Source organism: Clostridium akagii DSM 12554, assembly GCF_000686725.1.
GTDB lineage: Bacteria > Bacillota > Clostridia > Clostridiales > Clostridiaceae > Clostridium_I > Clostridium_I akagii.
The window spans coordinates 171,401-229,071 of record NZ_JMLK01000006.1 but is presented as its reverse complement, the minus strand read 5'-3'; the positions used below and the strand labels follow the sequence as shown (position 1 = coordinate 229,071).

Here is a 57,671-nt window from a genome sequence, read left to right as displayed (position 1 = left end):
ATAATAATACACTTGTATAATTACTGACACAACTTCTAATACATACACTCCACCTACTATTATAACCAATAATGGTAATTTTAGTATCAAAGCAGTGCTTGCAACCGCTCCTCCTAGGGCTAAAGAACCTGTATCTCCCATAAATATTTGTGCAGGATATGCATTATATTTTAGGAACCCTAAAAGTGCTCCAGCCATTATTGAACAAAATATTGCAAGTTCATAATTGTGCCAAGCAAAACATACCATAGCAAAAAACGTCATTACAAGAAGCGTAATTGAGGTTGCAAGACCATCTAAACCATCAGTTAAATTCACTCCATTAGTTACGGCTACAAAATAGAACACCACTCCTAGAATGTACACTACAGGATTAAGCTCCAATGATATTTTTAAAAAAGGTATGTATATATCTGCTCCTATATTAAAATACGCATAAAATGCAATAACAAATGAAACTATAATCTGTAAAAGTGCTTTTTGTTTTGTAGTTAACCCTTCATTTTTCTTATGTATTATTTTAAGAGCGTCATCTAAAAATCCTATAGCTCCAAATGCTAAAAAACATAAGAAAGCGAATATAACATTTTTATCTTTTAAAATATTATTACTGTTCATTATTATCATAGTTATAGCCGTAGTAATTATAAAAATAATTCCACCCATCGTTGGCGTCCCAGCTTTTATCCTGTGACTCTTAGGTCCATCTTCTCTAATATTCTGCCCAAACTTCAATTTGTGAAGTATTGGAATTATAATTGGCCCTTGAAGCATAGAAATTAAAAATGCTACTAGAACGGAATATATCATTGCACTCATACTTATCTCTCCTATCTACTTGTTATCTTCTTTGATGTCCTTAACTATTTGTTCAAATTTCATAGCTCTTGATGCTTTAACTAAAATCACATCGTCTTTATTCAAAAAATTCTTGAGAAATTTAATTACATTTTCATTTGAATCAAAATTTTTCAATTTATCTTTGTCCGAAAATCCTTGCTCGTAAGCCAGTGAGAATTCTCCTAAAATAATTAAAAAATCTATTGAATTTTCTTTTGCATAAACTCCAACATCTACGTGAGCCTTAAAAGCTTCCTCCCCAAGTTCTCTCATACTTCCAAGTATAGCAATCTTACGCGTGCCTTTAACATTATGTAATACATCAATAGCTGCCCTCATGGAATCTGGACTTGCATTGTAGCAGTCATCAATAATTGTGTATTTTGATCCTCTTAATATATCTAGTCTCATGGAAGTCATTTGAAGCTTTTTTATACCACTATTCATTTCACTCCATGTCATTCCAAAGTTCCTTGCCGCCGCTATTGCAAGTAGTGCATTAAGCACATTATGTTTTCCTGGAGAATTTACCCTGAAATTTCTGAACACTACTTTCTCATCTTCAAGTATATCAAAAGTCACATAATCCTCACCTAAGCATATATTATAGGCTTTTAACTCAGCATTTATATTTGAACCACACCTAACAACATCATAGTTAATGTCTTTTATGCTAAGCTTCTCTAATAATTCATTGTCAGTATTTATTATAAGTTTAGACGATTTTATAAAATAATCTGTAATCTCAAGTTTTGCCTTTAAAATATTATCCCTTGTCTTTAAATTTTCTATATGAGATATTCCAATATTTGTTATGATAGCTATATCTGGTTTGGCAGTTTTTGCCATATTGTGTATCTCAAAAAAGTGGCTCATCCCCATTTCCAGTACTGCAATATCATAAGTGTTGTCTAAGTTAAATATAGTAAGTGGTAATCCAATTTCATTGTTAAAATTACCTTGGGTTTTGTATACTTTATATTTTTCACTTAAAATAGCATATGTCATATCTTTAGTAGAAGTTTTGCCCGTTGAACCTGTGATTCCAACTACTTTAATATTTAAAATACTTTTATAAAATTCAGCAAGATTTAGTAATGCCTTTCTAGTGTCTTCAACAACTATTATGGACACATCACTCGGCAAATCCGCTTCATTATATTTTATTTCATCTATAATGCACAAAGACGCTCCATTTTTTATTGCTTCAATAAGAAATTCATTAGCATTATATTTTTCACCCTTTATAGCAATAAAAATACTATTTTTTTTTACTTCTCTTGTGTCTATTGTTATATGATTAAATTTTTCCAGTTGACCATTTTGTAGCAATTTTCCATCTACCGCATTTAAAATATCCTTCAATGAAATGTATTCCAATTAAAACAGCTCCTTTAGTATTTCAGCAATAACTTCTCTCTCATCAAAATGAATCTTTCCTTCTTTTAATATTTGATAATCTTCGTGTCCCTTTCCTGCAATAACAATTACATCACCTTTTGTTGCTATAGTTATTGCTTTTTTTATTGCATCTTTTCTATTTTCAATAGTAAAATAATTTTCTTTTTTTGTTCCTTGTAATATCTCATTTATTATGTCCATGGGTTCTTCACTTCGTGGATTGTCTGAAGTTATTATTGCCACATCACTCATTTTTGTGCCTACATCACCCATAATTGGTCTCTTAGTATTATCTCTATCTCCACCACAACCAAATACACAGATAAGCTTATTTTTAGTAAATTCCCTCGCTGTTTTTAATATATTCAATAGTGCGTCAGGAGTATGTGCATAATCTATAATTATATCAAATCCCAAATTCATGCTTGCTTCATATGATTCACACCTTCCTGGTACAGCCTTAAGGGCTTCAAGTCCATCTTTTATCTGCTCAAGGCTAAAACCTTCTAGTAAGCATGCTGCTGCACTTCCAAGGGCATTATATGTGTTATATCTTCCTGGTATATTCAAATTAACATTCACATGTTTGCTTAAATAATTAATGTCAAACTCAATACCTCTTGAATGCACCTTTATATTTTCAGCTTTTAAATCTAACTTTCCATTAACTCCATAGGTTATTTTGTTATTATCCAAATCATCATATATCCGACTTCCATATTCATCATCCATATTAATTATAGAATTTTTGCTGTTTTTAAATAGTATAAGTTTTGCTCTATAATAATTTTCAAAAGTTTTGTGAAAATCCAAATGATCTTGAGTAAGGTTTGTGAAAATCCCCTCATTAAACTCTATTCCATAAACTCTACTTAGATATAATGAATGTGATGAAACCTCCATGACGCAGTATTCAACATTCTGCTCTACCATCTCATTAAATAGCTGAAAAAGTTCAAGTGACTCTGGTGTCGTTCTACTTGACATATATTTTTTCTCGCCAATATAATTAGCTATTGTACCTATAAGTCCTACTTTCTTGCCACTCGTCTCTAAAATTGACTTCATCATGAATGTGGCTGTAGTCTTTCCATTAGTTCCTGTTATTCCCATCATCTTTAGCTTTTTTTCTGGATGTCCATAGAAATTAGCTGCCATCAATGCTAGTGCCATCCTACTGTCATCTACTTTTATCAAAGTACAATTATCTATAGGTAGCAAATTTTTAGTACAAATTATTGCCTCTGCACCACTTTTAATAGCATTGTTAATATATTTGTGTCCATCTGTATTATAGCCTTCAATACATACGAATAAATCATCATTTATTAATTTTCTTGAATCATATTCGATTTTATTTATATCTAAATCATCACTTCCACAAATAATTTCATATGAAATTCCTTGAAGTATATTAACTAAATTCACATTACCACTCCTCTTTAAATAAGCACAATACTGTAACAGTATTGTGCTTTAGTCTCCTGTAATTTCTAAATCCAAATTAATAATAGTGCCCTTCTGAACTTTAGAACCTTCTGCAATATCTTGATCAGATACTATTCCATTTCCAGTAAACCGACAATTCAATCCCAAATTTTTAAGAATTTCACTTGCCTTATCTTTATTCATACCTGATAAATCTGGTACTTCTACATTACTATTATAATTAGGTGTGGTTCCAGTGTAAAGTATTACTTTTGTCCCTTCTTTCACCGTTGCTCCAGGAAGAGGCGTTATATCTGTTATATTCCCACCGCTTGGTACTTTATCAAAAGACAAATTATTATCTTTTAAAATCTTGTATGCATCTTCACTTTTCATTCCCCTTACGTTTGGAACAACTACATCATTAAGCATACTATTTTCAATATCGTCCTTAGATGCATCAGCCTTTATGTTAAGATAATTAAAAATATCACTAAACATCTGTTTTGCTACTGGAGTTGCTATTTGCCCAGCATAATAATTTGACGGGTCAGGTTCATCGATAGAAATAAGTACTGATATCTGTGGGTCATTTGCTGGTGCCATCCCGGCGAAGGAAGCTATATATTTTCCTGCCTCATAACCTCCTCCATTGGGATTCGGTTTTTGAGCTGTACCAGTCTTACCTGCTATATGATATCCATCTATATATGCTTTTTTACCGCCACCTTCAGATATTACTTTTTCCAAATATCCTCTAAGCTGCTCTGCGGTGCTTTTGTCCACAATTTGTTTTTCACCATAATCTTCATAAGTTTTATCTGTGATCTCATTATTATTTGAATCATAATGAACAATTTTTTTCATTATATGTGGTCTAACCCACACACCATTATTGGCAATTGCATTAAACGCACTTAGATATTGAACCATAGAAACGGTATTTGCTTGACCAAAAGCAATGGTTGCTAGATCTACGGGTCCTATTTTATTTGTAGGCTTAATTATTCCATTTGACTCTCCTGGTAAATCTACTCCTGTCTTTTGACCAAAACCAAATAACTTAATCCATTTGTTTAAATTAACAGCCCCAAGTCTTTGTCCAAGTATTGCAAAACCAACATTGCAAGAATTTTTAATTATATCTACAAATGTTTCTGCCCCATGTCCTGTTCTCTTCCAACAATGAATAATTTTTTTAGCAATTGTTATACTTCCACTACAGTTAAATTGATCATTTTCTTTTACAAGCTTTTCTTCCATTGCAGCAGTAGCCGTTACAACTTTAAATATTGAACCTGGCTCAAAGGCATCGCTAACTGCTCTATTTCTCCATTCCTTTTGAAGTTCATCAAAACTTTTACCTTTTTCCCAGGGATCATTTGGATTATAATCCGGCTTGTTTACCATTGCTAGTATTTCTCCATTTTTCGGGTTTTCAACTATAATTGAAACTGCTTTTGCTTTATTGTCTTTAAGTGCTTCATCTGCACTCTTTTCAGCAAATTCTTGAATCCCTTTATCTACAGTAAGTACAACATCATCACCATTTTCTGGCTTTGAAAATTCAGATACTGTATAATCTAAATTAGCACTATTTTTATCTATTTCTGCTATTCTTCTGCCTGGCATTCCAGCTAAATATTTGTCATATTGTAGCTCCACCCCAGTTAATCCTTTTCCATCAGAGTTTGTATGTCCAATTACTTGAGCTAAAAAATTATCATTAACATAATACCTTTTGGTGTCCGGTGAAATAATAATTCCATTAACTTTAAGACTTGCCACTTTATCAGCTACTTCCTTAGGCACCCTTCTAACAAGATTAGCTGATCCTGCTAGAGCACCACTTGGGAGTTTATAATTTAAAATTTTATTTATTTCTTCCTTAGTTTTACCTAAATCGTTAGCTAGCTTGCCCGAGAGTATATCCATGTTCATGGCTTTATTATTATGTAGATAGCTTCTTATGGAGTTTAAATCCAAATCTATCCTAAATACATTGCCACTGATTGCTAATTCTTTTTCATTTCTATCTAATATTCTTCCACGTTTTGCAGATATTTTAACCTCACTTGTCCACTGTTCAATAGCCATTTTTTTGTATTTTGATGATAAGATAACCTGAACATTAAATAGCCGCAAAATCAGTAGAGAAAAAACTATTATAAAAAAAATCAGTGCAAATACCAATCTTCTTTTTATAATAACCTTATCCCTATATTTTCTTGTGATCAACTAAGTTACCTCCAATAATTAATATATAACTAATTAATATTAATTATTTCAGCATAATATTCTCATTTATTTGTAATTGCGGCTATGATCTTATTAAAAAAAGATTGTTTATCTTTTGTATCATCTGAATTTTCGCTTGCAGTTAATGTCTGTTTATCATAATTCAATGAAACTTCCTGACTTTTATCTATTGGAACCATATTAAGTTTTGCAGCATTATCTTCAACAACTGAAACCCTATTATGTTGAACTAGCTGTAAACGCAAATTCTCATTATCCTTTTCAATATTTCCAGAATTAGAAGTACTCTTTATTAAAGTATTTTCCATAGCATATATTTCAGAATACCTGTAAATCAATGTAGATCCAAGAGAAAACAACAAAACTATACTTAGAATAACTAAACCTTGATTCTTTAATTTTAGCTGTTTTTTATGTCTTTGCTTTTCATTTTCGGCTCTTTTTAATTCACTATTATCTTTTTCTATTGGTTTCCGCTTAGGCTGTAATGCTGTGCTTCCGCTGTTTATGTAGTTTTTCTCTATAACCACCAATTATTTCACCCCTCAAATTTTTTCTGCAACTCGAAGTTTTGCACTTCTGCTTCTTGGATTTTCTTCTAATTCTTCTTCACTTGCATCAATGGGTTTTTTTGTTATTATTTTTATTTCAGCCGTTTTACCACAAATGCAGATTGGAAATTCTTTAGGACATTCACATGGATCCTGTAACTTTTTAAATTTAGTCTTTACAATTCTATCTTCTAAAGAATGAAATGAAATTATGTCCATTCTTCCACCCTTTTTAAGTCTTCTAATCCCGTCTTCAATAGTTTTGCTTAAAATTCCAAGTTCATTATTTACTTCTATACGAATAGCTTGAAAAGTTCTTTTAGCTGGATGTGGTCCATCCCTTCTAAATCTTGCAGGTATTGCATTCTTTATTATCTCCACTAGCTCTAATGTTGTATTTATTGGCCCTAGTTCTCTTCTTTCAACTACAAAACCAGCAATTCTTTTTGCAAATTTTTCCTCACCATAGTCTCTTATTACTTTATATAAGTCCACTTCATCATAATTATTCACCACATCAAACGCTGATTTGCTATCGTCTCTATTCATCCTCATATCAAGAGGTGCATCATGCATATAACTAAAGCCTCTTTCTGGTTGATCTAATTGATAACTTGACACACCAAGATCCATAAGTATTCCGTCAACCTTATCTATATTAAGCTCTTCAAGGATATTATCAATATTATAAAAATTGTCGTGTACATATGTAACATTTTTATAGCTATTCAGTTTTTCTTTTGCTGCGTTTATTGCGTCGCTATCCTGATCTATACCAATTAGCCTACCATTCTCACTTAATCTTTTTAATATTTCATAAGAATGACCAGCGCCACCCAAAGTGCAATCCACGTATATCCCATCTTTTTTTATATCTAAATTTTCCAGACATTCGTTAAGTAAAACAGACACATGTTTAAATTCCATTTTTCCACCTCTATATTAATAGTTCGCTCATTTTTTCTGCGATTTCATCCATATTTATATCTGATTCATTGTATTCTTTCCACTTTTCCTTGCTCCAAATTTCTACTCTAGTTGAAACTCCTATACTTATTATTTCCTTTGTGATAGATGCATATTCCAATAAATTTTGAGGAATTAAAGCTCTTCCCTGCTTGTCTACATTAATTTCATTGGCACCTGAAAAGAAAAATCTAACAAATGCTCTAGCATCTCTGTTTGTAAGTGGTAATTTACCAAGTTTTGCCTCAAGGTTTTTCCATTCGTTTATAGTATAAATATATAAGCATCCATCTAACCCTTTTGTTAATACAAAAGTATCTCCAAGTTCCTCCCTAAATTTTGAAGGAACTATAATTCTATTTTTATTATCCATGGCATGCTGATATTCTCCAATAAACATTTAATTCACCTCTTTGGTATTTTGCTCCATTCTGCTCCACTCTAATCCACTTTACACTACTTATTCTATAATTGACAGTAAAACTCCTCTTTTTTATTGAAAATTTTTTAATATTTTTGAACAAAACATTCAAAACACGATTTATTATCATATTTACCTGCTATTTTTTTGAAAACTTGTGTTTCTAAACCTATGTTTTAAAACCTAATCTTATAATCATTGAAATACATATTGTTCTAATGTATAATTAAATAGAATTTAGGCATCTTCAAAAAAATAACTAGTCAGTATGCTAGTCTATTTTCTTTCAGATGCATTATACAGAAAAAGAAAGGAATGTACATAATGAGATTAGGTATTGTAGGCCTACCAAATGTAGGAAAAAGTACATTGTTTAATGCAATTACAAAAGCAGGTGCTGAATCAGCCAACTATCCATTCTGCACCATTGAACCAAATATTGGTGTAGTTGATGTTCCTGACACGCGACTTGATGTTTTAGAAAAAATATATAATCCCAAACGTACCACCCATGCTAGTATTGAGTTTTATGATATAGCTGGTCTTGTAAAAGGAGCCAGTAAGGGAGAAGGTCTTGGAAACAAGTTTTTATCTCATATTAGAGAATCCTCAGCAATAGTTCATGTTGTAAGATGTTTCGAGGATGATAATATTATCCATGTGGAAGGTTCCGTTGACCCAATACGTGATATTGAGATAATTAGCTTAGAACTTATTTTTTCAGATTTAGAAGTTCTTGAAAGAAGAATGGAAAAAAGTATAAAACTATCCCACTCCGGTGACAAAAAAGCTATATTTGAACTTGGAGCAATGGAAAAAGTCAAAACACATTTAGAGGCAGGTAAACCTGTTAGATCTTTGGAACTTACTGATGACGAATCAGTATTTGTAAAAGATTTATTCCTTATTACTTCAAAACCAGTCCTTTACGCTGCAAATATTTCAGAAGATGATCTTATTTCTGGTAGTGGAGATAATGAATTAGTTAAAAAGGTAAAAGCACTTGCTGTTTCTGAGAATTCAGAAGTCATCACTGTTTGTGCTAGCCTTGAAGAACAATTAGCAGCTTTAAGTGAAGAGGAACAAAATGAAATGCTAGCTGAATATGGCTTAAATGAGTCTGGCCTTAATAAATTGATTCATTCTAGCTATAAATTACTTGGGCTTATGAGCTTTTTGACTGCTGGTACTGATGAGGTAAGAGCCTGGACAATTAAAAATGGAACAAAAGCACAAAAATCTGCTGGTAAAATACACAGTGATATTGAAAGAGGTTTCATTAGAGCTGAAATTGTTTCTTTTGATGATTTAGTTAATTGTGGTTCTGAATCTGCTGCAAAAGAAAAAGGTCTTTATAGGCTTGAAGGAAAAGAATACGTAATGCAAGATGGTGACATTGTAAACTTTAGGTTTAACGTTTAGGAAAATGTCACAATGTTCAGGTAATAAGTAAAATAAAAATGGGATGTAAATATTTTATTTACATCCCATTTTTATATATTTAAAAAGCATATATAATATGATATAATAAATCTGTAAATTTATATTGCATAAATGAAATATTTTATAAGCTTTTACATAAATCTAATAGAAAAGAGGAATCATACACATGGGTTTTAAAGATAAAATACAAAATTATTACGCAAAAAGTTATATGGACAAATATGGTGATAGACTTACACAAATTCAAGGTAATGTAGTCTCAATAAAGGTTGAGAGAAAATCAGTTTTATGGATATTTAACAAACTATTAGTTACATTAATAGTTAAACCTGATAGAAGCAAAAATGTTATCAAATGTATTTATAAAAAACATCGCTGGTTCAAAAAAATTGATTTTATAACTATAAATCAAGGACATCTTTTACTAATTCAAGGTTTAAAAGGAGTTAAGGGTAAAGGAAATAGTGAACTCATTGAAATCGTTAATATACGAAACATGACCACTAAAAAAGATTTAGTTTTTGTAGAAGGAAATACAACAAAGCCAGTTAAGCAAATACGAAAATACAGATAACCCTTGAAAAAGAAGTGACAAGCTTTAATAAACTGTTATAAGTTAAGAATGACAAGCTAAAAACCTCTCATAATTGCTTAATACCTTGTAACTAAAAGAGACCGTATATAGATTTGTGTAAATCAAATCTATATACGTTTTTTCCTTTATTAATTTTGTTACCAAGTGAAAACCTTCCTTATCTTCTCACTTGCTATTTGCTATTTTTTGTTTAAGTACAAATAAATACTATTAATGCCTGCAATAAAGCATGAAAAAAACAGGACAATTATCCATTGAAATAGGTTTAGTGGATCTGTGTGAAACACACCTCTTAAAAATGGAATATATATTACACTAACTAACATAGCTACAGAAATAGCTACTGCACAAACAAGATACATATTTGATAAAAACTTTATTTGAAAAATAGAATGTTTTTCCGATCTACATTCAAATACATGTATTAGCTGTGACATTATTAATGTGCCAAGTGCTAAAGTTCTACATGTCCTAAGTGGCATATTTAAAACTCCTCCTACTAAAAATGAAAGTACTGTACATATCCCGATTAAACTTCCTCTTATAAGTATCTTTTCCTTTAGCCCTCTTGCAAATATGCTTTCATCTTTATCCCTTGGCATTTCATCCATTACATCTTCATCCTTTGGATCAACCCCAAGAGCAATTGCCGGCAAACCATCTGTTGCCAGATTCACAAGTAATATTTGAATTGGTAGTAGTGGTGTATCCAAATACAATAATGAAGATAAAAACATTGTCAATACCTCTCCAAGATTGCAAGAAAGTAAATATCTTATAAATTTTCTAATATTATTATAAATCACCCTTCCCTCTTCTACTGCAGCTACTATTGTAGTAAAATTGTCATCAAGTAGTATCATTGCGCTTGCTTCTTTAGTTACATCTGTCCCAGATAAACCCATTGATATTCCAATATCAGCATTTTTTACAGCCGGAGCGTCATTGACACCATCCCCTGTCATTGCAACTATTTTATTTTTCCGTTTAAAAGTTCCAACTATCCTAAGCTTATGTTCCGGTGTTACTCTTGCAAATATTTTTATTCCATTTATTTTTGACAAGAGTTTGTCATCATCCAATTTATCCAATTCATCTCCTGTAATGACTTCTTTCCAATCTTTTGCTATACCCAGTTCTTTTCCTATTGCAAAAGCCGTATTTTTATGATCCCCAGTTATCATTACCACGTTGATACCAGCCTCATTGCATTTTAAAACAGATGCTTTTACTTCTTTTCTAGGTGGGTCTATCATTCCTGCAAAACCTAAAAACACAAGATTTTTTTCCTGATTGCCATTAACTAGCCCCGTATCTTTATATGCAGCTGCAATACATCTCAGTGCAGCACTTGACATATCGCTCAAAGCTGACTGCACTTTATTTTTATATTCCGCAGTTAATATCTTCTTTTCACCGTTAATATATATATATTTGCATCTTTCTAATACTCTTTCTGGTGCACCCTTTACATAAGAAGTTTTGTTCCCATGTTCATTCACTACAACAGACATCATTTTCCTATTTGAGTCGAATGGAACGTCACTAATTCTTTCTCCTGTTTTTAAAAATTCTTTTACCTCATTACCATTACTAAAAAATGCTTTAATTAATGCTGTTTCTGTAGGATCACCAATAAAACATTTATCAATATTTTTTTCTCTATAATTAACTTCAAAATCATTACAAAAAGTAAATGTCTTTTTTATCATATTTAATCTACTGTCTTTAAAATTTTTGTCGTTATATAGTCTATTATTATAATAGATAGACTTCACAGTCATCATATTTTTAGTAAGCGTACCTGTTTTATCACTACAAATCACCGAAGTGCACCCGAGTGTTTCCACTGCCGGCAATTTTCTTACCAATGCATTTCGTTTTAACATTCTAGATACTCCTAGTGCTAATGCAACAGTTACAATAGCTGGCAAACCTTCAGGAATAGCCGCTACTGCAAGACTTACACCAAGTAAAAACATTTCATATTTATCTTGACCTCTTATTATACCTAAGGCTGTTACTATAATACATATGAAAATGCATAAAAAAACTAATATTTTACCAAGCGTTGCTAGTTTTTCTTTCAGAGGGGATTTTTCTTGCTCTATATTTTGGAGTAAATTTGCTATTTTACCCATTTCTGTATGCATACCCGTTTCCACAACTCTAGCTTCCCCTTTACCTCGAAGAACAACTGTCCCCATGTAGATAGAATTATTTCTATTACTTGAGTCTTTACTAACACCTAAAGATTCACCTGTTAAAATTGATTCATCTATAGATATATTTGATGACTGAATAATTATTGCATCTGCTGGTATCTTATCTCCACTCTCAAATACAATTAAATCTCCTGGAACTAAACCCTCAGCATTTATTACCTGAATGTTATCATCTCTAATTACCTTTGTAGTTTGAGATGACATTTTTTTTAAGGCTTCCAATGACTTTTCTGTCCTATACTCTTGTATAAATCCCATAACAGCATTCATAATAACAATTATTATTATGGTTACCGCATCTGCTTTTTCTCCCATAAAACCAGATATAATTGTTGCTGCTATTAAAACCCATATAATAAAATCATTAAATTGTGAAATGAATATTTTTACAGGTGATATCTTTTTATTTTCCTTTAGTATATTCAATCCATATTTTTTCAAACGTTTGCTTGCTTCTAAACTGCTAAGCCCATTGTAAATTTCATTTTCATTAATCAATTTTTTCACCTCGCATTGGTAGTTAAAATATACTTGTCCTTCTTCCTTTATTCCTAATATATGTTTGCATATGTAACCATTATGAAAAAAATTTAACTCTTTCCTTTACTTTTATCCGTATAGATTATAAAATATAGTAAGACAAATTCTACTTAAACATGACATACTAAATGAAAATAGAATTATAAAGTTGTAAATATATTAAGTATTTTGACATTTTATTTAGTTTGAAATGCCTTAATTATTACAATTTTGATCTAATAAAAGGAGGACTTTTTATGAAAGACATAATTTATGTTACAGGACATAAGAACCCAGATTCTGATTCCATATGTGCTTCAATAGCATATGCAGAATTTAAAAATAAAGTTGGTGATTCAAAAGTAATTCCCCTAAGGCAAGGCGAACTAAGCCGTGAGACTCAGTTTATACTTGATTTTTGGGGCATAGAAAAGCCATTGCTTTTAACAACAATGAAACTTCAAGTTTCCGATTTGGAATTTGACAGAATTGCACCTGTGCAACCAGAAATATCACTTAAAATGGCATGGTCAATAATGAAAAAAAATAATGTGAAAACATTGTCCGTTGTTGATGATAATTCTAAATTAAAAGGAATCGTATCAGTTTCAAATTTAACATCAACCTACATGGATATTTGGGATAATACAATTCTGGCGAAATCAAATACTAAGATAGAGAATATATTAGATACGCTATCCGCAAAATCTATATTCTTAAATGAGCCTGATCCTAGTTTCCCAGGAAAAATTGTCATAGCCGCAATGCTTCCTAGTAGTGCCGAAGAACATATTGATGCTGGTGACGTAGTAATATGTGGTGATAGACAAGACACTCAATCTATGATTATAAATTCTAAAGCTTCTTTGATGATTGTGGCTGGAAACCATGCTGTAAGCGATGAAATAGTAGAAATGGCAAAAATTTCAGGTTGCTCTATTATTTCATCCCCCCATGATTCCTTCACTGCATCCAGGCTTATCGTTCAGAGCATTCCAATTAGCTATGTTATGGTATCTTCAGATATATTAAAATTTAGCACTACTGATTATGTGGACGATATAAAAGATGTTATGCTAAAAACTAGATTTAGAAGTTATCCAGTAGTAGATAATGACAATAAAGTAGTGGGTGGAGTTTCTAGATATCATCTGATTTCACAAAAAAAGAAAAAAGTTATTTTAGTTGATCATAACGAAAGATCTCAGTCCGTTGATGGACTTGAAGATGCAGAACTCTTAGAAATTATAGATCACCATAGACTTGGAGATATTCAAACAGGTTATCCAATTTATTTCAGAAACCAGCCTGTAGGAAGTTCTTGTACAATAATAGCTTCTATTTTCTTTGAAAATGGAATTAGACCATCAAAAAAAATTGCCGGTCTTTTAAGCGCTGCAATAATTTCTGATACTCTTATGTTTAGATCACCAACTACTACTCAAACAGATAGAGATATATTAAAAACATTAGCTGAAATAACTTGCATCGATCCTGAAGAGTTTGCTACTAAAATGTTTAAGGTAGGAACTTCTCTTGAAGGTAAGAGCGTAAGCGAAATATTTAATCAAGATTATAAAGTTTTTGCACTTTCAAAATTAAAAGCTGGTGTTTCTCAAGTAACTACAATGGATATAGATGGTTTTGATCCAATGAAATCCGAAATGTTAGATTATATGAATAAAAAAGCCAAAGATGAGAATTTTGATTTACTACTTTTACTCCTAACTGATATATTAAAAGGTGGTTCTCAGTTATTTGTAGCAGGTCCTAGCAAGGACTTAGTATCTAAGGCCTTTGCAGTAACACTTGTTAATGATTCAGCCTATGCTCCTGGATTACTTTCCAGAAAGAAACAAGTTATTCCACCATTAACTTCAGTTATACAAGAGCTGAATCAATAAAAAGAACGCAGGTAGATTTATGTAAATTAAATCTACCTGCGTTCTTTTTATTATTATAACAGCCGTCCCCCTATACAATGCCTATATAATAACATTATTATATTTTGACCCAATGTAAACTTCTCGTAGTTTGTCAATTATCACTGTGGTGCTAATTGATTAACCATACCGGCCATTTGATCTGCTGTACTTAATCCTTTTGAACTAAGTTGAAAAGCCCTTTGTGCAACTATCATATCAGTCATTTCCTTTGATATATCTACATTAGATCCCTCATAATAGCCTTGTGTTATAGTAGCACTATTTGTCACAAACATTTGCGCTCCAGGTTTAGGTACATAAATATTATTACCTACTGAAGTTAATGAATCCTGCCCTATTGTATCATATACATTTATTTTTCCCACATTTTTTCCAGCTACACTTATTGTTCCATCGGTTGCAACCGCAAAATTACCATTAGTAAAAGTATCTTGACCCATTACCTCAAGTCTATCACCATTACTATCAGTAAGCCTACCAGCACCATCCTGAGTAAAGTTTCCACTTCTCACATATGCACTACTACCATCTTGACGAATAACCTTAAAATAGCCCGATCCCTGAAGTGCTAAGTCAGTTGCTTTGCCTGTTTGTACTAAACCACCTGATGCATCATTTCTTGTAGTCTCTGTAGTTCTAACTCCTGTACCATTTTCAGGGTCAACAGTTCTATTAGTATCCGTTGTAACAGGAATACCGATTCTATTCATAGTTTCATATACTAAATCTCCAAAGCCAACATCAATACTTTTATATCCCGCTGTATCCATGTTTGCAATATTATTTGATATAACATCCAATTTTTGCTGTTGCGCATTCATAGCAGTACGGCTAGTCCACATTAATCTATCCACTTTTTATCACACCTTTCCAACGTCATTTGCTGCAAGTCCTAAACTTTGATCTATTGCTGATATAACTTTTTGATCAGATTCAAAATTTCTCATAGTGGACATCATATCTACCATGGAATTAATTGAATTCACATTAGAACCTTCTAATGCATTTTGCTGAACTGAAACATTGGCGTTTAATATTGGATTTGTACCTGAATATAAATTATTTCCAACCTTCTTAAGAGATTTATAATCATTAAAATCAACTAAGGAAAATGAGTAAGTAGGTTTTCCGTCCACACTTAAGTTACCATAGGAATCACTTGTAAGCTTACCATTACCAACATTGATTTTTTCAACATTACCTGTAGCGAGATTTTTCCCCATTACAGCATCTCCATTTTCATCCATCAAACCACCTTGCATATTAACATGAAAATGACCGTCTCTTGTATAATAATTTTGCGCTCCTGCTCCATTTCCCTGGCTTACTGTAAAAAAGCCCCTACCATCAATTGCAAAATCATCATCACTATCAGAATTTGTTATAGTTCCCTGAGTAAAGTCAGTAGTGGTAGCATCCACTTTACTCCCTAAACTTAGTGAGCCAATAGTTTGCCTTACATTTTTTCCATTCTGAATATCCTCACTATTAGAAATCAAAACATTTTTAAAGTTTTTAATCATTAAATCATCACCTTTGAAACCATTGGTTTCAGAGTTTGCCATATTATTTGTTATTACATCTTCTTTAGATTGCTGAACAATCATTCCTGAAACAGCTGAATATAAACTTCTTATCATTTCCCCACACCCTTATTATTTATTACTTTCATATCCTCTGGATATCTCATGCCATAATTGTATGCTCGAGTTTCAATTTGTGTTTTACTTAAAGTAATAATTTCTTTTTCCCATACCATAAAACATGTTGCAAGTACAATACCAATCCCAATTCCAAACAAAACTTTTCTATCACAGGTAATATTAATAAATTTTTTTATTTTAGATATAATTTTTCTATTAATAGTAGCTCCCCCTTACCAATCCCTAGTTTTTCAGATATACTATCTATAGATAAGCCATCATTTAGCATCTCTTTAATTTCATTCACTTTAACATTGTTTACTTCAAAATCACTTTCAGCATTAAGCTTTTTATCTTCTCCTATTTCTTCACCATTTTTTGAAACAATACTATTTATGTTATCGGCCTCTAACTCTAAAACTTCAGCCTGTTTTTCTTGTATACTAATTTTATTATACTTCATATTTTCAATTTCCTGTTGAAGTTCAAGTATTGTCTCTGCAAATTCTCGCCTCAATTTTCCGATTTCCACATCATAATCTTTTAAATTATTCGAAGCATTGTCAAATGCATCCTTAAATGTGTTTTTTTCATTTTTTAAGGCCTTAAAATTAAAGATTAAAAGCACAATTCCTATCAAAAGTAATAAAAATGTAATCATATTATCCAGAGCTCCAAACTATACATATTTTAATTTTTTCATTGCACTTTTTAAGTGTAGAATTGATCTAGTATGAAGTTGACACACTCTAGACTCAGAAACACTAAGCACATTCCCTATTTGTTTTAAAGTAAATCTCTCAAAGTAATAAAGAGTTAATACAGTTTTATCTTTTTCATTCAATAAGTCCAGAGCTTTGGTCAAATATTCAATTTCTTCTTTTTTTTCTAGTGATTTTTCTGGGCTTGGGCTATTTTTGTCTTCAATTGTTCCCATTAATGGCATATCATCATCATCTGAAAAGATTAAATTTTCTAAGGACACTACAGCTATGTAATTTATATAATTTTCTACTTCACCAATAGCTGACATTGTTACTTCAAGTTCCTCTGCTATTTCCAAATTAGAGGGTTCTCTAAGTAATTCTTTTTGTAACTTGTCTATAGCTTTGTTATACCTACTGAGCTTATCCATTGCACCTTTTGATATAGGACTGTTTTTTCTAAGTTCATCTATCATTGCCCCTTTAATCCTAATAGATGCGTAAGTTGAAAATTTCATTCCTCGTTCTTCATCAAATTTATTAAGAGCATCCATAAGACCTACCATTCCATAACTTACTAGATCTTCATATTCTATATATTTTGATTTTCCAATTATAACTCTTGAAGCTATATATTTTACAAGTGGAATGTACTTCTTTACTATTTCTTCTTTACTATCAAAAGTTCCTGCAATAGCCATAACTAAACCTCCTTAGCTTTTCTTCCTGAGTTCTCTCATTAACTGAAATATGTATGATATAATTTTATCTATTTGAGCATCTTCAGCAGAATAAAATGAAAATCCACATATATTTGACTTTGTCACTGTATCTTTTATAACCCTTATACAATTACATGTCATACAAATTTTTTCACCATTTATTGGTATTTTTACAATAACTAGATCATTTTGCTCAATATCATTTTTAGTTCTTAACCTAATACCTCCCCCACTCAAATCCACCATTATAGCTTTATCAAAATCCTTTTCATCCTGTATAATTTTATTTAATTCGCTATTGGTTAAGTTTGACGAAATTTTTTTATATTCAACAGATACAGACAAGTCAATTCTAAAAAAATTTCTTCTCTGAACTTTTTTTATTTCATCTGGTATTTCTATAGCTATCATTGCTATTTTTTCATTTTTTTTACCTACAACTTTTGATTTAAAGCCATACACATTGTTTTCATCATAATATATGACTTCAATTTCTTCATTTTCAATCAAATTTGCATAATTACCATTAAAAACTGGGATACTTATAAAAATAAATTTTTCACTTACATCTTGTATATTGCTTTTGAATGGTCTTCCTTTAATTAAAATTTCGCATTTTGTGTTCAGATTAATTCCGAAATTACCTATGTTCATCTTGACATAACTCCTTAAGAAAATATATTGAATATTCTTTTAAACAAACCCTGTACACTATTTCCTGTACTTTCTGTTTTTATTCCAAGTATTTTATTAGAAATTTTAAGTATATCTTGTGCTGCCTCACAATTAGGATTAGCTACTACAAATGGTTTTTGATTCCTAACTGCTTCAATTAACTTTCTATCCTCTGATATACTTCCTAAATAATCTACATCAATTTTTAAAAATGTTTTAACTGCACCGCTAAATTTATCAAAAGTTGCCTGTCCTTCTTTCTTATCTAAGGTTCTGTTTATAACAACTTTAGCCTTTGATTTGATTTTAAAATGCACTACTGCTTTTATAAGGCTATAAGCATCCATAATTGATGTTGGCTCCGGGGTTATAATTATTACAAGTTCATCTGAGCAAGCTATGAAACCTAACACACTCCTATTTACACCTGCCCCTGTGTCCATTATAATATAGTCTAAATCTTCAAGCTTTGAAAGTTTGTCTAAAAAAGCATTTCTTTGAATATTGGTAATTTCATTAACCCTAGTGATACCAGACCCTCCAGGTAGAAGTTTAACACCATAAGGTCCTGTTACAATTACATCCTCTATGTCTTTATGGTTAAAAATTATATCAAATACATTATATTTGGGCATAAATCCTAATAAAACATCATCATTTCCCATTCCTACATCTGCATCAAAAATAAGTACCTTTTTACCATTTTTCTGAAGGGTCAAAGCTAAATTCACTACAAAATTGCTTTTACCAACCCCTCCCTTTCCTGATGTAACCGTAATTATTTTAGGTGAACTTTTTGCCACATTTCTCTCTTTACTACCAGATGCCATTTGCCTAAGCCTTTGTGCCTGATCTAACATATGGTTTCAACTCCCATAATAAGATTGATTATCTCATCGGAATTCAAACACTTAATATCATCCGGCACATTTTGACCTGTTGTGACATAACTTAATGGTTGTTTCGCATAATTCATTATATTAAGTATGGAACCGTATGTAGATGTTTCATCTAATTTAGTTATTATAATGTTATTATAGTTCAAAACTTTATATCCCTCAACTATTGTCTTAATATCGCTATTTTTTGTAGTTGAACTCATAACTAAATGGATATTGTCAGATTTTGTTTTTCGAATAAATGCACTTAGTTCAGAAATTTGCATAATATTTTTGCTACTTCTTCCTGTAGTGTCAATTAGAATCATGTCACACTCACTCATATCTTCTATTGACTTCTCCATATCCTTTATGGAGAAAACAACGCTAAAAGGAATATTCATTATATCCGCATAAGTTTTTAATTGTTCTATAGCTCCAATTCTGTAGGTGTCAACTGTTATAAGCCCAACTTTCTTCTTTTCAATCAATGAAAGCCTTCCCGCAAGTTTTGCAATTGTTGTAGTTTTACCAACCCCAGTTGGTCCAACTAAAACTATTATGTGTTCATCCTTTGGTTTATTTATATTTATCATCTGAGCAAGTGCATCTTTTAATTTCTCTGTTTCATCTTCATTTTTCTTGTTTAATGTTATTCTACTTGTAACTTCCTCTATTATTTCTGAATTTAAATCCAAATTTTCAAGTTTCTCTTGCAACTCACTTTTTCCATTTGCATTTGTACCTGTTAGCATTATTGTATTCAAAATTTTCTTCATCTCATTCATTTCATTCATAAGATTACTTTCACTACTATCACTTTTATCATCTACATTTTTACTATTAATTTCTATACTGTTATCTCTTATTAGTTTTTGTGATACTTTTGTTTCTCTATTCATAACTTTTTTAATGGCCTCTAAACTGTCGTTAATATCTAACTTTTTTTCTCCATTTACTTTTGTGTTTCTTTTATTACCACTTCCTTCATTGTCAACAGCTGCAGTAACTTCGATAACTTTTTTTGAAAAGAAACCTCCAATACCTTTTTTTCTAATTTTTCTTTGACTTATAATAATAGCTTCATTTCCAAGTTCATACCTAATTCGTGTCATTGCTTCATTCATGTTATTAACCACATATTTTTTTATTATCATTATATGTTAACAACTCCTTCAGCTTTTATTTCAACATCATTAGGTATTTCATTAAGTGATAATACTGAAACATTTGGAAAAACCATTTCTAAAAGTTTTCTTACTGCTGGTCTTATTTTAGGAGAAACTAAAATTGCTGGTTGATTTTCCGGAAAATATATTGACGCCAAAACATTTTTTATTGAGTCTAAAATCTTTGATGTAGTTTCAGGATCAACCGCTGGAAAAGAACCTTGCATAGATTTTTGTATATTATTTGCAATAACATTTTCTATGTCTGGTGAAAGTGTGGCTACCACTAATTTGTTATCTTCACCAATAAGTGGATTACATATAGTTCTTCCTAGGGCTATTCTCACATATTCTGTTAAAAGCTCTAAATCCTTTGTATTTCGGGAATTGTCTGCAAGAGTTTCAAGAATAGTTACCATATCTTTAATTGGCACTTTCTCTTTTAATAAATTTTGAAGTATCTTTTGTACCTCACCAATTGTCATAAGATCTGGTATCAATTCTTCTACAACTGCACTGTATTTTTCTTTCATTGATTCAATTGTTCCCTTAACTTCCTGTCTTCCTAAAAGCTCATAAGAATGAAGTTTTATTGTTTCTGTTAAATGGGTAACCATAACAGTAGTTGGATCAACTACTGTGAATCCTTTAATTTCTGCCTCTTCCCTTTGATCTTTATTTATCCAAACCGCAGGAAGCCCAAATGTTGGCTCTACTGTTCTAATACCTTGTATTTCCTCAGCTTCCCCAGTTGAATCCATAGATAGCAGCATACTAGGCATAAGTTCCCCTCGTTGCACTACTGTACCTCTTATCTTAACTACATACTCATTGGTCTTTAACTGAAGATTATCTCTGATTCTTATAGGCTGTACTACTATTCCCATTTCAATAGCACATTGCCTTCTAACAGATGCAATTCTTTGAAGAAGATCTCCGCCTGATGATTCATCTGCAAGAGGAATTAATCCATATCCAATTTCAATCTCCATTGGCTCTACAGAAACAAGACTCATAACATTTTCTGGTTCTTTATTCTCCATATCTGCAATTTCACTATTTTCACTCTCTTGTTTTTGTATGATTTTGCTCTGTTCCTCTTTTTTTAACAAGTATGCACCTGCTGCACAAGCAAAAGCTAAAATTAAAAACACCAATGTTGGAAATCCTGGTAAAACCCCTAGAAGGAAAAGTACAGCTGCGGCTATACCTAAAACCTTTGGAAAATTTGTAAGTTGACCAATTAATTGAGTACCAAAGTCTTCATTATTTCCTGACCTTGTTACTATAATACCTGTAGATACGGATATTAATAGGGCTGGAATCTGACTTACAAGTCCATCACCAACTGAAAGTCTAATATAAGTTTGTGCTGCAACCGCAGCCGTCATATTAAGCTGAACTACTCCTATTATAATACCGCCAATCATGTTTATTACAACAATTATAATACTTGCAATAGCATCTCCTTTAACAAACTTAGAAGCACCATCCATTGAACCGTAAAAATCAGCTTCCATCTGAAGCTTTTTTCTTCTCTCTTTAGCTTGCATATCATCAATAAGTCCTGCATTAAGGTCTGCATCGATACTCATCTGTTTACCAGGCATAGCATCTAATGTAAATCTAGCTGCAACTTCTGCAACTCTACCCGAACCATTTGTAATTACTACAAATTGTACTATTATTATAATTAGAAATATTATTATTCCAACTACATAATTCCCACCAATAACAAAACTACCAAATGCATTTATTACATCTCCTGCATTTGCTTGAGTTAAAATAAGTCTTGTGGATGATATATTGATTCCAACCCTGAATAACGTAGTAATAAGAAGCAATGTTGGAAATACTGACATCTGTAATACTTCTGTGGTAAACAAAGATGTCAAAATTATAATCATGGCAACAGTCAAATTTACAACTATCAAAAAATCTATTAATATCGTTGGCAATGGTATTATTATCATTAACACTATTGCCATTACACCAAACGCTACAATAACGTCTAAATTATCTGCTATCCTAAAACTTCTCTTATTGCTGCTAATATTATTCATCTGCATTCCTCCTTTACTTCTTTTTCATCTTAAACACTATTGCTAAGACCTCAGCAACAGCTTGATACATATCCATTGGGATTTCATCGTCTATTTCAACCTCATTATATATGAGCCGTGCCAATGGTTTGTCTTCAATTATCGGAACATTATTTTCCTTTGCTACTTCCTTTATCCTAAGTGCCATTATGTCAGTACCTTTTGCCACAACCACTGGAGCGCTATTTTCTCCTTCACCATATTTTAGTGCTACTGAAATGTGTGTTGGATTAGTAACAATTACTGTAGCATCTGGTACACTTGCCATCATCCTTCTTGTTGACATCTCTCTTTGCTTTTGTTTTCTCTTTGCTTTTATATCTGGATCTCCTTCATCTTGTTTAAATTCTTCTTTAATTTCCTGCTTTGTCATTTTCAAATCCTTATTAAACATATACCTTTGATAAATATAATCAGTAATAGCTATAATTACCATTATGAATGCGATTCTAAATAAAATTGTCATAAACAGTCCTTTTATTACTCCTGGAATTAAATCAAATTTTAATGTGTTTATACCTAAAAAATCATTAAAATTATCAATTACAAATCTATACCCCACATATCCTACAACTGATACCACAGCTACATCTTTTACAAGATCCACAGCAGTCCTCATTGAAAACATCTTTTTTAATCCCGCAATTGGGCTTAGCTTTTTAAAATCCGGAATAAGAGGCTGAGTAGTTAACATAAACCCTGATTGCATTACATTAGCTGCTATACCCATAATCATAATAGGAACTGCAAATATTAAAAAAATAATTCCTATGTTCTCTCCAGCAAATACCAATACTTTACCAACTGTGTATTCATTTAACGTTTTCGGACTAGAAAGATATCCGTTAAAATATATAATCATCATGTTTTTTATTTTTGTATATGTAAAACTTCCTAAAGTTAAAAAAATAAAAGCCGATGTAATAAGTGTAATGGCTAATGGTACCTCTTTACTTTTTGAGGTTTGCCCTTTTTTCCTGGCCTCGCTCTTTTTCTTAGGAGTGGCACTTTCAGTTTTATCTGCATCTGCAAATATAATTATGGCTGGTATTATATTATAAAATCCCTTCCATAAATCAGGTATCATTCCAAAGGCATAAACCATTAGATTTATTATTACTGTAAGGGTAAGCATAAATACAAACATTCCCAGTAACATTTTAATAGGCATTCCTAGGATCATAACATTTAATTGTGGAACAGTCCTTGAAACAAGTCCTAAAACTATATCGGTAATTATTAGTACAACTACTACTGGGATTGCCATTCTAAGTGCTATTTGAAAAAACTGAATAAATGCATTTAAGGCATACATTGCAGACCCACTACCAAGTACAAAATCTCCTAGGTGAATAACATTAAAACTATCAATAAGTGCTTTTATAAGTACCAGATGTCCATCTATTAAGAAAAAGACCACAATAGTTAGCATTTGTAAGAGTCTTTCAATTAAAGTCGTAGTACTTTGCGTATTGGGATCATAGGTACTCATCATTGAAAGGCCTATCTGGACATCTATAAACTGACCAGCTATCCTTCCACATATAAACACCAAATTTGTTAAGTACCCTAGTACAAGTCCAGTTATTACTTCAAATGCACATTTCTCCATATACAGTAGTCCATTGCTTATTCCTGCAATATTAGAATAGTCAATACTAGATATGACGAAAAAAGCCATGCATACAGAAATAGTTATTTTAGCAATACTCGGAAGTCCATTTGGAAACAATATTTGCAATGCTATAAAAAATGTTGCTATCCTCAAAAATACTAGAAAAAATGCAGAAAAATATGACACACTTATCATTGTACTAATCACACCTATCTAGTTATATTTGTTATCATATCAAATATTCTCAACGTAAAACCCGTCATTGTATGAAGTATCCAGGCTCCAAGTATAACCCCTACTGCTGCAATTGACAAAAGCTTAGGAACGAAGGTAAGTGTTTGTTCCTGTATCTGTGTTGTAGCTTGGATTATACTTACAAAAAGTCCCACCACAACAGCCACAATTAAAAAGGGAGCTGCAACCATAAGACCAGTAGTTATTCCATCTTTTAATACCGACATAAGCATATTTTCTGTCATAAACTTTCACCTCACGAAAAACTTAGAATAAGCGATTTGACTATCATATACCAACCATCAACCATAACAAATAAAAGAAGTTTAAATGGCAAAGAAATCATGGAAGGTGGTACCATAAACATACCCATTGACATCAAAATACTAGCAACTACAAAATCTATTATTATAAAAGGTATGTATATTAAAAAACCTATTATAAACGCTGTTTTAAGTTCACTTATCATGAATGATGGAATTACAACATGCATTGGAATTTTGTCTGTTGGTGTCTTAGAATCTTCCTTAGCTTCCTCCATAAATAGTTTTAAATCCTTTTGTCGAGTCTGCTTAAGCATAAAATCTTTTAATGGTTTTTCTCCTGCTTTAATTGCTTGATCCTGGGTTATTGTATTGTTTATGTATGGCTGAAGAGCGTTGTTGTTAATAGTAGTAACCGTTGGCATCATAATAAAAAATGTTAAAAACAACGCTAGTCCAACGATAACCTGACTTGGTGGTGCATTTTGAGTTCCCATGGCACTTTTCAAAAATCCAAAAACAACAACTATTCTAACAAAACTTGTTGTCATAATTACTATGGATGGGAGTAGCGTTAACACTGTCATCATTATAAGGATTTTTATATTGTCTACATAGTCTGTAGGAGTAGACGCATTGTCTACAGACAAACTTATTTTGGGTACGGGTATACTATTTGCCGTTGCTGCTTGTACACTATGTCCCATAAATATTACACATAATAAGACTAAAGCAGATATTATACAGGCCTTTTTTTTCATACTAATCTTCCTTTTTAATCTTAAGTTTATTTTTAATTGATTTTAATAAATTCTTATTATCCTGAAATTTCACTCGATCCTTAATGTTTCTTAGAAATTCATCCATATTTTTATATTGAGTTATCTTCTTTGATTCCTGAATTTCTGAAATTTCTTCCTCTGTTAATTCCTTAATAATTTCCATTTTATTCCCAGTGTTAGAGAATACATAACCCTGTTCACCTATTTTGATTATTAGTAGACTATTTTCCTTAGATACTGAAAGTTTTTCAAGTACCTTCATGTAGCTACCGTTTTGCACATTTTGGAGTTTATTACCACCAAATTTTAAACTTAAATATATTAAAGGTAAAATAACTAAAAGTGCTACTATAAGCCTTATTACTACGGACAGTGTATCCAGCATCTATTTATCACCCTCAACATGTTTTATTGAATAACTAATTCATCAAAATATACATTCGTAAATTGCCCTTTTTGCAAATATGGATTAACAGTATCCAAAATCTGTTGTTTTACTTTATCACTACCTGTCCCAGCTAAATCTGAAGACTTTTTGCTTCTAAATATCTTTACAACAGCATCATTAAAAATAGGTGTCATCACAGCAGTTTTGTCTGTAACCTCAGCTGTTAATTTGGAGTTTGTAGAATCATATCCAAAACTCACTATCACTTTTACGTATTTTGGTGTATCAGTATCTGCTAAGTTTATAATTGTTTCATTCAATGAAAGTGTTGCCTCAACTATTTTTGTTGTTGAAACTGTGCTATTTGTAGCTTTTGTCCCTGTAGTTTTATTGAAAAACAACATATATGCGCCAAAAGCTCCCCCAAGTATAACGATTAATGCAATTAGAATAATAACTATCTTAGGTATTCCACCTTTTTTTTCTTTTTTCTTTTCACTCATTTGTTAGTCTCTCCCTCTAAAAACAGAATTCATATCAATATTTAGCATTATTTATTCTCTTTTTAAACTCTATAATTTTATCTATAACTTCATCAATAGATTCTTCTACTAAATATTTATTTCCGTTTAATAATGTTATAACTGTTTCTGGAACTTCTTCTATCTTTTCAATAATAGAAGCATTAATTACCACCTCTTTGTGGTTTAAACCAGTTAGTCTAATCAATTCTAGATTCCCCTCTCAAAATATAGAATTTACTCTTTTACAAGGAAAGTGTAGCATTGATTTTTTACAATCAATCTACACCTTTACTTAATAAACCTTAACTACTGTTTAAGATTTATTATAGTTTGAAGTATTGTATCACCAGTGGAAATTATCTTACCATTGGCCTCAAACGCTCTACTTGCTTCTATCATATGTGAAAACTCTGTTGCTAAATCCACATTTGATTGTTCTAAAGAACTTCCCTTAATTGTACTAAATGATCCGGAATTATTATCACCTAATGTGTTTACTCCTGAATCTAAAATAGCTTTTCCTGAGTTTGAAGACTCAGAGAACATATTATTTCCAACTTGATCAAGTCCAGAATCATTTGTAAATTTAGCTAAAGCAACTTGACCTATAGCCGCAACTTTGTTATCTGCAAGAGTTACAGTAACAACACCATTTGAATCAACTGACCAAGATGATACAGCAACATCCTTTGCTGGTGTTGTTGCAGTTGCCACTTCATGAACTGTTTCTGGTATTTGAAGCGTTATAAGTGCCCCATCATTAGCAGTTACTGTTTTTTGGCCATCAACAAAATCCACCCGGCTACTAACAGTACCCGTAGTACTAGTAGTAGTGGCAGTAGGATCTAAGCTTGAGGCAGTAGTAGTTGTACCTGTATTATCAGTACCTGACACAGCATATCCCATAAGCCTATAGCCATTTAGCGTAATACTACCGTCTGGATCTTTACTAAAAGATCCATCTTGTGTATATAATAGTTGTGTACTTGATGGTTCAGATGTAATAGTGTGTGATGCAGTACCAGTAGTAGGATTATCTACTGGAATTGTAGCTGTTGCTGATGCTTTGACTATATCTCCCTTTGCTACTATAAAAAAACCTGAACTACCATTTATAGATAGATCCAAAGGATTACTAGTGGACGCAGCACCACCGTAAGACATATCTTTGTTGATTCCTTGAACCTTTACACCAGTTCCAAAAGCACTGGAGTTTGTACCACCAGAAGAAGTTGTTGGTGCACTACTTCCCTGAACTGATTGATAATACATATCTTCAAAAGTTATACCTGATGATTTGAATGCAGTTGTCTGTGAGTTTGCTATGTTATTACTTATTACGTTTAATTCCTGGTTACTTGCCTTCATTCCAGATATTCCAGAGTACATTGATTGTAACATTTATTTTCCCCCAATTATTTTAAATTTATTTTTTATTTTACTTTACAATTAACCTCCGTCTTTCAGTTAATCCTGGCTTCCTAAAATCAGGTCCAGCCTAAAGTATTACCACGCTATCAATATTAGTAAATATGTTTTGTTTGCAACTTTCTTTGTCCACTGCTGTAATAACAGTTCTATTTTTTATGCTTGTCACATATGCAGTATCTTTATAAAATATAACTGAATCCGTGCAGCCTTTTGAACCTGCCTTATTAATACCTTCGTTTATTGCCTTCATATCCTCATTATTTAGGGTTATATTTCTATTCTTTAACCTGTCAACTGCATGAGAAGAAATAATAAAGCTATCATTCTTATTAACTTCTGTGCTTAAAATGTTATCAAAATTCGAACTTTCACTTTTGCCTTTTAGATCTATTTTATGGCTAATATTTCCAATAGGTGCTACAGGAAAAATCGTCCCATTTACTACTCTATATCCCATAATTCTTACTCACTTATACCCCTGTTGCTGTTGTCGGATTTATAGTAATAACATCACCATAACTATAGGATTGCACTGTTGTACCATTTACCAGTACGTTTAATGTCACAGCATCCCCATTTTTAGATACAGACTGAACAACACCCTGGATGTTATTTCCATTGGCATCTGTATCACTCAACTGCACCTTTACACCAATAAGATTTGATGCTCCATTTAAAGTCATAGTTCCATTCAGATTAGTCATCTGCTCCAATGAAGAATATTGTGCTAGCTGACTAACATATTGTGTAGGATCATTGTTTTGTCCAGTAGGATCTTGATTTGCAAGCTCTGCTATTAATATCTTCATAAAAGCATTTTTGTCCAAAGTATCACTTTTAGTTGTTGTAGACTGAGTTGTACTTGCCGCGGCATTAGCATTTACACCTTGAGTTGTACTCATATTATCTCCTCCTATACTAGAGCATTTACATTATCATTTTCATAAATGCTATTTAGTTCATCTATATCTTGGTCTTCAATGACACCTACTCCATTAGTTGTCTTGCCATCTCCTTGTTTCTGGTTTGCAGCATCCCCAGAGTTTGAACCATCTTTAAAATATGTTGTATCACCATTGTAAATATTTATATTCACATTGCTTACTTTTATCTCTTGCGAATTTATGCTGCTATTTATTTGATCCACATTAGCGTTTAGAAGGTTATATGCCTCCTTGTTTGTAGCAGTAATGGAAGCCTTCATAACTCCATTTTCAGTAGTTATGTTTATCATTACTGTACCAAGCCCTTTTGGTGCTATTGTTACTGTCAAATCTTTTATATTATTATTATCCATGTACTTTAAATTGGTTATTATGTCTTCAGCAAAATTAGAACTTCTAGCTGTAGGCACTGGATTTTTTATCTCAGAACTACTTGAAATATTGTTATTGTTTAAGATTTGATTAATTACACCAGTAACTTTTGAATACTGATCCGAACTACTCTGTTTGTTATCAATCAACTTGTTTAAAAAATCATTATCCTTGTTAGAGGTATTATTACCATAAGTGTTCTCACTTCCAGATTCACTACTGTCCGGACTTAATGAACTTGAACCTGCTGTTGTATTAAAATCCACTTTTGTAGTATTATTTGACTCAGTTACATCAGTTAGCTTGTTTGTATCAGTTAACTTTACAGTATCTATAGCTTTGTTTGTCACAGTTAATATTTGTTCAATATTTTTTAATTTAGAACTTACTGCGATTGAACTAGAATTACTTTGGCTTGACTTAATATCCTTCATCAAATCTGTTAGTTCAGTTTTAATCTTGTCAAAAATATTATTGTCATTTGGATTATTTACAGTTACTTTACTATCAGAAGAATCATTACCTGCAACCTTATCATTTACAGTTGTACTACTGACATCTGCGTTATTATCAGTTATATTGGTTTGTGTTGCAACTGCACTATTACTTAGATCAGTTTTCCCCAAATCTAACTTTGAAACCAAATCTGTTAATTCCTGTGTTCCATTAACATTTTTACTTGACGATAATAATTCAGCATACTTAGCCAAATTATCTTTTAAATCAGTTAATTTTGATATTAGATTCACATCTAAATTACCACTAGCATTTTGATTACTTTGAGTAGCACTAGTATTCTTTAAAAGAGAGTTTAAAATTTGCTGTAAACTGGCAATTAATGCGGCCAAATCATTATTATTCACACTTTTAGTTCCATCAGTAATATCATTAATTTCTTTTTCTATGTCCTGTAGTTTTTCTTCGTCAGTTTTGCTAGTAGTATCAACTGTTTGATTCTTATTTACATCTTTGTTTGTATTAGAAGCACCGTCATTTTTACTTGCACTACCAGTAGTTTTTGTATTTTCACTGTTTTGGGTTTTAGACTGTAAAACATTTTTAAAGTTTGTGTTATTATCTACTGAGGCATCACTATTATTAACACTTTTAGAAACACTACCGGCTGTACCTACACTGTCAAGAAACTTCACGTTATTATTTATACTTATTTCACTCAATATCTCACCCCCTTTCAGCAGTATTTCTTATGTACCCATATAGAGCAAATTCATCATTATTCCTCTGTTCTATAGCATTTACCTCTTTTGTATATTTATCCATTTGTTTATCTTTAAGAATATCAACAGTTTTTCTATCGACCTGTTTTTGCTTTAAATCTTGTCTTTTTTCTTCTAATATCATTTTTTTCTTTTCAAGTTCTGAGATAGCCTCATCTATACACGTAGCAAGAGAGTTTAAATAAAATTGAGTTGTTTTCTGCTGAACAACATTTCCATGCATTCTAGTTTCACTATATTTACTATAATTCATATTTAGTTTATCTAGATTTTCTTCTGCATTAGTTTTATCATCTTGTGCCTTGCTAAAATTCAGTTTACTCTCTTCCTCTTTGTTATATCTTATATCTAAAAGTTTTTGAAGCTTAAAATCAAATTTTTTCATAAATCACCCCTTTCAAAATATCAATTAAACATTTTTTCTAAAGCATTCACACTTTCTTGAAACTCTGATTTTTCATCAATCCCCTGCTTTAAATAGTTAACAATATTTTCGTGATAATTTATTGCAATGTCAATCTTCTTATTACTTCCTCTTGCATAGGCACCTAGGTTTATCAAATCTTCAGAATTTTTATAAGTGGCTAAAAGTTCTCTAGCAATGCCCGCAGCTTTTTTGTGTTCACCATCAGCAACTTCAGACATAAGTCTACTTATACTTGCCAAAACATCAATGGCTGGATAATGGTTTTTCGAAGCAAGCTCTCTAGAAAGAACTATATGTCCATCTAGAATACCTCTCACTGCATCTGCAATAGGTTCATTAAAATCATCACCATCCACAAGTACTGTATAAAACGCTGTAATAGATCCTTTATCAGACATACCTGACCTCTCCATGAGTTTAGGTAACATTGCAAAAACAGATGGAGTATAGCCCTTAGTTGCTGGTGGCTCACCTATGGCAAGACCTACTTCTCTTTGTGCCATAGCAAATCTTGTAACTGAGTCCATCATTAAAATAACTTTTTTACCTTGATCTCTAAAATATTCCGCTATAGCTGTGGCAGTAAAAGCACCTTTAATTCTAACTAAAGCTGGTTTATCTGAAGTAGCACATACCACTATTGATTTTTTCATACCTTCTTCGCCAAGATCTTTCTCAATAAAATCTCGAACTTCTCTTCCTCTTTCTCCAATAAGTGCTATTACATTAACATCAGCTTTAGCTTCTCTTGCTATCATGCCAAGAGTTGTACTTTTCCCTACCCCACTACCTGCAAAAATACCAATTCTTTGTCCTTCACCGCAAGTCAAGAAACCATCAATAGCTCTTACTCCCGTTGGCATAATACTGTCAATCCTTCTCCTCTTTAAAGGATCCGGGGGACTACTATTCATATTATACATAATTCCATCTAAAGCTTTAACTTCCCCTAATGGTTTTCCAAGACCGTCAAGGACTTTGCCAAACAATTTTTCTGAACATGCAACGCTAAGCTGTTTTCCAGTAGGTAGTACACTGCACCCTGGTGATATTCCTACTAGCTCCCCTAGAGGCATTAGAATAACATTTTTTTCTTTAAAACCAACGACTTCGCATTCTATAACCTTATTTGACTCATTATAAATTTTGCACACTTCTCCAACAAAAGCTCTTATTCCTTCCGCTTCTATTGTGAGTCCAATTATTTTACTAACTATACCTTCATTGTACAATGTATTGCATTCTTCAACCGTTTCAATTAAAGCTTCAAAATCTAATGAAATCATAATAATAACTCCTATAAATCATTTTCTTAAAAGTTCTTCTTTGATTTTATCCATACCAATATCAATTCCAACTTGAGTTTTTCCGTTATTTTTCTCAATAGTTGCTTTATCATCATCAAAACAATTGTCTTCAATAACAATTATTTCTCCAGATACAGGAAGCTGTTGTTTCCAAAGTGCCGCTGCTTCAGTAACTGAATTATAATGTAGCTTGCTACATTTAATAATTATTAGCTCACTATTTTTTGATTTTTCAACAGCAGAATAAATCATATCATTAATTCCATCTTCATCTTTAACTTTTTTATTTAAAATATGACCAGCTATGGAAAATGCTAATTTTTTAATCGCTTCTTCTTGATCAATAATATATTTTTCACACTTCGCTTTTGCACTAGTTAATAAGTTAGAAGCATTTAGTTCAGCTAAAGACTTATAATTCTCAACTTCAATTTTGCCTTTAACTACAGTCTCTTCATATGCCTTATTAAATCCATCTTGTGTTCCTTCTTGAAAACCTTTTTCATATGCTTTTTTTTCAATATCCTGTGCCTCTTCTATTGATTTACTTCTTAAATTTTCTGCTACTCTTTTGGCGTCTTCAATAATTGTATTAGCAATTCTATCTACGCCCTCAAACATTTCACCACCGCTCTGCTTCAATATATCTTCTATATCAGAAAGCGACTGTTCTTTTAACTCCATGTTCCCATCGGTAATTATTTCTTTATTACCATATTGAATTATTTTTGTATTCTTAATAACTTTAGAGGACAATAGCATCTTCTCCACCTCTTGAAAGTACTATTTCACCGGACTCATCCAACCTTCTGATTACGCCAACAATTTTTTGTTGTGCTTTTTCAACATCCATAAGTCTTACAGGTCCAAGGAATTCTATATCCTCTTTTAATGAAGCAGCAGCTCTCTTTGATTGATTTCTATAAACTGCATCACCAACTTCATCAGAGCAACCCTTAAGAGCCAATGCCAATTCTTTGCTTTCAACTTCTCTAAGAACCCTTTGAATGGCAACATCATCCAATGTAATAATATCCTCAAATACAAACATTGATTCTTTAACTTTCTCAGCCAATTCTGGATCTTCTTTTTCAAGACCCTCAGTGATATTTTTCTCAGTTGTTCTGTCAACTTGATTTAATATATCAACTATTCGTTCCACACCACCAAGTACAGTTACATCAGCTCTTACTACAGATGATAATTTGCTATTTAAAACTTTTTCAATTTCTTTAATTACCATAGGTGAAGTATTACTCATTGTAGCAATTCTATATGCAACTTCCCCTTGTAGCTCCTCAGGTAAAGCCGACATAATTTGTCCAGCTCTATCTGCTTGTAGGTAACATAGTATTAGTGCTATTGTTTGTGGGTGTTCATTTCCTATTACATTTAAAAGTTGATGTGCATCAGCCTTTCTTGCGATAGCAAATGGTCTATACTGCTCAGTTGCTTCTGCCACTTTATCCAAGATTTCTTTTGCTCTTTGAGTCCCAAGTGCTTTTCCAAGCAAATCTCTTGCATAATCAAGTCCACCTTCACTTAAATATTCCTTTGCTTTGTTCATTTCAATAAATTCTTTGAAAATTTCTGCTTTTTGCTCAGGTTTTACAGAAGTAATATTAGCTATCTCATAAGTTATCTTCTGTATTTCTCTTTCTGGAAGTTTTTTTATAATTCCTGCTGATGCCTCTGGTCCCAAAGTAATGAACAGTATAGCAGCTTTTTGAACTCCAGTTAACTTTCCGTCTTTAGCCATTGCGCTATCACCTCTCATCCTCTGAAATCCATGATTTAACTACATCAGCTACCTGTTCCGGTTTACTAGTAGCATAAGTTCTTATTTCTTTTTCCATGTGTGATTTTTCACTATTCTGCTCAAATTGGATAGGTGGATATTTTATCTGCGTAGTTTTATCAACATCATCCCCAATTAGTTCATCAAATCCTTCTTCATCTTCATCCATTTCTTCTTTGTTTTTCCTTCTCCTTGCTAAGAAAATAATAAATCCTATAATAGCTATAACTCCAATTACCGCACCAATTATAATATTTCTAATGAAAATATTTTTTTGCTGTTGTTGTTGAGCTGTATTCATTGCAGTTTGCGCTTTCTGTGCAGCATTTTGCAAGCTTGTATCAAACGCTAAACCCTCTATGCTTACCGTATCGCCCCTTTGTGGATTTACTCCAACTGCTTGGCTAACAATATTATTAATTGAAGTTTGTGTTGTATTACTCACTCTTCCATCTAAAACTACTGACACAGTTAGCCTGTTTATATCACCTGGTGCTGTTACAGTTTTAGTTTCTGATTTTGAAGTATCATAATTTTTAGTTACATCTGTACTTGTTGTAGCTCCACTTGTTGTATTTGAATTAACTATTTGATTTGACGAATTGTTATTATTTACTGGACTTCCACTTGCTACAGTGTTTCCACCTGGAGTTACAGTATTTGTCTCATGTTCACTTATAACTACTGGATCCTTTTCTACTGTTGCATCTTGCTGAACCGCATTAAAATTCATATCTGCATGTATTTGAACCTTAACATTATTTGTGCCATATATTGGTTCTAATTGATTTAATACCTTTTCTTGAAGCTCTGTTTCTTCTTTTTCTTCCACTGCACTCCTAGCTGCTGTGGTTGCAGAAACATCTGTATTGTCCCCAGTAGTAGAATTAAGTCCAGCGCTTAGAAGTTTCATATTATCATCTACGACTTGAATATTTGCTGCAGGTAAATTTTTTACTGCACCAGATATCAATGCAACAATTGCTTTAACTTGACTAGTAGATAAACTTTCACCTGAATTCAATTTTAAAAACACAGACGCAGTAGCAGGAGATGCATCCTTCACAAAAACAGAATCATCTGGCATTACTAGTTGAACTCTGGCATCAGCTACCTGTGGGAAACTTTTTATTGTTCTCTCAATCTCACCTTCTAGTGCCCTTTGATATTGAACATTAAACTGTTGATCCGTCATTCCAAATTGACTACTGCTGTTATCAAAAAGTTCAAAGCCCGTGCTACCCCCTTTTACTAATGTAGCGTATTGAAGCCTAAGATCATCTACATTAGCTTCAGGTACCGAAATCGTATTGGTAGTGGAATCTACCTTATATGCAATTTTATCGGTTTTTAATTTAGCTATCACAGTTGTTGCATCAGTTGAGTCCATTTTTGAAAATAATACCCCATATTTCGTGCTTGTTATAGATGTTGTAGCTACTGCTGCAGCCGCTATAATTGCTACTGCTAATATCGCTATAACAATTTGTTTTGTTCTACTTAGTCCAAACCATTTATCCTTTAAATTCTTTACACCCTCTAAGAGCTTATTCATCTTTTGCACTCCCTACTATACTTGCGTTTTATTTAATTCTTGATATGCCTCAACAATTTTATTTCTTACTTGAACAGCCATGTCAAGTGACATCTGTGCCTCTGAAGTAGAGAGCATTACCTGATGAATATCCACGTCTTTTCCGTCAATAAACTGTGTTGTTGTATTATCTGCGCTTATCTGTTTATCGTTAACCGCCCCAAGTTTTTCTTTTAATATAGATGAAAAATCAACACTACCAGTCCCCGATGTTGCCTGGTCATTACTTGCATTGGCTGACGAAACATTACTAGAATTTGATAATATGTTGCTAGTTGGAATAAACTGATTAACATTCACTGACTTCACTCCTATTTTCCAATTTGTAATGCTGTACTGAACATGCTTTTCTCTGCACCCATTACACTGACATTTGCTTGATATGCCCTAGTAGATGATATTAAATCTGCCATTTCATTGAGTATATCAACATTTGGCATAGCCACATATCCATCTGCATTTGCATCAGGATTTGTTGGATCATACTCTTGTTTTAATGGAGAATTGTCATCTACAATTCCTACTGCTTTCACACCTTTTAAATTATCCTCAGCTTGTCCTGTATTAGGATTTATACTTTTATCTAAATTCTCTTGAAATACTGCAATTTTCCTCCTATAAGGCTGGCCAGTGGTATCACTTCTAGTGGTATCTACATTTGCTATATTAGAAGAAATAGTGTCCATTCTTAGTCTTTCAGCAGATAGACCGCTGGCACTAATGTTTAACGAATTAAAAGCATTCATTTATCAGTTACCTCCTCCTGTTATGGCGTATTTTTCCATAGATATTCTTGTACTAGCTTGATTTGCTAATGCTTGATACATAAGGGTGTTTTTTGCTTGATTTGACATTTCTGAATCTATATCTACATTATTGCCATCATTTTTCATGCTGGTAGTGTTATCTTGTTTAACACTAATTGAACCATATGTATTTCCATCATCAAGATGTTTAGAATTGTTTTTTTTCATCGTTATGTTATCCATAGTATTGTTTAGAGTATCCTCAAACGTAACATAATGTTCTTTATAATTATCTGTGTTTACATTTGCTATATTGTCTGCTATAACATTTCCCCTTGTACTGCTTGCATTTAATGCCTGCTTTATCAAATCATAAGTTGACCCACTCTGAGAAATACCACTTGTTGACATCAAATCATCTCCCTATACATTAATTAGACAATTATTATTAAATTCCTTCTTTTTTATTATAAATATTTTATTTTTTTCTTTAATCTCATTAAATTTTTGCTTCGTTACCAATATTATATAATATAGTTTATATTTATACAATGTTTTTATGATTTTTTAATGATTAATTCAAAAAAATACTATAATTCATATTTGTAACTTAGATATTGGTATGGGCTACTTCACATTATTCATTTATCCATTTATTCGTGACAAATCAAGTATTTAGAATTAAGTATTGGAAATTTATAATATATCTTATAAAATCATCTTTTTATCTACATATATTTGCTTTCTAACTACAATTATAAATCATTTTTCCATAAAGCGAAACTTTTTTATGCATTTATTTAAATTTCACACAATTTAGAGTTAAAACTTCATAATTAATTGATTATTACCTAAAAAATATGACAAATTATGTATTTAATATAACATTTATAATATAGGATGTAGTATTTATTTGAAACAAAAGACTATTAACATTTTTATTTGTATAACAATAATATAATTTTAATTATACAATTGTTATACAAATAAATAAAAAATGTCCTCGCGGACATTTTTATTTTACATTTTGCAATATAGATAATACTTGTTGTGGGAATTTATTTGTCTGTGCCATCATAGCTATCCCAGCTTGAACCATAAGACTGCTTTTAGAGTAGTTTAGCATTTCAGATGCCATATCTGCATCCATAACATTACCGTCCGCTGCTTGAACCTGATTACTTATATCATCAGAACTTGACACATAATCATTAAGTCTTGTCTCAATAGAACCATATTTACTCATAGCTGAAGTAACTTGCTTTAATGCTGCATCAACTGTAGCTATTGTTGTTGTAGCATTAACATTTGTTGATACATCAATCCCTGAAAGGTTAAGTTTACTTGCTGTTAGATCATAGGTTGGAATTGTTATAGTTTCTCCAACATTAGAACCAATCATAGCAGTTACTGTAGTTGGCGGTGTGGTTGTGGGCGTATTTAGTAAACTAACTCCATTCATATTTGTGCCTTTAGCTAAAGTATCTATATTTTTAACAAGATTACTAATCTCAACTTGAGTATCTGACTTATCCTGGGATGAATTGGTTCCATTAGCTGCTTGAACTGCCAATGTTCTTATTCTCTGCAGTGTATCCGTTATTCCAGCTAGACCACCATCAGCAACTTGAAGTAAATTCACAGAATTTTGCGCATTATTAGCTCCCATTTGCATTCCTCTGAGTTGCATATTAAATTGATCATTTTGTGCTATGGCATATGGACTATCAGCTGCACTATTTACTTTTATTCCTGATGATATATTCGACATAGCTTTACTCTGACTTGCTAGTGCTTTTTGATATGCTGTAAAAATATTTAATGATGGAATATTGTGATTCAATATCATTTTATCACCTCCTAAAATTACTTTTTATAGATAATAACTTGTTTAATTATCGAATTAATTGCGTTTATCTTTAGTTTTTTCAAAAAACTTGTTAAAAGCACCAATAATATACTCTCTTTTCTCTTTGTCAATCCCAGGATATACACCAATAAAAAATGTATTATTCATAATAATATCAGTGTTTTTAAGTTCACCAATCACTCTTTTTTCAATATTTTCGTAGGCCGGTTGTCTTAAAAGATTGCCACCAAATAACATTCTGGTCATAATTTTGTTCTGCTCTAAAAATGCCACAATTTCACTTCTAGTAAACCCTGCATCTTCTTTAACAGTCAAAGGAAACCCAAACCAAGACGGACTTGAATTTTCTGTAGCTTCTGGAATTATTAAATATTCGTTATACTTTTTTAATGCTGTTTGCAAAAGATTAAAATTATTATTTCTAGTCCTTATAAACTCAGGGAGTTTTTTTAATTGTTCAAGGCCTATTGCTGGTTGTAAGTCTAAAACTTTAAGATTATAACCAATATGACTATATGTATATTTATGATCGTAACCATAAGGTAGCTGTCCCATTTGACGTTTAAATCTCATTTTGCAAGTATCATCAATTCCAGGTTCACAATAACAATCTCTTCCCCAATCTCTAAAAGACCTAACTATTTTTTCGAGTTCCAGATTATTAGTAAGTACTGCTCCACCTTCGCCCATAGTCATATGATGAGCAGGATAAAAACTTACAGTAGCTAAATGTCCAAAGGTTCCAACTTTTTTTCCTCTAAATTCAGCGCCAACTGCATCACAACAATCTTCAATTAGATATAAATCATATTTATGTACTAGTTCCATTATAGCATCTAAATTAAAAGGATTTCCCAAAGTGTGAGCTAACATTATAGCTCTAGTTTTAGGAGACACTGCTTTTTCTAAATTTTTTGTATCTATATTATATGTACCTAATTCTACGTCAACAAATACTGGAATAAGACCATTTTGAATTATAGGATTTATTGTCGTTGGAAAACCTGCAGCAACAGTTATTACCTCGTCACCTTTTTTCAATCTTTTATCTCCAAGCTTTGGAGACGTTAATGCAGTTATGGCTAAAAGATTTGCTGAAGAACCAGAGTTTACAAGAGAACAATGTTTAACTCCCCAAAACTTTGCAAAGGCTTTTTCAAACTTATTAGCGTATTCTCCTGCTGTAAGCCAGAAATCTAGGGATGAATCCACTAGAGATGCTATCTCTTTTTCATCATAGATTCTCCCTGCAAAAGGTATTACCGTTTCACCTGGCACAAAATTTCCCTTGTTTTTTCTAATCTTATAAATCTCAGAAACATATTTTCTAATTTGCTCTCTATAATAATTTTCGTCTTCCATATGATTTAATCCTCCATTACCTTTACTCTTTGCTTTTGGGTAAATTCATTTATTTGCTTCAAGCAAAATTCATACATATTATTATTCTTGTAATTCTTATACCAATCAGACGTCATATCTATGGTTTCTTGTAAATTAAGTACTTGCTGCCAATTTAATTTTTCCTTTGCCTTTGTGCAATCCAGCATTAGCAGATTAGCTTCATGAGGCTGATCTACCTCCGAATCATCTATCCATTCACCTTTGCCATAGCTTTTGATAAGCACATTTACAATGTCTTTAACTTCAGCATTTAAAGACATATTAGGTCCAAAGTTCCAAGCCCCAGAAAACTTTTCAGCTTCAGTATATAATTTTGAAGCCAGTTTTATGTATCCACTAAGTGGTTCTAAAACAAACTGCCAAGGTCTAACAGAATGAGGATTTCTAAGTTTAATTTTGCTGAAATTTTCTATTGCTCTAATACAATCTGGTATTATTCTATCAGAGGACCAGTCCCCTCCTCCAATTACATTTCCCGCTCTAACAGAAGCTATAGCTTTTCCATGTTTTGAATAATCATTTATATAAAAAAAAGAATTTCTGTATGACGTTATTAAAAGTTCTGCACAACCTTTACTGGAACTATATGGATCATATCCACCCATAGGGTCATTTTCTTTATAACCTATAAGTTGTTCCTTATTTTCATAACATTTATCTGTTGTTACCATTATTCCTACTTTTGTAGCTTCACAATTTTTAATTGCTTCAAGCACATTAAGTGTTCCCATAACATTTGTTTCATAAGTTTCTTTTGGATTTTCATAGGACTTTCTCACAATTGCCTGAGCCGCAAGGTGAAACACAAATTCTGGTTTATACTTATTAAATACTTGTTCTAATTTTTCTGAATCTCTAATATCTCCACGTACATCTATGAGCTTATCCGAAAGCTTACAAACATTAAAATTGTCATTTGCAGTATACGGATCATGGGAATATCCTATTACGTTGGCTCCAAGTTGTATTAACCAAATGGAAAGCCATGATCCTTTGAATCCTGTGTGACCTGTAACTAATATATTTTTATCTATAAATGATCCATTTATGTTTGTTGGCAAAATTATACCTCCATATCTTTTTCATCATTCACACAACACTTTTTCTCAAAAGATAAATCATCAAATATTGGTTTATCCGTGAACTTACAAATATAATTAACAACACTATTGTTATTAACTTCATGTTAATAAGACTTTCTTACCTTAAAATTTTTTTATTTATCCCATTATTCCATGTATTAAACATACTATTTGAGTTTTAATTAATTTTTAAATATTTATTTATCTCATCTCCATGCTTTTGTTCATGAAGAAAAATAAAATTTGTATCCAATGTATCTTCTGTCATAATTTCAAATATTTCTAGCATATTATTCTTCAAAGTAAAACATTTATATCCTAAGTTCCTGAATAATTCAATTATTTCATTAGGATCATAATGAAATTTTTCACTCCATTTTCTTAATATTTCAGTAAATATTATTGGTTTATCTCTTTCTAAAGTTTCAATACCACCTTTAAAGGTTAATAATTCTCCTCCCTCAACATCGCATTTTATAAAATCTACACTTATATTATTTTCTTTTACAAATGAATCTATTTTCACAACTTTACATTTTATTTTTTCCATATTATATATTTCACCTAAATTTACAGCTGAAGCATTTGCTGACCCCTCTGGATAGTAATAAAATTCAGCTTCTCCATCATAATTTGAAAATGCCAAATTGAAAGTTTTAATATTTTTAATCTTATTTATTTCAATATTCTTAGTTAAATAATTATATGTCTTTGGAATAGGTTCAAAAGAATTTATTTTGCATTTTCTATTATGAATAGAATATTTTATCGAATGATAGCCTATGTTAGCACCTATATCGAAAATTGTAAAATTATCTTTTAACAGATTATTTATCATATATAAAATATCTTCCTCATAGTCCCCAAAATTCAACATTTCAATTGGTATAATTCTTTCATCTATATTATCACAAACAAGTTTTATATTATCTTTATTTGTTGTCATAATAACGTTATTAGAATTAATCTCAATTTTTTTTATATTAGTTTCTTTAATAAATTCAACATAATCAAATAAATTTTTATGCATTTCATGCATTTTTCTTATGTAGTTTTTTTTGCTTAATTCACCCTTTATAAATGTATTCTTTAATTCTTTAAGTTTATTATTCATTATTTTCAACACTCCTTATAGTTCTTCTAAATCCTTCTTCTAAAGAATATATTGGTTTCCACCCTAAAGCTTTTATTTTTGTTATATCTGGATATGACTTATCAACTAAGCTAACTAAATAGCCACTTGAATTTTCTCTTAATTTATGTTCCACCTTTAAATTTCTTTCTGAATACAAACTAACGAGTAACTCCGCCAAATTCTTTATACTAACACTACACTTATCATTGCTAACATTATATGACTCTCCATTTTTTCCTTTTAGTAGTATTGTAAAAAATCCACTTACTGCATCTGCAATATAGCAAAATGTTCTTATGTCCTCTCCTTCACTTTTTAAGACAATATTTCTTTTGTTTACTATATCATATATAAAATCAGCAAAAACTCTTCCATCATCAATTTTAATTCCAGGTCCATATGTATGAAACGGTCTTACCATCTTGCATGGAACTTTATATTGTTTATACCAAGAAACACACATCGTCTCACCTAATCTTTTACTTTCCCCATAGCAAGACCTTATATTAGTTGGATCAAGATACCCGTAATCACATTCTTTTGTAGGTATATGTTTTTCATCAATTTCGCCATATACTTCTCCACTACTAAAGAATAAAAATCCTTCAACTTTATTCTTTGCTGCAATATTCAGCATATTATGGGTTCCAATTACATTTGCATTAATTGTCCCCACTGGGTCAGTATTATAATATATTGGGCTAGCTTGACTAGCTGCATGTATTATATAGTCAACCTTCTCATCTAATGAAATAGGCACACATACATCATTAACTATTAATTTAAAATCACTTCTTATCATATAATTACAAAATTTTTCTTTTCCTTTTTTTTCACTTCTAACCATAGCAATAATTTTACAATTTATAGCTTTTTTTTCATTTAGATTAATCAAAGTATAAACCATATATGATGGTAATAAACCATTAGCCCCTGTTATAAGTATAGTTTTATTTTTAAATTTATACCAATTAATATTATTACTAATAATATAATCAATATCTTCTTGAATAATTCTATTCATACTGTTAATGTCCTTTCAAAATATTATTCATATTTTTTTATAATCATATTTTTATTAAATTGTTCTCTGTCTACTAGTGGATCTTGATCTTCAATCGGTCTGCACATCGATAATTTAGGTATTACGTAAGTTGGATTATTTAATTTTACTTCAATAATACTGCTATTTTCATTTTTCAATTCTTTTTCTAAAATATTCATTTCTGACATTTCAGATATAAATATTGATTTTATTCCATATGCATTTCCAATTTCACAAAAATTTGGAGAGTTATATCCATCTATTGTTCCATAATATTTTGATTCAAAATACATTTCTTGAAAATGTCTAATCATTCCAAGTGCATTATTATTCATAATTATTATTTTTATTGGAATTTTTTCTCGTACGATAGTTTGTAACTCCTGTATATTCATTTGGATTCCACCATCACCTACAATTGCAATAACCTTAGCCTTTGGATTGGCATAATATGCACCAATTGCTGCTGGCAATGCAAATCCCATTGCTCCCATACCACCAGAATTTAATAATCTATTGTTTTTCTTTAATTTTAATGATTGTGCTGCCCATATTTGATTTTGACCAACATCTAAACTTATAATTGAGTTTTCTTCAAGCATATTACTTAAATTGTACATGAACTCATTTGGATCTAAGTTATTAATATTTTTTTGAGTTGGATATGAAGGATATTGTGATTTATAGTCCTTAACTTTTTCAATCCAGCCTAAATAATCTGTATTTATATTAATATCATCTATTTTTTTATTCAATTTTTCTAGAAACAATTTTATATCACATTGAATACTCATGTATTCTTGTATTTTTCTATTAAGTTCTAGTTTATCAATATCGATATGAATTATCTTTGCTTCTCTAGCAAAACTATCTACTAAAGTGCTGGTTTGCCTTGATGTCAGCCTTGAACCTAGTACTATTAGCAAATCTGAATTTGCTACAGCTAGATTTGAATACCTAGTTCCATATGAACCCATGAATCCAATATAGTTTGAGTTATTATGATTTAAACTATCTAGTCCCATCAATGTACTTACTACAGGTATTCTCAATCTATTACATAATTTCTCTAATAAATTGCATGCATTACTAAGTCTAACCCCACCACCGGATATAATAATTGGTCTTTTGCTACTATTTATTAGTTCAACAACCTTATTTATTTTTTCATCTTGTATATTAATTTGAGTATATTGTTTTCTTTCATCACTATCATAAAAACTCTCTAACGTGTATTTATTTATTTCAGCCCTTTGTATATTCATTGGAACATCTAATAAAACTGGTCCTGGCCTACCTTCTTTTGCAACAAAAAATGCTTTTTCTAAATAATATCTAATTTTACTTTCGTCTTTTATCATAACCGCAAATTTAGTAATGGGTTTTACAATACTTACAATATCAGTTTCTTGAAATCCATCTTGTCTAATTTTTTCATTTTGTTTGTATTCATATGTATTCACTTGACCAGTTATATACAAACATGGTATTGAATCAAAAAATGAATTTCCAATTCCTGTGATCAAATTTGTAGCACCAGGTCCACTTGTAGCTGTAGCAACTCCTATATTCCCCTTGATTCTTGAGTAACCTTCCGCTGCAAACGCAGCTGCTTGTTCATGATATGATGATAAAAATTTAACATTACTATTCTTATAGATTGAATCAACAAAATGAGTAATTGCACCACCTTGATATCCAAAAATTGTGTCAACCCCATTTTGTTCTAAAAATTCCACAATATAATCTGATAACTTCATATCTCTACCACCCACTATTTATGATATTTACGTTATTTCCAAACCTATCTATAGTTTATCATATTTTTTCATGGATTGTTGCCTTTAGTTTCACTAATGACTTTTCAAGTATACTTAACGAAATTGATAGATCATAATATCAATTTAAATAAATTTTAAGTTTATCTACTTCCAACCCACCCATGGTCTATCTCCGCTTTTCCACATTTTATTTATTTTTTCTATATCCTTAAAAGTATCTATAGCTGTCCAAAAACCGTTATGCTCATAAACTGCTAGTTCTAAATCTCCAACTAATTTACTAAGAGGTTTTTCTTCAAACATACAGTCTTCTTCACCTAAATAAGAAAATACCTTCCTATTAAGTATCATGTATCCTCCATTTATAAGATCCTTTAACTTAGGTTTTTCTTTAAATGCTTTTACTATTCCATTATCAACCTCAAGTAACCCAAATGGTGACATAGGATGTACTCCAGTAATTGTAGCTAATTTACCTTTAATTCTATGAAATTCTATTGATTCTTTTATGTTTACGTCACTAACACCATCACCATAAGTCATTAGAAAGTCCTCATCATTTATATATTTTTCTATTTTTTTAAGCCTTCCACCGGTCATAGTTTCAAGTCCTGTATCTACAATTGTAACCTTCCAATTTTCATTTTCTTTCGTATGAAAAGTTACTTTCTCATCTCCATTTATGTCCAATGTAAAATCATTATTTCTCCAGTACATATCCATAAAATATTGTTTAATCATATCCCCTTTATATCCAACACATAATATAAACTCATTAATACCATATTGTGAATATATTTTCATTATATGCCATAATATTGGTTTACCTCCTATTTCTACCAGTGGTTTAGGTCTATATTCAGTTTCTTCTCTCATTCTTGTGCCCTTACCGCCACATAATATAACAGCTTTCATAAAATCACCTCTACTATTTCAAAATATCACTTCATATAAAATTTTATCATATCTAATTTTCAATAAATTATTATGTGATTTTATATATGTTGATTTTTCTATTTCCCTAATTCCATTTTATAGTACGTTTCAACAAAATATTTTTTTTAAATTTCTTGGAAATTCATAGTACTTATCGTATGGAAAATCTATTTTCACTTGCACCTTACTTGATAATATTTTTTCTAATTCACAATAAGCCTCTCTATCATCTCTAAATACAAATATTTTATAATCCATATGTATCCCTCCTTGTCTACCTTTAAATTATTGTGGATTGCTTATTATCGCTAATAACTCATCTAAGTATGTTTCATCTTTATAATATTTCTTTATATATATTTCAATATCACTTATATCTAATTTAATATCTTCTTCTCTTATCTTTTTACACCATGGTAAAATCATACCTTCAATTAATTTCTTCTTTTCATACTTTATTGTTTCATCACTTATAGAAAGTTTTCTAAAATAATGTAAAATTTCAAGATAATTTTGTATAAATGTTTCACCAAAATTGTATCCATGAGGCTTATGTGTTCCTGATTCATATAAAAAGTAATCATGTAAAATGCAATACAAATTATTATCAGAAAATATTGATAACTGAAGATACACGTGATTCAAATTTGAACCTATGAATTTATCTTTATTATTTATGTTATCAAACTCACATTTGCTTAGTATTATACCTGAAATAAATGTGCAATAAAATGACATATCTCTTATAAAATTGTCTATTCCACAATTAACTTTTTCACTAGTGTTTACGCCATTAAACAAATAAAACACTCCACAGTTAGGATTTTTATATAACTTATTGATTATTTTATACAAAGCAAAAGGTGCAAAGTAATCATCATCTCCATGTGCTGAAATAAATCTACCTCTACCCCTTTTTAGCGCAAGTAATACATTTTTATCTGCACCTAAATTTTCTTCATTTTTAAAATACCTTATGTTTTTGAATTTATTCATATATTTATCAACTATTTCTTTAGTATTATCATCTGAATCATTGTCTGACACAACAACTTCAATATTACTATCATTTCCAACCTGATCAAATATAGATTTTAAACATTTATCCAAATATCCTGATCTATTAAATGTAGGAATACAAATTGACAAAATTGGTTGAGCATTTTCTCTATCGTCTATTATTTTAGTTAGTTGCTTTTCATTTTTTATCTTCATCCATTCACCAGTTACATAATCAAACGCTTTAATAACTTTTGCAGGGCTTCCAACTGCTACACAATAATCTGGTATACAAGAATTAACTACACTATTAGCCCCAATTGAACAACCTTTCCCTATATTTACATTGCCAACAATAACACAATTATTAGCTATCCAAGTGCCATCTCCAATACTCACTTCATCACTAAATGAAGTGATTCCTTGTTGTATAATCGGAATTCCAACATTTCTGTACTCATGGTTATGATCAGTAATATGTATATTTGATGCAAAAATACATTTTTTTCCTATTTTGATTTTATTTGCAGCTGATATTACAAGTCTTCTTCCAAATTCACATCCATCTTCAATTTCAATTAATGGTTTACTTTTTAAATTTCCAAAAGGTATCATAAAACAAGCATCTTTTAAAACAGTAACATTTTCACCTATACTTATGCCTTGTGGATACATAACCTCAAATCCAGAGGCGATTTGTGAATTGTTTCCAAAATAAAAAAACATAAACTTTTGATTTGATAAATATTTTTTCACAAATATTTCATTGTATTTTTTATAGTGTTTACCAATACTGCCTTGTCCACAATCATGAATACACCAAGGAATATTTTGTTTTGGAACCGCAACTTTATATCCGTTGATTATAAATTCAGCACTTAAAGATGTGTCATAAAAATACCATCCATCAAATAAATCCTCACACCATCTTAGGTCATATTGAGTAATCATAATTAGTCCATCAACCATCTTTACGTTCTCAATATCAACATTGCACTCATCAAAAGCCACAATATTCATTTTTCCTGTACGTGATTCATACACTTTTCCAAATTTACTATTTGATTTATCCCATTGTCCAGATTCATGTACTGTCTTGGACCCAACAACACCTAACAGCCCAACGTCCAAGTGATTGTTGAAAATATTTATTGTATCTTGAATAAAATTTTTATTTATAATAAATGTATCTTGATGTAAATAAACTTTGTATCTAGCATCACTCTCTCTCATTGCATCATTGTATGCTGATGTCATACTATAAGCATCTCTTATTGCTATTGAATCTGTAATGTATCCCTCTGGTATATCTAGATTATTTATATATTTCAAACATTCTTCATACTTCTCATTATCATTTACACAAGAAATAAAACAAATTTTCTTATCATTTATCATTTTTATCACCTCTAATATCATCAGCTAATTTTTTAATTTCATCGTTACTATTCTCCATTTTTGATAGATATTTCATTGCCACCTCGTCCGCACCAAATTCATGCAATATGTAGCCTATGGTATATATTGTGTAAATATTAGAAGCATTAATTTCATAAGATTTTTCAAGTAAAGGAATCACTTCATCATACAATTCATTTTCATAACACAAAATTGCAATTTCATTTAGAATACTTTCTTTTTTTATAATATCATTCATAACAACTTCATTTATTTGGGCAGAATTTAAAGTTTTGTTTATAAACATCTCAAGTATTTCATTTTTATTCTTTGCCGTATCGATATCATTTTCAATTCTTCTTAAAATAAATTTAACACTAACTTCATCAAAAAATCCGTTCTTATGTTTTATTTCATTAATCAATTCTACCACTTCGCCATTTTTATCTTCTATATTTTTAAGATAATGCATTGCAAGTTCATCATTATTAAATAAGTGTAAAACATACCCCATATTATATAAAGTATCTTTATCTTTAGGTTTTATTTCAAGTGCTTTATTTAAAAGTGGAATTATATCTTCGTAACATTCACTTGCAAATAACACATTCGCTACATAATTTAAAGTCTCCACCTTGTCTATAGAAACTTTAGCTACAGATTTTATTATATCTTCACAATTTGCATCTGACTTTTCAATCAATTCAGTAATATTTTTAGCAATTACGTCGTATTTACCTTCTTCTTCAATACTTTTTAGTATTATATCCAACTTACTTAAATTTTCCTTATTGTGTGCAACAACAATATATTCCTTTACTGAATACTCTCCTTGTTTATCACTCCCAAATATTTCACACAATCCATTGATGAATTTTCTATCATTATCTTCTAAATTACTTTGTACTTTGTTAAAAGTTACACTTTTATATTCACATTTTTTGAACATTTCAACCATTTCATTATAATTAAAAAGCATCACTGGCTTATCATATAATACATTATAGATTGAACTGTTTTTATGCAACTTACTTCCACTTGCAATACTATATATAAGCATATAGTTATTAGCATTTGGAACACTAATTAATAACTTTCCATCTGCTTCTAAATGTTTTTTCACTTTACTTAATAATATTTCTGGTTCTTCAAAGAGTTGTAATACATTATCCATTATTATATAATCAAATTTGTCTTCGCTAAAGTTTAATTTATCCATTTTAATGTCAAAAGCATCAACCTGTGCTATTTTTTCTGACTGTTTAAGAGTATAAATATTTTTATCTAATCCAAATAATTTAGCATTTTTATATTTATTTTTAATTTTCAACAGGTTAGCACCACATCCGCAGCCTATATCTAGCAAGTTAAAATTACTATCTTCATCTTTATCTATAAGGTTGATTAAATTTTCATTTATATTGGTAGTATCCCAAGTAGTAAACTTCCATTTTTTTATAAACTTCTCTTGATTTTCGTCTATTAATTTTACATAACTTTTATTTTTAGCAAATGACATACTTCCATAATGATGAATAAATGTATCCTTGCAAAGTATATTTTTATATCCTTCATTTCTTATTCGCAGGGATAAATCATCGTCTTCAAAGTTTCCTGGTGAAAATCTTTCATCTAGTAATCCTGTTTTTTCTAGCACCGATCTTTTTATAAGCATACAAAAACCAATTAATTTTATTCTCTCTTCCCACTTCATAGGATTACTTACATTGTATTTTGTAGCAAACTGATTTAATTCATATAAGCTGGTATAATTTACTGGTATTTGCTGATAATATGATACATTATTTGATACGGGTCCTACTGCTCCAACATTTTCAGAGCTGTAAAGACACTGGAGCATGTTTTCAAGCCAATTGTATGTAACAATTACATCGTTATTCAAAAGAAGAATATTATCCCCTTTTGATGCTTCAATGCCTTGATTACATCCTTTGGGAAATCCATTATTCTCACTATTCAGTATTGAAACAATATCATCTTGTTCATTAAGCCAATCTTTTGTTCCGTCCGAAGATGCATTGTCGACAACAATGATTTCATAAGTTCCAAGTCTTGTATTTTTTCTTATACTTTCAATGCATTGTTTCGTAAATTGTAAATTATTGTATGTAAGTATTATTATACTTGTCTTCATAATTTCACCCATTCTTCTTAATATTTTAAGATATATGTTTAATCCTTTTCAAGGCTTGAACATAATCTCCACAACGTAAATAATAATCTAACGCCTTTGATGTATATCCAAGACATTCATATATAACTCCAATATTGTAATTTGGTAAAAAAGAATTTACACCTTCAATAGAACCTTGTTTATCCACAACAGCTTTATTAAAATAATTTATAGCCTCCTGGAATAATGTATTATTCATGCTAGCTATTCCCATAAAAAAATTAAAATCTGATGAATTACTGTAATATTTTTCATATTTTTTAATCGCTAAAGCCTTATTTAATTGTCCGCTATTTACCATTGAATATCCGTAGGTTTCAACTAAATCTTCAGCGTATTCTAATTTAAAGTCTAGGTGGAAGCTTAGAGCAATTTCAAAATATTCAGATGCTTTAAAAAAATTTTTTTTCATATAATATGATTTTCCAAGTTGATAATAAATATATGGATCATTTTCATTTGTTTCCAATGTTTTTTTTAAAAGACTAATATTTCTGTGAAGTTTATTTGTCTTCCTTATCACTTCTTTTGTATATCCTATGTGTTTAATTATTAAATCAACATCCCAGGAGCACATTTTATTTATGCCTTTAGGAACTAACTGTTCATGTATTATGCCTTCATAATAATAATATGTTTTATTAAATAATCTACTTATTCGTTCAATATACTTTTTTTCACCCTTATCATCTTCAAAAACATTTATGATTTTTATTTTTCCAATTTTATCATTGTTCGCATCTATTTGTTCCATAATTTTCTCTTTATTAAAACTTTCAATAACTTCATCCCCATCTAAAACAAGTACCCAATCATTTGAAGCTTTGCTAATAGAATAATTCCTGGCCTTTGAAAAATCATCACGCCACTGGAAATCGTATACTTTATTTGTATATTTTAATGCTATCTCTTTTGTTCTGTCCGATGATCCTGTATCTACAATTATTATTTCATCCACTTTTCCCTGTGCACTCTTTAAACAATTTTCTATATTGTCCTCTTCATTTCTCACAATCATACAAAGGCTAATCAATTTTTTTCACTAACCAATTTATTAAGCTGTTCTAATATTTCAACTCTGTTAGTATTTTTTAAGAATATTCTAAAATCATCTAAACCTTCATTCAGAAAATTATTTGTATCAAATACACTTTCCATAAAACAATTTATAGCCTTCAATTCATCTTTTAATTCCACATAACACCTTGCCATCATAAATTTAGCCTTAAAACTTCCCATTCCTAGAACTGATAGAAACTCCTTCGTCTCTCCCATTTCTGTGCATTTATGGAAACATTTTATTGCTTCTTTATATTGTTTTTGTAAATAATAGCACATTCCTTTTAAATACTCCAAATCAACAAATCTCTTATAACAATTATCACTTAAAAGTTCATCAATCATATCTATACACTCATCATATTTTTTAAGCTGTGCAAGACATTCTGCTATTCTTTTTGACATGTCTATTTCATATAAAGTTATTCTTGTGAGACTTTTTTTACTTGCTATGCTATTACATTTAAAAAAATATTTAAGTGATTTTTCATAGTCACCAGCCATGTGATACCCAACCCCTATATTGTAATAAATAAAAGGATTATTTGGATCTTCTTTTAGTTCTTTTTTTAGTATTCTTAAATTTCTTTCAGATTTACTTTTCCCTTTTACTATTGACTCTAAATATCCATAATGCATAACTTTAGCTATTTTTTCATCAATTATATTCTCATTTAAACCCGCATCAGGTAAATTTATTTGTTCATGTATCCTACCCTTGTATTTATACCCTTTATTATTTCTAAAAAATTTTATATATACTGCAGAATACACTACAGTTTTTGTATTTATAATGTTATAAAGAGGTATTTTATATCCAGCTGCTTTTGTATTTGCTAGTGTTTCTCTTACTTTATCGGGGTCACATAACAATTTTTCATCTGCATCAAGCATGAGTATCCAATCTCCAGTAGCATTTTCAAGAGATATATTCCTTGCCTTTGAAAAATCATCTTGCCATCTATAATCTATAATTTTTATATTTCCAGAAATTTTTTCGATTATTTCTTTTGTTTTATCTGTGGAACCTGTATCCACAATTATAACCTCGTCCACAAGCTTCATAGCATTTTCAAGGCACATCTTCATATATTTTTCTTCATTTTTTACAATCATACACAAACTAATTTTCATAATATTCCCCCGTAGCTTTAGTATCTATTATATTATTTATCGACATTATATGACTATCCTTTAGTTTATATTAATAAAAAAAAGCCTTTCGCATATAGCGAAAGACTTTTTTGATTCTACTGTAATAATTTAAGAACTTGTTGTGGATTTTGATTAGCTTGTGCCAACATTGATTGAGCCGCTTGTTGAAGAACGTTCTCTTTAGAGTAGTTCATCATTTCTTTAGCCATATCAACATCTGTAATGTTTGCATTAGCAGTAGTCAAGTTCTGATTTTCTGTTGAAAGGTTGTTAATAGTATGTGTAAGTCTGTTTTGCATTGCTCCAATAGTAGATCTTGAAGTAGAAACAGTATCTATTGCTGCTTGTATTGAAGCCATTGCCTTAACAGCATTAGCATTAGTATCAACTGCTACAGTGCTAACTCCTAATACAGTTGCGCTCATACTTAAAGCACTAAGATCAACTCCAATTGAATCATAACTGTTAGCCGTTGATCCAACTTGGAATGTTACAGTACTTCCACTATTTAAAAGCTGAACACCATTAAAGTTTGTCTGACTTGAAATATGATCTATTTCGTCATTAAGTGTTTTAAGTTCTGCTGATACTGCAGTTCTATTCAATGTTACATTAGTATCATTGGCAGCTTGTGTTGCAAGTTCATTCATTCTTTGTAGTATTGATTGAGTCTCACTTAATCCACCTTCAGCAGTTTGTAACAAAGAAACTCCATCTTGTGCATTACTTGTAGCTTTATCAAGACCATTGATTTGTGATTGCATTTTTTGTGATATTGAAAGCCCAGCTGCATCATCTGCTGCTTTGTTAATTTTTAAACCTGAACTCAATTTTTCCATTGAATCAGAAGCACTCTTCTGATTTTTGTTCAAATAACTAAGTGCTGTGTTTCCGCTAAGATTGTGATTGATTATCATAATATATTCCTCCTTGAATTTAAATTGGGAATCCTTTCCCAAAGTTTATATAATAAGCAGTAAAACCTCATGGCCACTTAGCCTTACTGCTTATATTATATATATCGTTGGTCACTTCTTATACTTTATACCTTTAATAAATTTTTTTATTAAAAAATAGTGAATTTCCTGAAAAGCCTGGATTATATTTATTTTTAATACTGGCATCTGAATTTATGGACTGTAATTTTTCTCGTACTTCCATAAAATTTTTCTTTGTTAATTCACTAACTTCTTTGTCTAATGCAAAAATATCTCTATTATTAAACTCACTGGCTATTTCTGTTTTAGCATACATTTCAGGATTTTCCTTAAATATATCTAAAATTTTCTGTCGCTCTTCAATCAAAATATTTAATTTATCATAGTCTTCCTGTTCTATAGCTTTCAGCATATCTGTTGTTTTTTCTTTATATTCAGAAACTAAAGTTTTAGTATCCTTCATTTCAAGCACTTTTAGCCTGTAGAAGAACTACTTAACATTGAAGTAATATAACTTTGCTGACTGCTTAAGGAAGAGAGTGCTGATTGTAATGCTGTATATTGTGTAGTATACCTTGTTTTATCATTAGTAATTTGTGTTTTATAATTAGTCACAGCGGTAGCTTGATCTTTTAATAACTTACCGTAAGTGCTAGTATCAGTTATATCAGTTGAACTACCAGCCTTAGCTAGAAGTAACCCTTTGTTGCCCTTTGAATCCATTGTAGTGCTTGAATACTTAGCAACTATGTCATTTAATCTCTGAAAAATACCTTCCTCATTGTACTTTGTCTGGTATTGATCAGTTGTTAAAGAAGCTTGGTCACTGCTAGGATAAGTAGTTGATGGTTGAGTCAAAAGATTTATTACAGCACTTGGATTACTCTGAAGCGCTTTAGTTAATTTTGATGTATCAAGTGTAAGTTTTCCTCCTTGGGTGTAATCATCTGAAGTTGATAATCCAAGATCTGCCATACTAAGACCGCTTCCTGAAACGGAATTATAAAAAGCAGCTCTCATTTCACTTTGCAAACTAGTTAGCTGCGCATCACCTGCCAGGGATCCCTGCTGTGCTTTAGCATTCCATGCAGTAACTTGTGCAGAGGTCATTTTGGACTCTTGAGCATAAGTTAATGGTTTATAATTGTAGTCAGTTGTTTCTGTTACAGCAGTATTTATTCCTGATGTTAAATTATTATAAGCATCCACAAAACTCTGAATTTTACTAACCACACCAGCTGTATTTGAAGCTACATTTATTGTAACTGGGCTACTTGAATCTATAGCACTAGTTACATTATAGTTCACACCATCAATAGTAAAATTATTTGATGGTTTAGTTACAGTAGTAAACCCGGTGCCACCAGGTTCTTTTATGCTAAAAGTTCCATCCGTACCCGTTGCTGAAGGAGCTGCTGAACCAAATAACTTAGTTAAAACTGTAGGCGAATTAGCATCAGTTACAGCAGTGACTGCAAACGAAGCAGCTGATCCAGTGGTTGTTCCTGCTACACTAAATTTATTAGTAAGTTCACTGTAACTAAAATTAAGACCGGACTGATTACTTAGGTCAGTCATGGCTTGTGCAATAGTTGTTGTAGCGCTTATAGTTGAGCTTACATTTTTTCCATTTACTGTGAATGAAAGGTTCCCAGCTGATAACCCTAAATCCGTCATAAGTGATGAATTTGTTATTGTGGAAGCCTGAGCCGCTCCAGTTACGCTTGGTGCTGTTGCTAAAGTTGCTGAATTTATAGTATAGTTTCCAGCTTTTGCTGTATTTAAAGCCGTAGACGTAACTAAAGTATCATTAGTAGAACTGGCAGTAAATGCCGAAAATGCATCAGATGAAAGTGTATAGTTACTACTAAGTGGATCAAAATAACTTCCGCTAAAACTATTTAGATTGGTTATTTCAGATCTGTATCTGTCTTCTGTCCATTGCGTCTTTTGCTGAGTGGCTAAAAGTTGGTTAAGTTTTGTGTAATCGGATGTCATCATCTGTGAAACCATACTACTTACATCAAATCCTGACATGGATGAAACAAGTCCTTGGGAATAGGTACCTGTGGTGCTACTTGTAGTTCCACTTGATGAAGTTGTACTTGTAGCCACGGATCCAGATAATGTACTGTCTGTTCCTATTATGTCACTACCACTATAACCAATAAGATATGGATTTACTATTGATGTCCCATTAATTGTACTCATAATATCGCTCCTTTTTATTTTGAATTTACTGAAATTTTGTAAGCTTCAGTCCAGGTATTTCTTACTTCCTCAATGATTGGGATTACTTCGTCCATAATTGAAATATCTTTTTTAATATTTGCCTTAATTAAACTTTCTATAATAAAATTATATACAGAAACCATGCTTTGTCCCCAATCTCCTGACTTACTCAAATCAAGAGTTGCTATTAATTCGTAAAATATATTTTGTGCTTTTTTTAAATTTTCATGAGATTTTTTTATGTTTTTCTCTATTATAGCTTGTCTACCCACCTTGGAAAATTTAACTGCGTTGTCTAAAAGTAAAAGTAATAACTGTTCCTTTGAAGCAAAATTTACACTGTTTTCTTTGTATTGATTATATGCATTGCTAGTATTCATAAATAAAGCACCTACTTTCTAACATCTAAAAAATTACCAACATCAGTCGACGGTAATTTATCATTTTCGTTAAAGGCTTCTACATCTATAGATGTCTTCTCCTGCTTTACAGCAGTTACAAAAATTTTGCTATTACTCATTTTCATATCTGGCACAATAAATTTTTTCTTTTTACCTCCACCAGCATTTTTGTCCCTTTTTCTATCCCTTATGGTTTGTACTTGATCTTTTCTGTGTATTCTTTTTTCTGATGTAGTTTCATTTATTCTTTCCCTAAGTTCCATATCAATTTTGTTAAGTCTGTATTCCATAAAACCTCCTCCTTATTTCTAAACCTTTTTATCTAAAACAAGTCCAGCCATTTCAGCAAATTGAGCAATCAAATCCATGATTTGCTTTGAAGGTATTTCTCGAAGTACTTCATTTGTGGTATTATCTACAACCTTCATTACCATAACACTTTTAAAATTTGCATCTTCTTGATATTCCACATGAGTTGTTTTATCCTCTAAAAGCTTATTTACCTTGTCTACAGCTTTCTTAGCATCATCTACACTAACCGGCTTAAATTCTGTATTTTTCGCATCACTTTTATTCATACTTTGAATACTTGTTTCGTTTCCTTGATTGCTAGCACCATTGCTGTCATTTATGTCGTATGAATTTTGTCCTCCTTGACTTGTTACTTTAACATCCATATTGTTGGCACCTCTCATTATTTATATTATTTTAATTTTTTTAGAACTGAACTATCTACTGATACTGATTTTTTGTTTTCTTCAGTTATCTCTTTATATAATTCTTTCCTTAATATCTGAATTTCTCTTGGCGCCTTTATTGCTATTTTCACAGAACCATCATCAATCTTTACCACGATTATTTCTATGTCATCCCCTATAAGCACCGACTCATCTTTTTTCCTTGTAACAACTAGCATATCTATTCCTCCCTTAAAAGAGGTTGTTTTATGAGGTACTTTTCATCATCTAATATTAATTGTTCCCCTAAATGTTCTTTAATATTTATTACAATGGGAGCTTTTAGGTTCGTTGTTATTTTATTTAAATCGTTATTAACACATACAGTACTAAATATAAGTACATCGGCTTCACTTTCAATCTTCAATGTTTGTTTTGTATTGTCATCAAGATTAATTTCATAATCTTTCATAACATAAAATGGTGATACGACAAATAGCCCAATTTCACTATTTTCTATGGAATGCAGCATACTAAATACATTGTTTTCTTCAAATGGAAATAGTATAAATGTCTTTAAATCTTTAAAACCAGGTATACCTTTTTCAAAAGTTATTATATCCTCTTCTGTGTATTCTTTGATTCCATGATATTTAGAATATAATTTCATCTTTTACACCTCTATTTTAAGTAGTCTGTCAATGAATTCTGAAGTATTTTAGAACTAATTTGTAGTGCAGCTTGATAAACTGTCTGTGCCTGAGAATAATTCATTGATTCTTGTGCGTAATTTGCATCATCGGTTGATGAGAGTACAGCTGTTAAGCTTGAATTTTCTGATGTATTTTCATCCTGTGCACTAGTCATTCTATTTTCAATTGCTCCAACTTTTGTACGAAGTGATGACACATTTTTAATTGCATCCTGTATATCACTTAAATCAGAACCTATTAAATCTGCTCTACTTGTAGAATCTGCCACACCAGATGAATTATTTCCATCTAAATGAGAAGTTATATTACTTAATATTGTGCTTAGATTACTTCCTGAAGTCCCCGTACCACCAGCATTAGCAGCTTTATGATCCATGATATCACTAGCTGTTACATTATAATTTACTGTAACGCCTTGAGAAATTTCTACAGTCAAATTTGCTGCCACATTTGCACTTCCCGGTGTACTATTAGTAGCTGATGCAGAATTATATGTTAATAC

At 31.0% G+C, this 57,671-nt stretch carries 58 protein-coding genes (2 of these 58 running past the window's edge); 3 read left to right on the top strand and 55 right to left on the bottom strand.

Translation table 11 applies throughout. The features are described from left to right. The 7 genes from mraY to mraZ all read right to left on the bottom strand — a co-directional run. On the bottom strand, positions 1-819 hold the 5' portion of the coding sequence (gene mraY / locus BR66_RS0101200; RefSeq protein ID WP_026881280.1) for a phospho-N-acetylmuramoyl-pentapeptide-transferase. Its footprint begins 141 nt before the window's first position; 819 of the gene's 960 nt are visible here — the first part of the coding sequence; its start codon is at positions 817-819; the stop codon falls past the left edge of the window. 15 nt (positions 820-834) lie between these two features. After that, positions 835-2,220 carry a UDP-N-acetylmuramoyl-tripeptide--D-alanyl-D-alanine ligase gene (locus BR66_RS0101195; RefSeq protein ID WP_026881279.1) on the bottom strand — a complete coding sequence of 462 codons (1,386 nt, stop codon included), beginning with the start codon at positions 2,218-2,220 and terminating at the stop codon, positions 835-837. After that, positions 2,221-3,669, bottom strand: coding sequence for a UDP-N-acetylmuramoyl-L-alanyl-D-glutamate--2,6-diaminopimelate ligase (locus BR66_RS0101190; RefSeq protein WP_026881278.1), 1,449 nt, complete (start codon positions 3,667-3,669; stop codon positions 2,221-2,223). A 48-nt stretch (positions 3,670-3,717) separates the two neighbouring features. Then, the gene (locus BR66_RS0101185; RefSeq protein ID WP_026881277.1) at positions 3,718-5,907 is read right to left on the bottom strand and encodes a stage V sporulation protein D; all 2,190 of its coding nucleotides are present in this window, start codon (positions 5,905-5,907) and stop codon (positions 3,718-3,720) included. 62 nt (positions 5,908-5,969) lie between these two features. Further along, positions 5,970-6,461 carry a hypothetical protein gene (locus BR66_RS0101180; protein ID WP_026881276.1) on the bottom strand — a complete coding sequence of 164 codons (492 nt, stop codon included), beginning with the start codon at positions 6,459-6,461 and terminating at the stop codon, positions 5,970-5,972. 12 nt (positions 6,462-6,473) lie between these two features. Further along, entirely contained in the window at positions 6,474-7,406 is a 933-nt protein-coding gene (gene rsmH, locus BR66_RS0101175) for a 16S rRNA (cytosine(1402)-N(4))-methyltransferase RsmH (protein WP_026881275.1), read from the bottom strand. Positions 7,407-7,416: 10 nt separating this feature from the next. Then, entirely contained in the window at positions 7,417-7,845 is a 429-nt protein-coding gene (gene mraZ, locus BR66_RS0101170; RefSeq protein WP_026881274.1) for a division/cell wall cluster transcriptional repressor MraZ, read from the bottom strand. Positions 7,846-8,190: 345 nt separating this feature from the next. Here mraZ and ychF point away from each other — a divergent pair, with 345 nt between their 5' ends. Together ychF and BR66_RS0101160 are read left to right on the top strand one after the other, a co-directional pair. Then, positions 8,191-9,288 carry a redox-regulated ATPase YchF gene (gene ychF / locus BR66_RS0101165; protein WP_026881273.1) on the top strand — a complete coding sequence of 366 codons (1,098 nt, stop codon included), beginning with the start codon at positions 8,191-8,193 and terminating at the stop codon, positions 9,286-9,288. A 187-nt stretch (positions 9,289-9,475) separates the two neighbouring features. Beyond that, positions 9,476-9,883, top strand: a complete 408-nt coding sequence (locus tag BR66_RS0101160) for a hypothetical protein (protein WP_026881272.1) — start codon at positions 9,476-9,478, stop codon at positions 9,881-9,883. 200 nt (positions 9,884-10,083) lie between these two features. On the opposite strand, the gene BR66_RS0101155 is transcribed toward BR66_RS0101160, so the two are convergent. After that, positions 10,084-12,624: a calcium-translocating P-type ATPase, PMCA-type gene (locus BR66_RS0101155; RefSeq protein ID WP_026881271.1), complete on the bottom strand. Its 2,541-nt coding sequence runs from the start codon at positions 12,622-12,624 to the stop codon at positions 10,084-10,086. A 281-nt stretch (positions 12,625-12,905) separates the two neighbouring features. On the opposite strand from BR66_RS0101155, the gene BR66_RS0101150 reads away from it, so the two are divergent. Then, complete coding sequence (locus tag BR66_RS0101150) at positions 12,906-14,552, top strand: putative manganese-dependent inorganic diphosphatase (protein WP_026881270.1); 1,647 nt, start codon at positions 12,906-12,908, stop codon at positions 14,550-14,552. Positions 14,553-14,692: 140 nt separating this feature from the next. On the opposite strand, the gene BR66_RS0101145 is transcribed toward BR66_RS0101150, so the two are convergent. The 47 genes from BR66_RS0101145 to flgL form a co-directional block, all read right to left on the bottom strand. Then, positions 14,693-15,436, bottom strand: coding sequence for a flagellar hook-basal body complex protein (locus BR66_RS0101145; RefSeq protein ID WP_423219374.1), 744 nt, complete (start codon positions 15,434-15,436; stop codon positions 14,693-14,695). 18 nt (positions 15,437-15,454) lie between these two features. Further along, positions 15,455-16,234 carry a flagellar hook-basal body complex protein gene (locus BR66_RS0101140; RefSeq protein WP_026881268.1) on the bottom strand — a complete coding sequence of 260 codons (780 nt, stop codon included), beginning with the start codon at positions 16,232-16,234 and terminating at the stop codon, positions 15,455-15,457. A 196-nt stretch (positions 16,235-16,430) separates the two neighbouring features. Then, the gene (locus tag BR66_RS0101130) at positions 16,431-16,898 is read right to left on the bottom strand and encodes a DUF6115 domain-containing protein (protein ID WP_026881267.1); all 468 of its coding nucleotides are present in this window, start codon (positions 16,896-16,898) and stop codon (positions 16,431-16,433) included. Positions 16,899-16,916: 18 nt separating this feature from the next. Next, entirely contained in the window at positions 16,917-17,642 is a 726-nt protein-coding gene (locus tag BR66_RS0101125) for a FliA/WhiG family RNA polymerase sigma factor (RefSeq protein ID WP_026881266.1), read from the bottom strand. A 12-nt stretch (positions 17,643-17,654) separates the two neighbouring features. Beyond that, positions 17,655-18,317 (bottom strand): flagellar brake protein, encoded by a 663-nt coding sequence (locus BR66_RS0101120; RefSeq protein ID WP_026881265.1) that lies wholly within the window; start codon positions 18,315-18,317, stop codon positions 17,655-17,657. Between the two features lie 14 nt (positions 18,318-18,331). Beyond that, positions 18,332-19,198, bottom strand: a complete 867-nt coding sequence (locus BR66_RS0101115; RefSeq protein WP_026881264.1) for a MinD/ParA family protein — start codon at positions 19,196-19,198, stop codon at positions 18,332-18,334. Beyond that, entirely contained in the window at positions 19,192-20,373 is a 1,182-nt protein-coding gene (gene flhF, locus BR66_RS0101110; RefSeq protein ID WP_026881263.1) for a flagellar biosynthesis GTPase FlhF, read from the bottom strand. Before flhF ends, BR66_RS0101115 begins: the two co-directional genes overlap by 7 nt. After that, positions 20,373-22,448: a flagellar biosynthesis protein FlhA gene (gene flhA / locus BR66_RS0101105; protein WP_026881262.1), complete on the bottom strand. Its 2,076-nt coding sequence runs from the start codon at positions 22,446-22,448 to the stop codon at positions 20,373-20,375. The genes flhF and flhA overlap by 1 nt, the downstream gene beginning before the upstream one ends. A 13-nt stretch (positions 22,449-22,461) precedes the next feature. Next, positions 22,462-24,297 carry a fused FliR family export protein/FlhB family type III secretion system protein gene (locus BR66_RS0101100; RefSeq protein WP_026881261.1) on the bottom strand — a complete coding sequence of 612 codons (1,836 nt, stop codon included), beginning with the start codon at positions 24,295-24,297 and terminating at the stop codon, positions 22,462-22,464. A gap of 14 nt (positions 24,298-24,311) precedes the next feature. Next, positions 24,312-24,581 (bottom strand): flagellar biosynthetic protein FliQ, encoded by a 270-nt coding sequence (locus BR66_RS0101095; RefSeq protein ID WP_026881260.1) that lies wholly within the window; start codon positions 24,579-24,581, stop codon positions 24,312-24,314. 11 nt (positions 24,582-24,592) lie between these two features. Then, positions 24,593-25,360, bottom strand: a complete 768-nt coding sequence (gene fliP / locus BR66_RS0101090; RefSeq protein WP_026881259.1) for a flagellar type III secretion system pore protein FliP — start codon at positions 25,358-25,360, stop codon at positions 24,593-24,595. A gap of 1 nt (position 25,361) precedes the next feature. Continuing rightward, complete coding sequence (gene fliO / locus BR66_RS0101085; protein WP_026881258.1) at positions 25,362-25,766, bottom strand: flagellar biosynthetic protein FliO; 405 nt, start codon at positions 25,764-25,766, stop codon at positions 25,362-25,364. A gap of 23 nt (positions 25,767-25,789) precedes the next feature. Further along, positions 25,790-26,272: a flagellar basal body-associated FliL family protein gene (locus BR66_RS0101080; RefSeq protein WP_026881257.1), complete on the bottom strand. Its 483-nt coding sequence runs from the start codon at positions 26,270-26,272 to the stop codon at positions 25,790-25,792. 34 nt (positions 26,273-26,306) lie between these two features. After that, complete coding sequence (locus BR66_RS0101075; RefSeq protein WP_026881256.1) at positions 26,307-26,498, bottom strand: flagellar FlbD family protein; 192 nt, start codon at positions 26,496-26,498, stop codon at positions 26,307-26,309. Positions 26,499-26,599: 101 nt separating this feature from the next. After that, positions 26,600-27,694: a flagellar hook-basal body complex protein gene (locus BR66_RS0101070; protein ID WP_026881255.1), complete on the bottom strand. Its 1,095-nt coding sequence runs from the start codon at positions 27,692-27,694 to the stop codon at positions 26,600-26,602. A 97-nt stretch (positions 27,695-27,791) separates the two neighbouring features. After that, positions 27,792-28,181 (bottom strand): TIGR02530 family flagellar biosynthesis protein, encoded by a 390-nt coding sequence (locus tag BR66_RS0101065; protein WP_026881254.1) that lies wholly within the window; start codon positions 28,179-28,181, stop codon positions 27,792-27,794. A gap of 13 nt (positions 28,182-28,194) precedes the next feature. Further along, the gene (locus tag BR66_RS22790) at positions 28,195-28,626 is read right to left on the bottom strand and encodes a flagellar hook capping FlgD N-terminal domain-containing protein (RefSeq protein ID WP_051624043.1); all 432 of its coding nucleotides are present in this window, start codon (positions 28,624-28,626) and stop codon (positions 28,195-28,197) included. A gap of 11 nt (positions 28,627-28,637) precedes the next feature. Further along, positions 28,638-30,218, bottom strand: a complete 1,581-nt coding sequence (locus BR66_RS0101055) for a flagellar hook-length control protein FliK (protein ID WP_026881253.1) — start codon at positions 30,216-30,218, stop codon at positions 28,638-28,640. A 4-nt stretch (positions 30,219-30,222) separates the two neighbouring features. Beyond that, positions 30,223-30,663 (bottom strand): flagellar export protein FliJ, encoded by a 441-nt coding sequence (gene fliJ, locus BR66_RS0101050; protein WP_026881252.1) that lies wholly within the window; start codon positions 30,661-30,663, stop codon positions 30,223-30,225. 20 nt (positions 30,664-30,683) lie between these two features. Continuing rightward, entirely contained in the window at positions 30,684-31,991 is a 1,308-nt protein-coding gene (fliI, locus tag BR66_RS0101045; protein ID WP_035795122.1) for a flagellar protein export ATPase FliI, read from the bottom strand. An 18-nt stretch (positions 31,992-32,009) separates the two neighbouring features. After that, positions 32,010-32,774 (bottom strand): FliH/SctL family protein, encoded by a 765-nt coding sequence (locus BR66_RS0101040; RefSeq protein WP_026881250.1) that lies wholly within the window; start codon positions 32,772-32,774, stop codon positions 32,010-32,012. Further along, a complete protein-coding gene (gene fliG, locus BR66_RS0101035) occupies positions 32,758-33,771 on the bottom strand; it encodes a flagellar motor switch protein FliG (RefSeq protein ID WP_026881249.1) in 1,014 nt (337 codons plus the stop codon). Before fliG ends, BR66_RS0101040 begins: the two co-directional genes overlap by 17 nt. Before the next feature lie 7 nt (positions 33,772-33,778). Then, on the bottom strand, positions 33,779-35,365 hold the full coding sequence (gene fliF, locus BR66_RS0101030) for a flagellar basal-body MS-ring/collar protein FliF (protein ID WP_026881248.1): 1,587 nt from the start codon (positions 35,363-35,365) through the stop codon (positions 33,779-33,781). 15 nt (positions 35,366-35,380) lie between these two features. Next, positions 35,381-35,671, bottom strand: coding sequence for a flagellar hook-basal body complex protein FliE (gene fliE, locus BR66_RS0101025; RefSeq protein ID WP_423219373.1), 291 nt, complete (start codon positions 35,669-35,671; stop codon positions 35,381-35,383). A gap of 44 nt (positions 35,672-35,715) precedes the next feature. Beyond that, positions 35,716-36,150, bottom strand: a complete 435-nt coding sequence (gene flgC / locus BR66_RS0101020; RefSeq protein ID WP_026881246.1) for a flagellar basal body rod protein FlgC — start codon at positions 36,148-36,150, stop codon at positions 35,716-35,718. A gap of 3 nt (positions 36,151-36,153) precedes the next feature. Next, on the bottom strand, positions 36,154-36,561 hold the full coding sequence (gene flgB, locus BR66_RS0101015; protein WP_026881245.1) for a flagellar basal body rod protein FlgB: 408 nt from the start codon (positions 36,559-36,561) through the stop codon (positions 36,154-36,156). 604 nt (positions 36,562-37,165) lie between these two features. Further along, positions 37,166-37,999 carry a flagellin N-terminal helical domain-containing protein gene (locus tag BR66_RS0101010; protein ID WP_026881244.1) on the bottom strand — a complete coding sequence of 278 codons (834 nt, stop codon included), beginning with the start codon at positions 37,997-37,999 and terminating at the stop codon, positions 37,166-37,168. A gap of 54 nt (positions 38,000-38,053) precedes the next feature. Further along, on the bottom strand, positions 38,054-39,382 hold the full coding sequence (gene rfbH, locus BR66_RS0101005; RefSeq protein WP_026881243.1) for a lipopolysaccharide biosynthesis protein RfbH: 1,329 nt from the start codon (positions 39,380-39,382) through the stop codon (positions 38,054-38,056). Between the two features lie 5 nt (positions 39,383-39,387). Beyond that, on the bottom strand, positions 39,388-40,485 hold the full coding sequence (rfbG, locus tag BR66_RS0101000; protein ID WP_026881242.1) for a CDP-glucose 4,6-dehydratase: 1,098 nt from the start codon (positions 40,483-40,485) through the stop codon (positions 39,388-39,390). 199 nt (positions 40,486-40,684) lie between these two features. After that, positions 40,685-41,620 carry an FkbM family methyltransferase gene (locus BR66_RS24650; protein WP_026881241.1) on the bottom strand — a complete coding sequence of 312 codons (936 nt, stop codon included), beginning with the start codon at positions 41,618-41,620 and terminating at the stop codon, positions 40,685-40,687. Further along, positions 41,613-42,665, bottom strand: a complete 1,053-nt coding sequence (locus BR66_RS0100990) for an NAD-dependent epimerase/dehydratase family protein (RefSeq protein ID WP_026881240.1) — start codon at positions 42,663-42,665, stop codon at positions 41,613-41,615. The genes BR66_RS24650 and BR66_RS0100990 overlap by 8 nt, the downstream gene beginning before the upstream one ends. Before the next feature lie 23 nt (positions 42,666-42,688). After that, positions 42,689-44,446: a thiamine pyrophosphate-binding protein gene (locus BR66_RS0100985; RefSeq protein WP_026881239.1), complete on the bottom strand. Its 1,758-nt coding sequence runs from the start codon at positions 44,444-44,446 to the stop codon at positions 42,689-42,691. 165 nt (positions 44,447-44,611) lie between these two features. After that, complete coding sequence (rfbF, locus tag BR66_RS0100980; RefSeq protein ID WP_026881238.1) at positions 44,612-45,382, bottom strand: glucose-1-phosphate cytidylyltransferase; 771 nt, start codon at positions 45,380-45,382, stop codon at positions 44,612-44,614. 129 nt (positions 45,383-45,511) lie between these two features. Continuing rightward, complete coding sequence (locus tag BR66_RS25465) at positions 45,512-45,661, bottom strand: hypothetical protein (protein WP_156946199.1); 150 nt, start codon at positions 45,659-45,661, stop codon at positions 45,512-45,514. Between the two features lie 27 nt (positions 45,662-45,688). Further along, positions 45,689-47,800, bottom strand: coding sequence for a glycosyltransferase (locus BR66_RS0100970; protein WP_162174129.1), 2,112 nt, complete (start codon positions 47,798-47,800; stop codon positions 45,689-45,691). Further along, a complete protein-coding gene (locus BR66_RS24645) occupies positions 47,790-49,955 on the bottom strand; it encodes a glycosyltransferase (RefSeq protein WP_051624041.1) in 2,166 nt (721 codons plus the stop codon). Before BR66_RS24645 ends, BR66_RS0100970 begins: the two co-directional genes overlap by 11 nt. A 25-nt stretch (positions 49,956-49,980) precedes the next feature. After that, complete coding sequence (locus BR66_RS0100960) at positions 49,981-51,012, bottom strand: tetratricopeptide repeat-containing glycosyltransferase family 2 protein (RefSeq protein ID WP_051624064.1); 1,032 nt, start codon at positions 51,010-51,012, stop codon at positions 49,981-49,983. An 11-nt stretch (positions 51,013-51,023) separates the two neighbouring features. Then, a complete protein-coding gene (locus BR66_RS22775) occupies positions 51,024-52,187 on the bottom strand; it encodes a glycosyltransferase (RefSeq protein WP_051624040.1) in 1,164 nt (387 codons plus the stop codon). A 116-nt stretch (positions 52,188-52,303) separates the two neighbouring features. After that, the gene (locus BR66_RS0100950) at positions 52,304-53,125 is read right to left on the bottom strand and encodes a flagellin N-terminal helical domain-containing protein (protein WP_026881235.1); all 822 of its coding nucleotides are present in this window, start codon (positions 53,123-53,125) and stop codon (positions 52,304-52,306) included. Positions 53,126-53,258: 133 nt separating this feature from the next. Beyond that, positions 53,259-53,609, bottom strand: coding sequence for a flagellar protein FliT (locus BR66_RS0100945; RefSeq protein ID WP_026881234.1), 351 nt, complete (start codon positions 53,607-53,609; stop codon positions 53,259-53,261). 11 nt (positions 53,610-53,620) lie between these two features. Next, complete coding sequence (fliD, locus tag BR66_RS0100940) at positions 53,621-55,357, bottom strand: flagellar filament capping protein FliD (protein WP_026881233.1); 1,737 nt, start codon at positions 55,355-55,357, stop codon at positions 53,621-53,623. 14 nt (positions 55,358-55,371) lie between these two features. After that, entirely contained in the window at positions 55,372-55,758 is a 387-nt protein-coding gene (gene fliS, locus BR66_RS0100935; protein WP_026881232.1) for a flagellar export chaperone FliS, read from the bottom strand. A gap of 11 nt (positions 55,759-55,769) precedes the next feature. Further along, positions 55,770-56,069 carry a hypothetical protein gene (locus tag BR66_RS0100930; RefSeq protein ID WP_026881231.1) on the bottom strand — a complete coding sequence of 100 codons (300 nt, stop codon included), beginning with the start codon at positions 56,067-56,069 and terminating at the stop codon, positions 55,770-55,772. Positions 56,070-56,087: 18 nt separating this feature from the next. Continuing rightward, on the bottom strand, positions 56,088-56,456 hold the full coding sequence (locus tag BR66_RS0100925) for a flagellar protein FlaG (RefSeq protein WP_026881230.1): 369 nt from the start codon (positions 56,454-56,456) through the stop codon (positions 56,088-56,090). Between the two features lie 26 nt (positions 56,457-56,482). Beyond that, a complete protein-coding gene (gene csrA, locus BR66_RS0100920; protein WP_026881229.1) occupies positions 56,483-56,695 on the bottom strand; it encodes a carbon storage regulator CsrA in 213 nt (70 codons plus the stop codon). A gap of 2 nt (positions 56,696-56,697) precedes the next feature. Further along, positions 56,698-57,126 carry a flagellar assembly protein FliW gene (gene fliW, locus BR66_RS0100915; RefSeq protein WP_026881228.1) on the bottom strand — a complete coding sequence of 143 codons (429 nt, stop codon included), beginning with the start codon at positions 57,124-57,126 and terminating at the stop codon, positions 56,698-56,700. 11 nt (positions 57,127-57,137) lie between these two features. Beyond that, positions 57,138-57,671 carry the 3' portion of a flagellar hook-associated protein FlgL gene (gene flgL / locus BR66_RS0100910; RefSeq protein WP_026881227.1) on the bottom strand. Its footprint extends 468 nt past the window's final position, so 534 of the gene's 1,002 nt are visible here — the last part of the coding sequence; the start codon falls outside the window, past its right edge — the gene reads right to left on this strand; its stop codon occupies positions 57,138-57,140.

Excerpts from the sequence above, each read along its gene's own strand:
- rsmH (WP_026881275.1), bottom strand. The coding sequence starts at position 7,406 with ATGGAATTTAAACATGTGTCTGTTTTACTTAACGAATGTCTGGAAAAT.
- mraZ (WP_026881274.1), bottom strand. The coding sequence starts at position 7,845 with ATGTTTATTGGAGAATATCAGCATGCCATGGATAATAAAAATAGAATT.
- ychF (WP_026881273.1), top strand. The coding sequence starts at position 8,191 with ATGAGATTAGGTATTGTAGGCCTACCAAATGTAGGAAAAAGTACATTG.
- BR66_RS0101160 (WP_026881272.1), top strand. The coding sequence starts at position 9,476 with ATGGGTTTTAAAGATAAAATACAAAATTATTACGCAAAAAGTTATATG.
- BR66_RS0101150 (WP_026881270.1), top strand. The coding sequence starts at position 12,906 with ATGAAAGACATAATTTATGTTACAGGACATAAGAACCCAGATTCTGAT.
- BR66_RS0101145 (WP_423219374.1), bottom strand. The coding sequence starts at position 15,436 with ATGTGGACTAGCCGTACTGCTATGAATGCGCAACAGCAAAAATTGGAT.
- BR66_RS0101140 (WP_026881268.1), bottom strand. The coding sequence starts at position 16,234 with ATGATAAGAAGTTTATATTCAGCTGTTTCAGGAATGATTGTTCAGCAA.
- BR66_RS0101130 (WP_026881267.1), bottom strand. The coding sequence starts at position 16,898 with ATGATTACATTTTTATTACTTTTGATAGGAATTGTGCTTTTAATCTTT.
- BR66_RS0101125 (WP_026881266.1), bottom strand. The coding sequence starts at position 17,642 with ATGGCTATTGCAGGAACTTTTGATAGTAAAGAAGAAATAGTAAAGAAG.
- BR66_RS0101120 (WP_026881265.1), bottom strand. The coding sequence starts at position 18,317 with ATGAACATAGGTAATTTCGGAATTAATCTGAACACAAAATGCGAAATT.
- BR66_RS0101115 (WP_026881264.1), bottom strand. The coding sequence starts at position 19,198 with ATGTTAGATCAGGCACAAAGGCTTAGGCAAATGGCATCTGGTAGTAAA.
- flhF (WP_026881263.1), bottom strand. The coding sequence starts at position 20,373 with ATGATAATAAAAAAATATGTGGTTAATAACATGAATGAAGCAATGACA.
- flhA (WP_026881262.1), bottom strand. The coding sequence starts at position 22,448 with ATGAATAATATTAGCAGCAATAAGAGAAGTTTTAGGATAGCAGATAAT.
- BR66_RS0101100 (WP_026881261.1), bottom strand. The coding sequence starts at position 24,297 with ATGATAAGTGTGTCATATTTTTCTGCATTTTTTCTAGTATTTTTGAGG.
- BR66_RS0101095 (WP_026881260.1), bottom strand. The coding sequence starts at position 24,581 with ATGACAGAAAATATGCTTATGTCGGTATTAAAAGATGGAATAACTACT.
- fliP (WP_026881259.1), bottom strand. The coding sequence starts at position 25,360 with ATGAAAAAAAAGGCCTGTATAATATCTGCTTTAGTCTTATTATGTGTA.
- fliO (WP_026881258.1), bottom strand. The coding sequence starts at position 25,766 with ATGCTGGATACACTGTCCGTAGTAATAAGGCTTATAGTAGCACTTTTA.
- BR66_RS0101080 (WP_026881257.1), bottom strand. The coding sequence starts at position 26,272 with ATGAGTGAAAAGAAAAAAGAAAAAAAAGGTGGAATACCTAAGATAGTT.
- BR66_RS0101070 (WP_026881255.1), bottom strand. The coding sequence starts at position 27,694 with ATGTTACAATCAATGTACTCTGGAATATCTGGAATGAAGGCAAGTAAC.
- BR66_RS0101065 (WP_026881254.1), bottom strand. The coding sequence starts at position 28,181 with ATGGGATATAGAGTAGTAAATGGGACGATTTTTCCTGTAGCACCTATT.
- BR66_RS22790 (WP_051624043.1), bottom strand. The coding sequence starts at position 28,626 with ATGAGTACAACTCAAGGTGTAAATGCTAATGCCGCGGCAAGTACAACT.
- fliJ (WP_026881252.1), bottom strand. The coding sequence starts at position 30,663 with ATGAAAAAATTTGATTTTAAGCTTCAAAAACTTTTAGATATAAGATAT.
- fliI (WP_035795122.1), bottom strand. The coding sequence starts at position 31,991 with ATGATTTCATTAGATTTTGAAGCTTTAATTGAAACGGTTGAAGAATGC.
- BR66_RS0101040 (WP_026881250.1), bottom strand. The coding sequence starts at position 32,774 with ATGCTATTGTCCTCTAAAGTTATTAAGAATACAAAAATAATTCAATAT.
- fliG (WP_026881249.1), bottom strand. The coding sequence starts at position 33,771 with ATGGCTAAAGACGGAAAGTTAACTGGAGTTCAAAAAGCTGCTATACTG.
- fliF (WP_026881248.1), bottom strand. The coding sequence starts at position 35,365 with ATGAATAAGCTCTTAGAGGGTGTAAAGAATTTAAAGGATAAATGGTTT.
- flgC (WP_026881246.1), bottom strand. The coding sequence starts at position 36,150 with ATGAATGCTTTTAATTCGTTAAACATTAGTGCCAGCGGTCTATCTGCT.
- flgB (WP_026881245.1), bottom strand. The coding sequence starts at position 36,561 with ATGTCAACAAGTGGTATTTCTCAGAGTGGGTCAACTTATGATTTGATA.
- BR66_RS0101010 (WP_026881244.1), bottom strand. The coding sequence starts at position 37,999 with ATGATATTGAATCACAATATTCCATCATTAAATATTTTTACAGCATAT.
- rfbH (WP_026881243.1), bottom strand. The coding sequence starts at position 39,382 with ATGGAAGACGAAAATTATTATAGAGAGCAAATTAGAAAATATGTTTCT.
- BR66_RS24650 (WP_026881241.1), bottom strand. The coding sequence starts at position 41,620 with ATGAATAATAAACTTAAAGAATTAAAGAATACATTTATAAAGGGTGAA.
- BR66_RS0100990 (WP_026881240.1), bottom strand. The coding sequence starts at position 42,665 with ATGAATAGAATTATTCAAGAAGATATTGATTATATTATTAGTAATAAT.
- BR66_RS0100985 (WP_026881239.1), bottom strand. The coding sequence starts at position 44,446 with ATGAAGTTATCAGATTATATTGTGGAATTTTTAGAACAAAATGGGGTT.
- rfbF (WP_026881238.1), bottom strand. The coding sequence starts at position 45,382 with ATGAAAGCTGTTATATTATGTGGCGGTAAGGGCACAAGAATGAGAGAA.
- BR66_RS25465 (WP_156946199.1), bottom strand. The coding sequence starts at position 45,661 with ATGGATTATAAAATATTTGTATTTAGAGATGATAGAGAGGCTTATTGT.
- BR66_RS0100970 (WP_162174129.1), bottom strand. The coding sequence starts at position 47,800 with ATGATAAATGATAAGAAAATTTGTTTTATTTCTTGTGTAAATGATAAT.
- BR66_RS24645 (WP_051624041.1), bottom strand. The coding sequence starts at position 49,955 with ATGAAGACAAGTATAATAATACTTACATACAATAATTTACAATTTACG.
- BR66_RS0100960 (WP_051624064.1), bottom strand. The coding sequence starts at position 51,012 with ATGATTGTGAGAAATGAAGAGGACAATATAGAAAATTGTTTAAAGAGT.
- BR66_RS22775 (WP_051624040.1), bottom strand. The coding sequence starts at position 52,187 with ATGAAAATTAGTTTGTGTATGATTGTAAAAAATGAAGAAAAATATATG.
- BR66_RS0100950 (WP_026881235.1), bottom strand. The coding sequence starts at position 53,125 with ATGATAATCAATCACAATCTTAGCGGAAACACAGCACTTAGTTATTTG.
- BR66_RS0100945 (WP_026881234.1), bottom strand. The coding sequence starts at position 53,609 with ATGAAGGATACTAAAACTTTAGTTTCTGAATATAAAGAAAAAACAACA.
- fliD (WP_026881233.1), bottom strand. The coding sequence starts at position 55,357 with ATGAGTACAATTAATGGGACATCAATAGTAAATCCATATCTTATTGGT.
- fliS (WP_026881232.1), bottom strand. The coding sequence starts at position 55,758 with ATGAATACTAGCAATGCATATAATCAATACAAAGAAAACAGTGTAAAT.
- BR66_RS0100930 (WP_026881231.1), bottom strand. The coding sequence starts at position 56,069 with ATGGAATACAGACTTAACAAAATTGATATGGAACTTAGGGAAAGAATA.
- BR66_RS0100925 (WP_026881230.1), bottom strand. The coding sequence starts at position 56,456 with ATGGATGTTAAAGTAACAAGTCAAGGAGGACAAAATTCATACGACATA.
- csrA (WP_026881229.1), bottom strand. The coding sequence starts at position 56,695 with ATGCTAGTTGTTACAAGGAAAAAAGATGAGTCGGTGCTTATAGGGGAT.
- fliW (WP_026881228.1), bottom strand. The coding sequence starts at position 57,126 with ATGAAATTATATTCTAAATATCATGGAATCAAAGAATACACAGAAGAG.